The sequence below is a fragment of the Bradyrhizobium sp. USDA 4369 genome (assembly GCF_054056435.1).
In genome coordinates this window covers 7,517,501-7,573,762 of record NZ_JBSRYH010000001.1, presented here as the reverse complement: position 1 = coordinate 7,573,762, position 56,262 = coordinate 7,517,501, and the positions used below count along the sequence as shown (strand labels likewise).

Annotated in this window: 52 protein-coding genes, 2 tRNA genes, 2 rRNA genes and 1 pseudogene (2 of these 57 only partly in view); 41 read left to right on the top strand and 16 right to left on the bottom strand. The window is 64.2% G+C overall.

Translation table 11 applies throughout. The features are described 5' to 3' along the window. Both ACVIJ6_RS34450 and bluB read left to right on the top strand, forming a co-directional pair. Nucleotides 1-740 carry the 3' portion of a cobyrinate a,c-diamide synthase gene (locus tag ACVIJ6_RS34450; RefSeq protein ID WP_456776379.1) on the top strand. The gene continues 601 nt to the left of window position 1, outside the view, so the window shows 740 of its 1,341 coding nt (coding positions 602-1,341); its start codon lies off the left edge, out of view; the stop codon is at nt 738-740. Then, nucleotides 737-1,390, top strand: coding sequence for a 5,6-dimethylbenzimidazole synthase (gene bluB / locus ACVIJ6_RS34445; protein ID WP_456776378.1), 654 nt, complete (start codon nt 737-739; stop codon nt 1,388-1,390). The genes ACVIJ6_RS34450 and bluB overlap by 4 nt, the downstream gene beginning before the upstream one ends. Before the next feature lie 63 nt (nt 1,391-1,453). Here the strand turns inward: bluB and ACVIJ6_RS34440 are convergent, their stop codons facing one another. Both ACVIJ6_RS34440 and ACVIJ6_RS34435 read right to left on the bottom strand, forming a co-directional pair. Continuing rightward, entirely contained in the window at nt 1,454-2,179 is a 726-nt protein-coding gene (locus ACVIJ6_RS34440) for a formyltransferase family protein (RefSeq protein WP_456776377.1), read from the bottom strand. Between the two features lie 18 nt (nt 2,180-2,197). Beyond that, entirely contained in the window at nt 2,198-3,529 is a 1,332-nt protein-coding gene (locus tag ACVIJ6_RS34435; protein ID WP_456776376.1) for a hypothetical protein, read from the bottom strand. Between the two features lie 912 nt (nt 3,530-4,441). Here ACVIJ6_RS34435 and ACVIJ6_RS34430 point away from each other — a divergent pair. The 12 genes and pseudogenes from ACVIJ6_RS34430 (at nt 4,442) to ACVIJ6_RS34375 (ending at nt 15,701) form a co-directional block, all read left to right on the top strand. Next, entirely contained in the window at nt 4,442-5,143 is a 702-nt protein-coding gene (locus ACVIJ6_RS34430; protein ID WP_456776375.1) for an RNA polymerase sigma factor, read from the top strand. Nucleotides 5,144-5,280: 137 nt separating this feature from the next. Then, complete coding sequence (locus ACVIJ6_RS34425; RefSeq protein ID WP_456776374.1) at nt 5,281-6,105, top strand: flagellin; 825 nt, start codon at nt 5,281-5,283, stop codon at nt 6,103-6,105. A 61-nt stretch (nt 6,106-6,166) separates the two neighbouring features. Beyond that, a complete protein-coding gene (gene fliD, locus ACVIJ6_RS34420) occupies nt 6,167-7,885 on the top strand; it encodes a flagellar filament capping protein FliD (RefSeq protein WP_456776373.1) in 1,719 nt (572 codons plus the stop codon). Next, entirely contained in the window at nt 7,885-8,310 is a 426-nt protein-coding gene (locus ACVIJ6_RS34415) for a flagellar export chaperone FliS (protein ID WP_456776372.1), read from the top strand. Before fliD ends, ACVIJ6_RS34415 begins: the two co-directional genes overlap by 1 nt. 233 nt (nt 8,311-8,543) lie before the next feature. Beyond that, nucleotides 8,544-8,816: a hypothetical protein gene (locus ACVIJ6_RS34410; RefSeq protein WP_456776371.1), complete on the top strand. Its 273-nt coding sequence runs from the start codon at nt 8,544-8,546 to the stop codon at nt 8,814-8,816. Between the two features lie 459 nt (nt 8,817-9,275). Continuing rightward, on the top strand, nt 9,276-9,941 hold the full coding sequence (locus ACVIJ6_RS34405) for a flagellar hook assembly protein FlgD (protein ID WP_456776370.1): 666 nt from the start codon (nt 9,276-9,278) through the stop codon (nt 9,939-9,941). 21 nt (nt 9,942-9,962) lie between these two features. Further along, nucleotides 9,963-11,201: a flagellar hook protein FlgE gene (gene flgE, locus ACVIJ6_RS34400; RefSeq protein ID WP_456776369.1), complete on the top strand. Its 1,239-nt coding sequence runs from the start codon at nt 9,963-9,965 to the stop codon at nt 11,199-11,201. Between the two features lie 2 nt (nt 11,202-11,203). Then, nucleotides 11,204-11,473 carry a hypothetical protein gene (locus ACVIJ6_RS34395; RefSeq protein ID WP_456776368.1) on the top strand — a complete coding sequence of 90 codons (270 nt, stop codon included), beginning with the start codon at nt 11,204-11,206 and terminating at the stop codon, nt 11,471-11,473. A 15-nt stretch (nt 11,474-11,488) separates the two neighbouring features. Continuing rightward, the gene (locus ACVIJ6_RS34390) at nt 11,489-11,941 is read left to right on the top strand and encodes a flagellar protein FlgN (protein ID WP_456776367.1); all 453 of its coding nucleotides are present in this window, start codon (nt 11,489-11,491) and stop codon (nt 11,939-11,941) included. 25 nt (nt 11,942-11,966) lie between these two features. Continuing rightward, entirely contained in the window at nt 11,967-13,724 is a 1,758-nt protein-coding gene (gene flgK / locus ACVIJ6_RS34385) for a flagellar hook-associated protein FlgK (protein WP_456776366.1), read from the top strand. A gap of 15 nt (nt 13,725-13,739) precedes the next feature. After that, a complete protein-coding gene (locus ACVIJ6_RS34380; RefSeq protein ID WP_456776365.1) occupies nt 13,740-14,648 on the top strand; it encodes a flagellin in 909 nt (302 codons plus the stop codon). 197 nt (nt 14,649-14,845) lie between these two features. After that, nucleotides 14,846-15,701: pseudogene (locus ACVIJ6_RS34375) on the top strand (cbb3-type cytochrome c oxidase subunit I). 59 nt (nt 15,702-15,760) lie between these two features. Here the strand turns inward: ACVIJ6_RS34375 and ACVIJ6_RS34370 are convergent. The 6 genes from ACVIJ6_RS34370 to ACVIJ6_RS34345 form a co-directional block, all read right to left on the bottom strand. After that, entirely contained in the window at nt 15,761-16,294 is a 534-nt protein-coding gene (locus ACVIJ6_RS34370) for a hypothetical protein (RefSeq protein WP_456776364.1), read from the bottom strand. A gap of 147 nt (nt 16,295-16,441) precedes the next feature. Continuing rightward, complete coding sequence (locus ACVIJ6_RS34365) at nt 16,442-16,849, bottom strand: BA14K family protein (protein ID WP_456776363.1); 408 nt, start codon at nt 16,847-16,849, stop codon at nt 16,442-16,444. Nucleotides 16,850-17,032: 183 nt separating this feature from the next. Next, on the bottom strand, nt 17,033-17,815 hold the full coding sequence (locus ACVIJ6_RS34360; RefSeq protein ID WP_456776362.1) for an alpha/beta fold hydrolase: 783 nt from the start codon (nt 17,813-17,815) through the stop codon (nt 17,033-17,035). Nucleotides 17,816-17,818: 3 nt separating this feature from the next. After that, nucleotides 17,819-19,114, bottom strand: a complete 1,296-nt coding sequence (locus ACVIJ6_RS34355; RefSeq protein ID WP_456776361.1) for an O-acetylhomoserine aminocarboxypropyltransferase — start codon at nt 19,112-19,114, stop codon at nt 17,819-17,821. 93 nt (nt 19,115-19,207) lie between these two features. After that, nucleotides 19,208-19,828 (bottom strand): nitroreductase family protein, encoded by a 621-nt coding sequence (locus ACVIJ6_RS34350; protein WP_456776360.1) that lies wholly within the window; start codon nt 19,826-19,828, stop codon nt 19,208-19,210. Nucleotides 19,829-19,908: 80 nt separating this feature from the next. Then, a complete protein-coding gene (locus tag ACVIJ6_RS34345; RefSeq protein ID WP_456776359.1) occupies nt 19,909-20,910 on the bottom strand; it encodes an aliphatic sulfonate ABC transporter substrate-binding protein in 1,002 nt (333 codons plus the stop codon). 925 nt (nt 20,911-21,835) lie between these two features. Here ACVIJ6_RS34345 and ACVIJ6_RS34340 point away from each other — a divergent pair. The 4 genes from ACVIJ6_RS34340 (at nt 21,836) to grxB (ending at nt 24,433) form a co-directional block, all read left to right on the top strand. Next, a complete protein-coding gene (locus ACVIJ6_RS34340) occupies nt 21,836-22,471 on the top strand; it encodes a tyrosine-type recombinase/integrase (protein WP_456776358.1) in 636 nt (211 codons plus the stop codon). A 77-nt stretch (nt 22,472-22,548) separates the two neighbouring features. Further along, nucleotides 22,549-23,298 carry a hypothetical protein gene (locus ACVIJ6_RS34335; RefSeq protein WP_456776357.1) on the top strand — a complete coding sequence of 250 codons (750 nt, stop codon included), beginning with the start codon at nt 22,549-22,551 and terminating at the stop codon, nt 23,296-23,298. Between the two features lie 137 nt (nt 23,299-23,435). Continuing rightward, entirely contained in the window at nt 23,436-23,792 is a 357-nt protein-coding gene (locus ACVIJ6_RS34330; RefSeq protein ID WP_456776356.1) for an ArsR/SmtB family transcription factor, read from the top strand. Continuing rightward, a complete protein-coding gene (gene grxB / locus ACVIJ6_RS34325; protein ID WP_456776355.1) occupies nt 23,792-24,433 on the top strand; it encodes a glutaredoxin 2 in 642 nt (213 codons plus the stop codon). The genes ACVIJ6_RS34330 and grxB overlap by 1 nt, the downstream gene beginning before the upstream one ends. Before the next feature lie 684 nt (nt 24,434-25,117). Here grxB and ACVIJ6_RS34320 read toward each other — a convergent pair. Then, nucleotides 25,118-25,768, bottom strand: coding sequence for a TetR family transcriptional regulator (locus ACVIJ6_RS34320; RefSeq protein ID WP_456776354.1), 651 nt, complete (start codon nt 25,766-25,768; stop codon nt 25,118-25,120). Nucleotides 25,769-25,857: 89 nt separating this feature from the next. Between ACVIJ6_RS34320 and ACVIJ6_RS34315 the strand changes: the two genes are divergently transcribed. Next, complete coding sequence (locus ACVIJ6_RS34315) at nt 25,858-26,520, top strand: O-methyltransferase (RefSeq protein ID WP_456776353.1); 663 nt, start codon at nt 25,858-25,860, stop codon at nt 26,518-26,520. Here ACVIJ6_RS34315 and ACVIJ6_RS34310 read toward each other — a convergent pair. Genes ACVIJ6_RS34310 through ACVIJ6_RS34290 form a run of 5 tightly spaced genes read right to left on the bottom strand, consistent with a single transcriptional unit; the run spans nt 26,466 to nt 31,308 of the window. After that, nucleotides 26,466-27,449, bottom strand: a complete 984-nt coding sequence (locus tag ACVIJ6_RS34310; RefSeq protein ID WP_456776352.1) for a polysaccharide deacetylase family protein — start codon at nt 27,447-27,449, stop codon at nt 26,466-26,468. The two genes, ACVIJ6_RS34315 and ACVIJ6_RS34310, sit on opposite strands and share 55 nt — an antisense overlap. After that, nucleotides 27,446-28,261: an ABC transporter permease gene (locus ACVIJ6_RS34305; RefSeq protein WP_456776351.1), complete on the bottom strand. Its 816-nt coding sequence runs from the start codon at nt 28,259-28,261 to the stop codon at nt 27,446-27,448. Before ACVIJ6_RS34305 ends, ACVIJ6_RS34310 begins: the two co-directional genes overlap by 4 nt. Continuing rightward, nucleotides 28,251-29,102 (bottom strand): ABC transporter permease, encoded by an 852-nt coding sequence (locus ACVIJ6_RS34300; protein WP_456776350.1) that lies wholly within the window; start codon nt 29,100-29,102, stop codon nt 28,251-28,253. The genes ACVIJ6_RS34305 and ACVIJ6_RS34300 overlap by 11 nt, the downstream gene beginning before the upstream one ends. An 8-nt stretch (nt 29,103-29,110) precedes the next feature. Further along, nucleotides 29,111-30,160, bottom strand: a complete 1,050-nt coding sequence (locus ACVIJ6_RS34295; protein WP_456776349.1) for an ABC transporter substrate-binding protein — start codon at nt 30,158-30,160, stop codon at nt 29,111-29,113. 11 nt (nt 30,161-30,171) lie between these two features. Next, nucleotides 30,172-31,308, bottom strand: a complete 1,137-nt coding sequence (locus ACVIJ6_RS34290) for an ABC transporter ATP-binding protein (RefSeq protein WP_456776348.1) — start codon at nt 31,306-31,308, stop codon at nt 30,172-30,174. A 208-nt stretch (nt 31,309-31,516) separates the two neighbouring features. On the opposite strand from ACVIJ6_RS34290, the gene ACVIJ6_RS34285 reads away from it, so the two are divergent. The 6 genes from ACVIJ6_RS34285 to ACVIJ6_RS34260 all read left to right on the top strand — a co-directional run bounded on the left by ACVIJ6_RS34285 (nt 31,517) and on the right by ACVIJ6_RS34260 (nt 37,734). Next, nucleotides 31,517-32,323 carry a GntR family transcriptional regulator gene (locus ACVIJ6_RS34285; protein WP_456776347.1) on the top strand — a complete coding sequence of 269 codons (807 nt, stop codon included), beginning with the start codon at nt 31,517-31,519 and terminating at the stop codon, nt 32,321-32,323. Further along, on the top strand, nt 32,313-33,005 hold the full coding sequence (locus tag ACVIJ6_RS34280) for an aspartate/glutamate racemase family protein (RefSeq protein ID WP_456776346.1): 693 nt from the start codon (nt 32,313-32,315) through the stop codon (nt 33,003-33,005). The genes ACVIJ6_RS34285 and ACVIJ6_RS34280 overlap by 11 nt, the downstream gene beginning before the upstream one ends. A gap of 207 nt (nt 33,006-33,212) precedes the next feature. After that, nucleotides 33,213-34,715, top strand: coding sequence for a glutamine synthetase family protein (locus ACVIJ6_RS34275; RefSeq protein ID WP_456776345.1), 1,503 nt, complete (start codon nt 33,213-33,215; stop codon nt 34,713-34,715). Nucleotides 34,716-34,773: 58 nt separating this feature from the next. Next, complete coding sequence (locus ACVIJ6_RS34270; RefSeq protein WP_456776344.1) at nt 34,774-36,072, top strand: aromatic ring-hydroxylating oxygenase subunit alpha; 1,299 nt, start codon at nt 34,774-34,776, stop codon at nt 36,070-36,072. Then, a complete protein-coding gene (locus ACVIJ6_RS34265) occupies nt 36,069-36,722 on the top strand; it encodes an aromatic-ring-hydroxylating dioxygenase subunit beta (protein WP_456776343.1) in 654 nt (217 codons plus the stop codon). Before ACVIJ6_RS34270 ends, ACVIJ6_RS34265 begins: the two co-directional genes overlap by 4 nt. Nucleotides 36,723-36,822: 100 nt before the next feature. Continuing rightward, nucleotides 36,823-37,734 carry a MurR/RpiR family transcriptional regulator gene (locus ACVIJ6_RS34260; RefSeq protein WP_456776342.1) on the top strand — a complete coding sequence of 304 codons (912 nt, stop codon included), beginning with the start codon at nt 36,823-36,825 and terminating at the stop codon, nt 37,732-37,734. 221 nt (nt 37,735-37,955) lie between these two features. Here ACVIJ6_RS34260 and ACVIJ6_RS34255 read toward each other — a convergent pair whose 3' ends face one another. Next, nucleotides 37,956-39,320: an LLM class flavin-dependent oxidoreductase gene (locus ACVIJ6_RS34255; protein ID WP_456776341.1), complete on the bottom strand. Its 1,365-nt coding sequence runs from the start codon at nt 39,318-39,320 to the stop codon at nt 37,956-37,958. 189 nt (nt 39,321-39,509) lie between these two features. On the opposite strand from ACVIJ6_RS34255, the gene ACVIJ6_RS34250 reads away from it, so the two are divergent. Continuing rightward, nucleotides 39,510-41,174 carry a tannase/feruloyl esterase family alpha/beta hydrolase gene (locus ACVIJ6_RS34250; RefSeq protein ID WP_456776340.1) on the top strand — a complete coding sequence of 555 codons (1,665 nt, stop codon included), beginning with the start codon at nt 39,510-39,512 and terminating at the stop codon, nt 41,172-41,174. Nucleotides 41,175-41,316: 142 nt separating this feature from the next. Then, nucleotides 41,317-41,526: a PRC-barrel domain containing protein gene (locus ACVIJ6_RS34245; protein WP_456776339.1), complete on the top strand. Its 210-nt coding sequence runs from the start codon at nt 41,317-41,319 to the stop codon at nt 41,524-41,526. A 122-nt stretch (nt 41,527-41,648) separates the two neighbouring features. Here the strand turns inward: ACVIJ6_RS34245 and ACVIJ6_RS34240 are convergent, their stop codons facing one another. Continuing rightward, entirely contained in the window at nt 41,649-42,074 is a 426-nt protein-coding gene (locus ACVIJ6_RS34240) for an NUDIX hydrolase (RefSeq protein ID WP_456776338.1), read from the bottom strand. Nucleotides 42,075-42,336: 262 nt separating this feature from the next. On the opposite strand from ACVIJ6_RS34240, the gene ACVIJ6_RS34235 reads away from it, so the two are divergent. The 14 genes from ACVIJ6_RS34235 to ACVIJ6_RS34170 all read left to right on the top strand — a co-directional run. Next, on the top strand, nt 42,337-42,564 hold the full coding sequence (locus ACVIJ6_RS34235) for a hypothetical protein (RefSeq protein WP_456776337.1): 228 nt from the start codon (nt 42,337-42,339) through the stop codon (nt 42,562-42,564). Nucleotides 42,565-42,854: 290 nt separating this feature from the next. Then, on the top strand, nt 42,855-44,015 hold the full coding sequence (locus ACVIJ6_RS34230) for a transporter substrate-binding domain-containing protein (RefSeq protein WP_456776336.1): 1,161 nt from the start codon (nt 42,855-42,857) through the stop codon (nt 44,013-44,015). Then, a complete protein-coding gene (locus ACVIJ6_RS34225; RefSeq protein WP_456776335.1) occupies nt 44,012-44,677 on the top strand; it encodes an ANTAR domain-containing response regulator in 666 nt (221 codons plus the stop codon). Before ACVIJ6_RS34230 ends, ACVIJ6_RS34225 begins: the two co-directional genes overlap by 4 nt. Before the next feature lie 9 nt (nt 44,678-44,686). Beyond that, on the top strand, nt 44,687-45,925 hold the full coding sequence (locus ACVIJ6_RS34220; protein ID WP_456776334.1) for an urea ABC transporter substrate-binding protein: 1,239 nt from the start codon (nt 44,687-44,689) through the stop codon (nt 45,923-45,925). A 95-nt stretch (nt 45,926-46,020) separates the two neighbouring features. Continuing rightward, complete coding sequence (locus tag ACVIJ6_RS34215) at nt 46,021-46,893, top strand: ABC transporter permease subunit (RefSeq protein ID WP_456776333.1); 873 nt, start codon at nt 46,021-46,023, stop codon at nt 46,891-46,893. Between the two features lie 11 nt (nt 46,894-46,904). After that, on the top strand, nt 46,905-47,969 hold the full coding sequence (locus tag ACVIJ6_RS34210; RefSeq protein ID WP_456776332.1) for a branched-chain amino acid ABC transporter permease: 1,065 nt from the start codon (nt 46,905-46,907) through the stop codon (nt 47,967-47,969). Then, nucleotides 47,969-48,685, top strand: a complete 717-nt coding sequence (locus ACVIJ6_RS34205) for an ATP-binding cassette domain-containing protein (protein WP_456776331.1) — start codon at nt 47,969-47,971, stop codon at nt 48,683-48,685. Before ACVIJ6_RS34210 ends, ACVIJ6_RS34205 begins: the two co-directional genes overlap by 1 nt. Further along, nucleotides 48,678-49,394, top strand: coding sequence for an ABC transporter ATP-binding protein (locus ACVIJ6_RS34200; RefSeq protein WP_456776330.1), 717 nt, complete (start codon nt 48,678-48,680; stop codon nt 49,392-49,394). The genes ACVIJ6_RS34205 and ACVIJ6_RS34200 overlap by 8 nt, the downstream gene beginning before the upstream one ends. Nucleotides 49,395-49,433: 39 nt before the next feature. After that, nucleotides 49,434-50,423 carry an acetamidase/formamidase family protein gene (locus tag ACVIJ6_RS34195; protein ID WP_456776329.1) on the top strand — a complete coding sequence of 330 codons (990 nt, stop codon included), beginning with the start codon at nt 49,434-49,436 and terminating at the stop codon, nt 50,421-50,423. An 11-nt stretch (nt 50,424-50,434) separates the two neighbouring features. Beyond that, nucleotides 50,435-52,174, top strand: coding sequence for a nitrilase-related carbon-nitrogen hydrolase (locus ACVIJ6_RS34190; protein ID WP_456776328.1), 1,740 nt, complete (start codon nt 50,435-50,437; stop codon nt 52,172-52,174). Nucleotides 52,175-52,748: 574 nt separating this feature from the next. Then, a 16S ribosomal RNA gene (locus tag ACVIJ6_RS34185) occupies nt 52,749-54,237 on the top strand. A 237-nt stretch (nt 54,238-54,474) separates the two neighbouring features. Beyond that, a tRNA-Ile gene (locus ACVIJ6_RS34180) sits at nt 54,475-54,551 on the top strand. A gap of 75 nt (nt 54,552-54,626) precedes the next feature. Continuing rightward, nucleotides 54,627-54,702, top strand: a tRNA-Ala gene (locus ACVIJ6_RS34175). A gap of 518 nt (nt 54,703-55,220) precedes the next feature. Then, a 23S ribosomal RNA gene (locus tag ACVIJ6_RS34170) occupies nt 55,221-56,262 on the top strand (it continues 1,817 nt past the right edge of the window). Together the 16S and 23S rRNA genes with 2 tRNA genes alongside form the textbook arrangement of a ribosomal RNA operon.

Here is a 56,262-nt window from a genome sequence, read left to right as displayed (position 1 = left end):
TCCAGGAGCTCACCACGATCGAGCCTCATCTCGACCGGCTCGCGGCATGTCTCGCCAGGTCGGTCGACCTCGATGCCGTGCGCGCGCTTGCGCAACCCGCACGCCTCCCTGTCGATGCGGCGCAGACATCCGGCCTGGGCATCAGGCCGCCGGGGCAGCGCATTGCCTTGGCGTCTGATGCCGCCTTCTCGTTCAACTATCCGCATCTGTTGCGGCACTGGCGCGCCGAGGGCGCGGAGATCGTGCCGTTCTCGCCGCTGAACGACGAGGCTCCGGACCCCACCGCCGATGCGGTCTGGCTGCCGGGCGGCTATCCCGAACTGCATGCCGGCCGATTGGCGTCGGCGGCGGTGGTCCGCGACGGACTGCGCGATCTGGCCGCGCGCGGGGTGCCAATCCACGGCGAATGCGGTGGCTATATGATGCTGGGGGTCGGGCTGGAAGATGCCGAGGGCGCGCGGCACGCGATGGCCGGACTGCTGTCGCTGGAGACCTCGTTCGCCAGGCGGCGCCTGCACCTCGGCTATCGCCGTGCAACCTTGCTGGCCGATTGCAGCCTCGGTCGGACTGGAGACGAGGTCCACGGTCACGAGTTCCACTACGCGACGATTCTGAGCGGAACGGACGCTCCGCTGATCGATTGCCGTGATGCGTCGGGCCAGGTGACGGCAGAACGCGGTGCCCGGCGCGGCTCTGTGACCGGATCGTTCCTGCACGTCCTGAGTGGAGCGGCGCCATGAGCCCTGCAAAGCATCCTCCGCAATTCGATGCGTCCTTCAAGGCTCTGTTCGCCGATCTCGTGCGCTGGCGCCGCGATGTGCGCCGCTTTCGGACCGATCCCGTGCCCCCGGATTTGATCGAGCGGCTGCTGACCCTGGCCGCCTACGCGCCCTCGGTGGGATTCTGCCAGCCCTGGCGGTTTGTCCTGGTTGAAACGGCAGAGCGGCGTGCGGCGATTGTCGAAAACTTCAGACAGAGCAATCAGGCCGCGCTGGCGGGATATGATGGCGAGCGACGCGCGCTCTATGCCCGCCTGAAGCTGGAGGGGCTCACGCTCGCTCCCGTGCATCTCGCTGTTTGTGCCGATGAAGGGACTGCGATGGGTCACCGTCTCGGCCGCGCCACGATGCCGGAGACGCTGCGTTACTCGGTGGTGGCGGCGGTCCAGACCTTCTGGCTTGCGGCCCGGGCCGAAGGGCTCGGCGTCGGCTGGGTGTCGATCCTCGACCCCGCCGCGGTCTGTCGAGAACTCGACCTGCCGTCCGACTGGACTCTGGTTGCTTATCTCTGCATCGGCTGGCCGCAAGAGGAACATGACGATCCCGAGTTGGAGCGTCACGGCTGGGAGACCCGGCTGGACCAGACAGCGATTCAGCCGCTCAGACGGTAGAGCTTGAGCAGGAAGAGCGGAAACCGCGTTCCGAAACGATCAAGCTCAAACCAATAAACAGGATCACGAGGCCATCGCCAGCGCCGGTGCCTCCACCGTGGCCGGCTCAGCGGCCTGGGCGGTGGTGCCCGCCAGTTGGAAGCGCATGCCGTGCAGGGTGATCGTGAGGGGGATGCCGCGGAAATCGTCGTGGAAGGCGCGGACGCGGCGCATCATCTCGGTGGGATCGATATCGGCGGGCATGTCGCACATCCGCGCATACATCTGCCTGTTGCTCTTGATGCCGCTCCAAGCGATCGGGAGAACCGGTAACGGCCCAGCGTGGCACGCGAGATCGCGCGACATGCGCCAGAACAGATAGGCTGTCCGCACGAACGTCATCTGCTCCAGGCCGCGGACATCGACCCCGTTCGGTATGTCGAAGGTTTCGGTTCCGATGATCGCGCCGCAATCGACGCGGGGCTCCATCACATGGGCAGTGGCGCCGAAGCTCTCGGCGCCGTCATACATCGCAAAATGGGCTGGCGCCCAACCGGCGTAGTTCGGCGGCCCCGGATGAAAATTGTAGGCGCCGTGACCGACAGCCGCCAGAATCTCGGAAGGCACGATCTCGCCGGTGGTGAACGCGATCAGGCGAGACCTGCCGAGCACATTCTGTTCGATGGCTTCGAGTTCCGGCAAGCTGACCGCGCCGCGGAACGCCAGTGCGGGATTATGCGCCCTGAGCAGTTCGGAGAGCGCGAGCTGCTGATCGCGGCTGCCGGTCAGCAGAATGATGGTATCGAACATGATCTGTCCTCGTTGCAGTCAGCGGCGATAGGTCTCGACATTGTCCGGCCTGCGGCCTGCCTCGGTCGCCGCGATGGTCCGGAACAGGTTCTCCGGCAAGTGCTGCCCGGGAACGACCTCGAAGACCATGTTGTCGGCGAGGAAAGCGGCTTCGCGGGCGATGCGGACCTCCGGCTGCCACGAACACAGCGAGAGCTCGAGCCGTCCGAAGCCGCCGCAATCCGCGACGAAGGCGCGGGTCACCGCATCAATGCTGTCGGCCGTCTCGCGGGCACTGCGGCCGTCGACCTCGCGCAGAATGACGGTGACCGCTTTGTCGGAGTTGGCACCGGAGCGGACGACGAGCAGGGCGTCTGACGCACCGACACGGCCGGCGCGCCTGGCGGGGCGGACCATCGTCGCGAAATCCGGATCAGGACCGAGATCGCCGCTGGTCGGTTTCAGGTTGTGAACGACGACAGCGCTTCGAGCCGCCAATTGACCCGCGACGGCATGATAGGACCGCGGCAGCCACACGGTATCCAGCGCAATCTGCGAGGTGACGGCACTCCAGGCCTGATCAATGAGATAACCGTCCCAGACATCGGGAAACGTGCGAGCTAGCTCAGACCACGTCCTCAGCATCGTCTCGGCCGCTTTTGAGCGGCCGAAATACAGCGTGCGCGCCGACATCTCCCAGCCGTTCCACTTGTGGACGGCAAAATCGCAGCCCGTCAGCTCAGGCAGATCCGGGACGGCCTGCAACAACACGTCGGGCTCGACGAACAGGAGCGGCTGCTTGTGCCGCTGCCACATGCGCGTGACGAAGTCCGCCCTGTCGGCGGCTGTCAGGCGATCGCCGCAGCCGCTATCGATGGCTTCAATCTCGAAGGTGAGGCCGAGCCGCTCGAGCGAGCGTCTGAGGTGATAGATGTGCAAGTCGCCGATGGTCCTGGCGTGACAGGACGCGACGCGCAGCGCATCGGGTCTGTGCGCTCCTACCGGCGCCGGCCGGCCGAGCCCGCCCCACCACAATTCGTGTGGACCATCCGCCGATGCGCCAACGGTGCCGAACTCGGTCAGTTTCGATTTGAGGAAGTCGAATGCGGGATTTTCCCCGAGCGGGATTACGACTGCGTCATGGGACGTCAAGCTGCCGACCAGCAGTTCGGCTCCGGCACCCGTCGGCGGATCGAGCACGAGGATGGTGCGGCCGCCGCCTTCAGACAGGCGATCCCACCGGACCAGCGGACCGAATGTGCGAGCCACCCAGCGCAGACGGCGAGTCTGGTGTTCGCCGAGCCAGACTCCGTCGGCGCGCAAGGCCTGCGTCGGGTCGTCGTGAATGGCGCTCGATGCTGGTCGCGTCATGCAGGTCCTCCTGGACAGTTGAACGGACCAAGGCCGCAGATCAGGCGCATCGATCGCGCATGTGGTCGTGCTGTTTTCTGATGTGGGTGTGATGGAAGCGAGAACACGGCAAACGTGTTGTTCGTTTCGTAATGTTGCCAGATGTCACTGCTGTTTGATCATCCACGCGCGCTGAGTGCCGCGGAATGAAACGCGGTCCATTGAGCTGATCGCCCGGAGCAGAACAGTTAGTTGAAAATGGAGAGTCCGTGCGGGCATACGAGCCTGATTGTTCGCTTCTTCGGCGCCTGTGCGAGTGATCGCGAGCGTCGATCGAAACATCCAGAAACAGACGTTCCTGCCGTTGAAACTGATAGAAACAGACGCGCGCGCATCTAGTGCGTTCGACACGTTGTGTCGACCGCCCTGCATTCCTTGATGTCGGCTACTACAACGTTCGAGTTAGTCGGATCAGGCGCATGAATTCGCAAAAAGTCATCGTGCGATTCAAAAAACGCGTCAGTGGCAACTGACAGAGTCAAAAAATACGGTAGCTTCGCTGAAGATGATTCGGAAAAAATTGCCGGGCGCCGGATACGCTCGGTGACGATTTCCGGCTCTCGCGTCACTGCCATGTTGATGTACCGCGGTGCGCTCCTACGAACGCTGTGTGTTTGCGTTGTGCCTGCATCTTCAGCTGAATTCGTCCTCGGAATGAATCCCTGCCATGCCGACCTGCGGCTTCTCTTCATCCATGATCGTGCCTCGCGTGATCCGCGGAGGGCAGAATTTGCCCGGCGCTAGGCAAAATACTCCAGCTAAGCGTTTGAAAAACAACAAAAATAATCCGCCTGCTTATTACGGTCTGGGCGTTCAAGGATTGGAAGCCGTGTGCGAGACGCGGTTTCGGCATTGCGGGTTGGAGATTGGGAAATGAACTACGCGCTGGACGTCTGTGCCCCGACTGATGGCGTGTCCTTGAACGCGCCGGCGTCGCCGGATGTCGCCGAGGTGCCGTGGAGCGAATCGGCCAGCACCGTTCCGGATTGTCCGTCCGGCGACGCTCCGGTGTTCGACGAAGACAGGGAACTGCTCGATCGTCTCGCGACGGGAGACGAGATGGCGTTCCGCCTGCTGGTCGAGCGTCATATCGACCGCGCCTATGCCATTGCCCTGCGGATCGTCGGCAACGCCGCGGATGCCGAGGACGTGGTGCAGGACACGATGCTCAAGGTCTGGACCCATCGCGGACGTTGGCAGCATGGGCGGGCCAAGTTCTCGACCTGGCTCTATCGCGTGGTCAGCAACCGCTGCATCGACCTCCGGCGCAAGCCGCGGACCGAGAATGTCGATGTCGTGCCGGAGGTCGCGGACGGCAAGCCTGACGCGGCGAGCGTGATTGAACGAGCCGAGATGAGCGATCTGCTGGAGACTGCGATGCGTCGGCTTCCGGAGCAGCAGCGCCTCGCGGTGATCCTGTCGTACCACGAGAACATGAGCAATGGTGAGATCGCCGAGGTGATGGACACCACGGTGTCTGCGGTGGAGTCGCTGCTGAAGCGGGGCCGCCAGCAATTGCGTGACATGCTGCGGCGGCACGAACGCGACATCTGCGGCGCTTTCACCGATTGCTAACCATAGAGTTCTGACCAGAAAGAATTCCCGCCTGAAACACGCAGGCGCTTCCGTTTGATCGATCAGACGGGGCTGATCCGCACCGTCAGTCCTTCCACGATCCGGCCCGTTCTGCCGATCACTCAGGAGTCTTCACCGTGCCCGCCATTTCAACCAACATCGCCGCCAATTCGGCCGTCCGCTATCTGAACATCAACTCCAATCAGGAGACGAGCTCGCTCTCCAAGCTGTCGAGCGGTTCGCGCATCACCTCGGCTTCCGACGACGCTGCCGGCCTCGCCATTTCGACGCGCATTTCCTCGGACATCACTACGCTGCAGCAGGCGGCCACCAACGCCGCGCAGGCCACCTCGATCCTGCAGACCGCCGACGGCGGCGCCTCCAACATCAGCGACATTCTCGCCCGCATGAAGTCGCTGGCCTCGGAGTCGGCCTCGGGCACGACGGTGGGCACCAGCCGCACCTATATCCAGTCGGAATTCTCGCAGCTGATCAGCGAAATCTCGTCGATCGCGACGGGGACGCGCTATAGCGGCCAGAGCCTGCTCGACGGCACCAGCACCTTCTCCGCCGGCGTCTCGGTGCTGGTCGGTTCGTCCGCCACCGACACCATCGACATCAAGCTGTCGGATCTCACGGCGAGCACGCTTGGCGTCTCCTCGCTCGACGTCAGCACCCAGACCGGTGCGACCGCGGCGCTCACGACGCTCGACACTGCGATCGACACCGTGTCGAAGGCCCGCGCGGATATCGGTGCGCAGGAGTCGCGCTTCAACTTCTCGGCCGATTCGATTTCGACGCAGACGCAGAACCTGCAATCCGCCAACTCCGCGATCAAGGACGTGGACATTGCCTCGGAGCAGGCGAAGCTGTCCTCGGCGCAGGTGAAGACCCAGGCTGCGGTGTCGGCCGAAGCCGCGGCAAACCAGATCCCGCAGTACCTTCTGAAGCTGCTGGGCTGAGCCATGTTCTGCCGGGCCGGCGCGACGCCGGCCCGGCCTCTCCCTCGGAGGATGTCGACGAATGACGGTGAGCAGCGCGACCTCAAGCACGGGCAGCACGACGTCGTCGTCTTCCTCCTCGTCGACGACGAGTTCGAGCAGTTCGCTCACAACGTCGGGAACGAGCACCACGAGCACGATCGACTGGAGTGCTCTGATCGAATCCGCCGTCAACGCCAAGCTCACCCAGGCGACGCAGATCTCGACCAAGATCACGTCGAACGAGGCGAAGATCACGGCCTATCAGACGCTGCAGACCGCGTTGAAGACGCTGTCTTCGGGCTTGTCGTCGCTGGCCACCTCGATGGTGAACTCGCTCGCGACCAACGCCTTCGCGACCCGGGCGGCCACGATCAGCGCGACGGGCGACGTCAGCGCGTCGTCGGCCCTCTCGATGTCGGTGAACAATGGTGCGGCGACCGGCAGCCACACCCTGACCATCAGCCAGATCGCCACCGCGCACAAGGTGGCCGGAACGACGCAGTCGAGCCAGACCACGGCGCTCGGCTATTCCGGCACGTTCTCGCTTGGCCTGTCAGGCGGCACCACCGCCGACATCACGGTCACGAGCGACATGTCGCTGCAGGACGTCGTCGACGCGGTCAATGCCCAGACCTCAACGACGAATGTCGAGGCGTCCATTGTTCAGGTCGAGAGCGGGTCATACGAGCTGGTGCTGACCGGCACGGAAGATGCCGCCGATATCACTTATTCCAGCTCGTCCGGCGACGACATCCTCAACAAGCTCGGGGTGACCGACAGCTCCGGCGCTTTCGCCACCGTGCTGCAGACCGCCCAGGCGGCGAAGTTCACGCTCGACGGAATCAGCCTGACCCGCAACACCAACGACATTACCGATGTTCTCAGCGGCGTCACCTTCGATCTTCTGCAGGCGACGCCGTCCGGGACCACGCTGAACATCAGCATCGGCACCGACACCAGTCAGATCTCAACAGCGCTGCAAACGTTCGTCACCAACTATAACGCCTTCCGTGATGCCGTGATCGCGCAGCAGACGACGAATTCGGATGGTACGGCGGCCTCGAGCGCGGTGTTGTTCGGCGACGGCACCATGCGCGATATCATGAACACGCTCCAGGATGTGCTGGGAACCTCGGTCGGCGGTCTGACGATGGCGGATCTCGGCCTGTCTTTCAACGAGAAGAATGAGCTTGAACTCGACACAGGCACGCTGTCGACAATCCTCAGCACCAATCTGAGCGGTGTAACCACATTGCTGTCGGCCCAGACCAAGACGTCGTCGAGCCAACTCAGCGTCGTGAATACCGGAACGTCGCCGCAATCCTTCACGCTGGATCTCACGGTGGATTCGTCGGGCAATCTCACGGCGGCCTCGGTCGGCGGCGACAGCTCCCTGTTCACCGTCAGCGGCAACACGATCGTCGGCAATTCCGGGACGGCCTATGCGGGCATGGCCTTCACCTATACCGGCTCGACCTCGCAGTCGATCACGGTAACCTCCACCCAGGGGCTGGCGACCCAGATCTACCAGATTGCGAAGACGGCTTCGTCAACCACCGGATCACTGCAGACGCTGATCGATAATCTGACGTCCCGGGACGAGACGCTGCAGGCCAAGGTCGATGACATCAAGAGCGCGGCTGCGACGTATCAGACGCAGCTCACGGCGCAATACGCCAAGTATCAGGCGGCCATCGAGAGCGCCAACAACACGCTGACCTATCTGAAAGCCCTTCTCAACGCGAGTTCGAGTAACTGATGACCCAGAATCCGATGGCACATTTGGCCACTCAGGCCTATCGCGGCGCGGCCGTCACGGTTCCCCCGGTGCGCGCGGTCATCATGCTTCTCAACGGGACGGTGACGTACCTCCAGAAATGTCTTCAGGCCCAGGAGGCGCGGCGTTTCGAGGAGGGGCATGCACATCTGACGCGTGCCACCGCGATCCTGCGTGGGTTGAGCCTGCATCTGGACCCGGCACGCGGCGGCGCGGTCGCAGAACGTCTGTTCGAGACCTACAACGCGCTGATCGTTGCCGCCCTGCGCGCCTACGGTCGGCCGGGGATGCGCGAGAACTTCCTGCGCATCATGGCGGGAGTGACGGAGCTGCGCGAGTCCTGGGAGGCGGTCGACGTGAGGGGGCGGGTGGGATCGCGGGCAGGCGATTCGCCGAGGCGAGGGTGAGCGTCGCGAATCAGTTGCGTTGCACTGCGGGACATATTCCGAAATCGAGGGAAACAGGAGCTCTCCGGCTCGGATTGGTGGTATCGGATGCAAACCTGCGCTGCATAGGACGCCTGGGAAATACGGAAATCGAGCTGCATCGCGAGGCCGCTTTGTCGCGGTCCGGCAATATCAATTTCGTCCGGCTGCAGAATGGTTTATGACGATCTCAGACACGCTGGATCGGGCGGACGATGGACGTCAGGGAATTCGAGGATCTGATCGACCGCCTGGGAGAGGACATCTCCCAATGGCCTGATGCGCCGCGCCGCGCTGCGGCTGATCTGCTTGCTGCATCGCCTGATGCAGCCCGGCTGCTGTCGGAAGCGCGCCTGATCCGCCAAGCCCTGTCGTCAGCCCCGGTCCGCGCGCCCTCTGGTCTTGCTGATCGTATCGTTGCGGCTGCCGGCCGCCTGGCGGCGGAAGAGGCGACCGCGTCGCCTGCGGATGTCCATCAGCCGGGGTGAGCCGCCCCGGTCCGCAAGCTCGGATCGAGCGCTGAGTTGCCTGCCGGCGTTTACGCCCCGGTGCAATCGCCCCGCATCATAAATCCAGCTTTCCATCGGATCGTGCGGAAGACGTGCGCCGCTGCCGGCGTAGGTGTTCGCCGTCGCGTTTGTTCGGCGGTGCCTGAGCCTGTCTGCGAACATGATCGCAGGCCTTGTCCGCTGTCGATCACGGGCGGCGATCCGACCGGTCTCTCTCGCCGGCCGATCAGGTCCCGTCCGCCGCGTCGCTGCACCCGGCGCTTTTTGCCGCCCTTGCACAACTGAGCGGCGGCAAATTCTGCCGTGAGATCAAATAATTCCCTCTCATTTTGCGCGCCTGAATTCGGCACGACGGCCGTTTGATCTGCAGACGCCCCGACGACGATCGGGCGTGAGCTGTGTCCCACCGCGCCGAGCGGTGAGAGCCGGAGTTCTATCATGACCGTTTCTGCGGCGAGTTCGTCTGCAACGACCACCTCATCGACCTCATCAACGAGCGACTCGTCTCGGACGACGTTGAGCTCCAGCGACTTCCTCCAACTGCTCGTGAGCGAGCTGCAGAACCAGGATCCGCTGAATGCAACGAGCGTGACCGACTTCGTCAACCAGATGACGTCTTATGCCAACTACACGTCACAGCAGTCGCTCAATACTAGCATGAACTCCCTGGCCAGCTCGTTTTCGAGCCTGGTGACGCTGAACTCCGTCAACTACATCGGTCACACCGTCGAGGCAAAGACGGACACCGCCGTTCTTTCCAGCGGCTCCGCCACCTTCGGCTACTCGCTGTCCTCGGCCGCATCGAACGTCTCGCTCTCGATCAAGGACTCCTCCGGAAACACGGTGTGGACCGGGACGGGGACCGGAAACAAAGGGTCGAACTCGATCACCTGGGACGGCACCGATTCTCAAGGCAACCAGCTGAGCGACGGCGGCCAATACACGATCTCCGTCACCGCAACCGACTCGGCTGGCAATTCGGTCCTCAACTACACGACGATCACCGGCACGGTGACCGGCATCGATACCTCGACCAGCACGCCGTCGCTCACCGTCGGTGGCGTTCCGGTCAGTGCGAGCAACATCATCGGCGTCACCTCCTGACGTGTCATTCGGAGTAAAATCATGAGTCTCTCTGGAGCCCTGTCCTCGGCCATCTCGGCGCTGAACGCGCAGAGCTCGTCGCTAGCCATGATCAGCGACAACATCTCCAACGCCGACACGACCGGCTACAAGACGACGTCGGGCCTGTTCGAGCAGCTTGTGACCGCCTCGAGCAACTCGAAGGCCTATTCCTCCGGTGGCGTGTCTGTCTCCAGCCGAACAAATATCACTCAGCAGGGACTCCTGGCTACCACCACGAACGCGACCGACGTCGCAATTCAGGGCTCCGGCTTCTTCGTCGCCACTGACTCCACCTCGGCCGGCGGCGAGACTTTCTATACACGTAATGGCGCCTTCACCACCGACAATGCCGGCTATCTGGAGAACAACGGCTATTATCTCGAAGGCTGGCGGACCGATGCAAGCGGCAATGTCGTCGGCAGCGGCCTTGAGCCGGTCAACACCAAGGTGGCGTTGACCAATGGCGGAGCGACCACCAAGACCTCGCTCGCAGCCAACCTGCCGGCCGATGCGGCCAACGGGGACACTTTCAGCAGCTCGATGACGGTGTACGACTCGCTGGGGCAATCACATACGCTCAACGTCACCTGGACCAAGGGGACAACGGCGAATGAATGGACCGCCAGCTTCGCGCCAGCCACGGCATCCGATGGCACGGTCACCAGCGGCACCTATACGATCGATTTCAATTCCGACGGTTCGCTCAGCACCGTCTCCTCAACCAATCTCGGCATCACCTGGAACAACGGCGCGGCGGCGAGCTCGGTCGCGCTCAGCTTTGGGACCACCGGGGGCGGTACCGACGGTCTGACCCAGCTGTCGTCCGGTAGCACAACCCCCAGCGTGTCCAACTTTAGCGCCAATTCCGACGGCATATCCTTCGGTACGCTGAGCAGCATTTCGGTCGGCAAGAACGGCCTCGTCGAGGCGACTTATTCCAACGGCCAGACTGTTCCGATCTACAAGATCGCGGTGGCGACGTTCGCCGATCCGGACGGTCTCGTTGCGCATTCGAGCGGCATGTACACGTCTACTGCGACGTCGGGAAATGCGACCTTGCAGGCGTCGGGCGAGAACGGGGCAGGGACCATCTATGGTAGCGAACTGGAATCCAGCACGACGGACACGACCGGTCAGTTCAGCAACATGATCTCGGCTCAGCAGGCCTATTCGGCCGCCTCGCAGGTGATCTCGGCCGTCAACAAGATGTACGACACCCTGATCTCGTCGATGAGGTGAGCATGGCCGACGTGAAGAGGGAGCGGCTCGGCGAGGGCGAGGCGCTGTTGAAGAAGCTGCGGCGGCTGAAGCTGCGCGCGGCTGCGGCTGGCAAGGATGACCGCGCTCAGCTTCTGGCGCTGATGGACGATATCGAGGCGATCCGACGCAAGCTGTTGCGCGAATGCGCGCAGCTCGAGGAAGAGTTCCGGATCGCCGCGGTCCGCGTCACCGCACTGAACACCTACGCGCGCGTCGCTCAGGCGAGCCGACGTCCGCCGCGTGAGCATTGAGATTGGAGCGACAGCATGAAACAGAAGGTTGAGGTCCACCAAATGGCCGCAAGCGAGGACGAGGTACGGGCCTTGATTGCGCTGATCGACGAATTGATCGCGGTCGTTGCGGAGGAGAATGTCGAGCTCGCGAAGGGACTGCCCGCGTCGCGATCGAAGCAGCTCGACGACAAGAACAGGCTGGCCGGCATCTTCGAACAAAGGGTGGCCGAGTGCGCGGCGCGGACCGCTGCGCTCGACGTGAAGGACCGTGTGCTGCGCGAGCAGCTCCTGGAGCACATTCTCAACCTGCGCTTTGCGATGGACGAGAACCTCGTTCGTCTGCGCGCCGCCATCGAGGCGAGCAACAGGCGCATCGAGGCCGTCATGCAGGCGATCCGCGAGCAGATCGCGAACGTGTCGCCCTACGGCGCGAGTGGACGGCGTACGGTGCGCGCGACGTCCTGCGGAACCAACGTCAGAGCTTGAAGGCAATTCGAGGGGAAATGGGACGATGTCGCTCGATATAGCCCGCCTTGTCGCCTTTAGCGGCATCTCCGCCACGGAGCTGCAGATCAGCGTGGCGTCGTCGAACATCTCGAATGCCGACACCAAGGGGTACACGGAAAAGTCCGCCAACCAGGTCGCGACTGTTACCGGCGGCGTCGGAACCGGCGTTTCGATCACCGGCATATCGAGCAATGTCGACAAGCTGCTGCTGAAATCGCTGATCGGCGCCAATTCGGAGCTCGGTACGGCCGACACGACCAACAGCTATCTGGAGCAGCTGCAGCAGCTGTTCGGCAGCGCGTCGACATCCGGGACCTCAACGACCGGATCGTCGCTGGCGAACGCGTTGGCGTCGCTGGAATCGGCATTGTCGTCGCTGGCGAGTTCGCCGAGCAGCGTGTCGCTGCAATCGGCCGCGGTCAGCGCGCTCGATGATTTCGCCAGCCAGCTGCGCAGCACGTCGAGCGGTGTGCAGAGTCTGCGCGCGAGTTCCGACAAGGACATCGCCTCGTCGGTCAAGAGCGTCAACAATGATCTGCAGCAGATTGCGGATCTGAATGTCCAGATCCGCAAGATGGCGGCGGCCGGGCAGTCGACGGCAGATCTCGAGGACCAGCGCAACTCCGCGCTGCAGGACCTGTCGTCCTATATGAATATCAGCTACTATACCGCCTCGAATGGCGACCTTCAGGTCTATACGTCGTCAGGGCGTGCTCTCGTCGACAGCTCGGCGCATACGCTGAGCTATACCGCGTCCGCGAATGTCTCGGCGTCGTCGAGCTATTCGTCCGGCGGCTTCAGCGGCATCATGGTCGACGGCGTGGATGTCACGTCGCAGATCACGTCCGGCAAGATCGGTGCGTTGATCACGTTGCGCGACCAGACCCTTCCGGCGACACAGACGCAGCTCGATCAGCTCGCCACCGAGCTGAAGTCGGCGTTGAACGCGATCACCAACGGTGCGTCGGCGGTGCCGCCGCCGACCAGCCTGACCGGCTCTGCCAGCGTGAGCAGTACAACCGCGCTGGCCGCGTCCGGAACGGTGCGGATCGCGGTGGCCGACCAGAGCGGGAATCTTGTCTCGTACCAGGACCTTGATCTGTCCTCCTATGCCACCGTGGGCGATCTGGTGACGGCACTCAACGGCATTTCCGGTGTGTCCGCCTCGCTCGATTCGAGCGGACACCTGTCGATCAGCGCGACATCCTCGTCGAACGGCATCGCGATCAACGACATGACGAGCTCGGTCGGCGGGGGCAGTTTCTCTGAGTATTTCGGGATCAATGACCTCGTTACCGGCACAGGCGCCGCCAATTTCGCCGTCAGCAGCAGTATTCTCAGCGGCACCGCCGGATTGCCGACTGGAACCCTCGACAATTCGGCCACACTGACAGCGGGCAGCCAGGTGCTGACGTCCGGCTCGGCGACGATCATCAACGAGCTCTATGACAAGCTGACCGGCTCGACGAGCTTCTCGTCTGCGGGAGGCCTGAGCGCGACCACCGGCTCGTTCGCCGATTATGCCGCAGCGATCGTCGCCAATGTGGCGAGCAAGGCGACCCAGGCGTCTAGCAACTATACTGCCAAATCGACTGCGCAAGCCAGCTATGCGAGCTCGCTGTCGTCGCAGTCGGGCGTGAATATCGACGAGGAGACCGCGCGCGTGAGCTCGCTGCAGAACAAATACGCGGCGGCGTCGCAGCTGATCTCCGTGGTCAACAGCATGTTCTCGTCGCTGCTCACTGCCGTGCAATCGACTTGAGCCGGAGCGTAAAACATGACGATGCGGGTCGCTACATTCGCAAACTCGGACCAGATGATCTCGAGCGCGCTGCGCACGCAGGCCACCATGGCCGATATGCAGGTGCAGGAGGCGTCGGGGCTCAAGACGGAGTATCTGGCCGGATATGGCGCCGATACGCAGCATGTGGTGAATCTGCAGGTGTCGGTTACGCGCGCGCAGTCCTATATCGATGCGGCGACCCTGGCCGACAGCAAAGTGCAGGTGATGTATTCCGCCGTCGGGCAGGTGTCCGACATTGTCAGCCAGCTGCGTTCCGCTCTGAGCGCCGCCAGCTCCGGCAGCAGCACCGGAACCACGTCGGCGATCAGCTCGGCGCAGCAATTGCTGCAGCAGATGGCTGGCATTCTGAACACCCAATATGACGGACAATATCTGTTCGGTGGCGCACGGACGTCGACAGCGGCTGTCGACACCTCGACGTTCGCCTCCGGAGCGGGGTCGCTGACGACTCCGGATACTAGCTATTATAAAGGCGACGACGAGCTTGCTTCCGCTCGGGTCTCCGGAGGCGCGGCCGTGACCTATGGTGTCACGGCCGACAATTCGGCCTTCGAGGAGGTGATGCGGGTGCTGAAATTCGTCGCCAACAGTTCGACCCTGTCGTCTACGGATATCAGCTCGGCGCTGACGCTGGCGGACCAGGCGGTGGACGACGTTGCAACCGTGCAGGCCAAGCTGTCCGATGCCGCCTCTCGGATCGAGAGCGCGAAATCGGAGCAGACCGATTTCAAGAGCTATGCTGAGAGCCTCGCGACGGACCTGACCAGCGTGGACGTGGCCGCGGTGACCGCGCAGCTGTCCACCTATCAGGCCCAGCTCACGGCGTCCTATACCGCCATCTCCAAGATCCAGAGCCTGAACCTGGCAAGCTACCTGCGTTGATCCGGGGAGGTCATGGCGATCCCTGACTGTCTCGTACTCGACCCAGGCTGCACACATATCTGGAACCTGAGCGCCGCCGATTGAAACCATGCCGGCCCCAGGAGGTCTGTTGACGAGCAACGCGTCGGTGGACCTCGCATGGATCAAGCAACTCGGCCTCAAACCGCCGGCCATGGCTTGCGGCCGGTGGTCGGCCGATACCGCTCGGCCAGCCCATTCCGCTCGTTGACGCCGGCCTGGTGCTGGTTGCTATTCTGGGCGTTCTCATCTGGGTGTTTGCCAAGGGGTATTTCCCCTATCTCTGGCGTGAATGGATCACCAGCGTCGACCATAAGCGGATCGAGGTGATGTACATCCTGCTCGCTTTCGTCATGCTGCTGCCCGGCGGCACCGACGCCATCATGATGCGCACGCAGCAGGCCGTCGCTTTCCATTTCGACCGGCACCTGCCGCCGGATCATTACAACCAGATCCGTTCCGCACATGGCACGATCATGATTTTCTTCGTGGCGATGCCGTTCGTCATCGGGCTGATGAATCCGGTCGTGTCGCTCCAGCTCGGTGTCCGCGACGTTGCCTTCCGTCCTCCAACTCGTGTTCAGCATCCGCGACCGGAAGCTTCTGCGCGACACCACCGGCGACCCCTGGGACGGCCGCTCGCTGGAACGGGCGACATCGTCGCCGCCGCCGGTGTTCAATTTCGCGGTGCTGCCGAATGTCACGGGGCAGGATGCGTATTGGCGGATCAAGGAAAACGCCAAAAACCAGCAGCTCCAGACACGCGAAAGGGACGATGAGGACATCGAGCTGCCGAGAAATTCCCCTACCGGCTTTGTCTGCGCCTTCTTCGCAGCGATCATGGGCTTTGCGTTGATCTGGCACATCTGGTGGATGGTGGCGCTTGGTGCAATAGGGGCCTTTGCGACATTCGTCGTGTTCGCCTGGCGCGATCACGACGAATACGTGATTCCGGCAGCTGAGGTTGCCCCGATCGATCGCGGCATCATTGAAGTGCGGCAGGGATTGTCGTGTGCGGCAGGGCGCCTGAGCTGACCGGCAGCGGTGCGGCGGGCCGACCGCTCGCACCGATGCCACCAATTCACGTGATCATGTCACCAACGGTGGTGGGTGCGGATCACGCCATGACCGTGGCCGAAGTGACGGCCGCCATGCCAGCCATGGTGATGACCCCAGCCCGGACCGCGATAGTAACCATAGCTGTGCCGCCACGGCTGCGGGCCATAGGAATAGCCGTAGCTGCGATAGATCCGCCGCGGGGCATAGCCATAGCCGTAGCCGCTGTAGTAGGGCCGATAGCCATAAGCCGGGTAGTAGCCACCATAGGCGTAAGGCGAGCTGGCATAGCCATAGCCGCCATAATAGGGCGCATAGCCGCCGTAATAGCCGGGGGCGGCGATCGCCGATCCGATCACCGCGCCGGCCAGAAGACCCGCGCCGATCGCGGCACCGCCGCCCCAGCCGCCATGCCATCCGCCATAGCGCACCTGGACCGCGTGGGAGCTTTCAGCGCCTGGCTTCACGGCCGCTGACAGCGACGTCAGCGGCGCGGCCGAGGCCGATGGCAGCGTGGACAAAGCGATTGTGCCCGCGATTGCGAGTGTCGCGGTAGCCTTGAAATGGATCATCCTGATGTCTCCCTCTGATGACAGAGTCTAGCCCAACGCGTTCAACGGATCTTCGTTGCCGCCGTCGCGGTGGACCGATTGTCGCGCGACCTTGGTCTAACGCGGGAGCCGATGCCGGACATCGGCATCGGCTAGCCTTGCATCCTGTTATCGGCAGGGGTGGCGGCGCCCGTCCTTGCCAAGATAGGTGCCCGAGCCCGGATCATAGGACCGGTAGCGCTGCGCGCAGGAGACCTGGGACTCGCTCGCCTGCGCGCGGCTGTTGGCAATGGCGCCGCCGATGATCGCACCGGCTGCGAGGCCGCCAAGCACGGCGGCGCCGGAGCCGTGGTGATGATGCCGGTAGCCGTATTGATAGCCGTGGCGGCGACCGAGGCCGGGATGCCAATCATGTCCGCCGCGCCAATGGCGGTATTGCACCTGCTGCAGGCCGTCGACGGTCCGGGCGGCCGCGGCCGGATCGTTCGGCAGCAGAGGGGCCGCCGCCAATGGGGTCACGGCAGAGATTGTGATGGCGCCGATGGCGGCGATCGTCAAAAGTTTGCGCAGTTGCATCTGCGTGCTCCTTTCTGATCTTCAGATATTGGGAGCAACGTTCCGCCACAACTGCCCGTTCCGCGTCATGCTGTCGCCGTATCGATGGCGCAAGGTCGCATCTCGGTCACAACGTCGCAGCGGTCTCTGGGGAGGCCGCTGCCGATCCGGCCTCGCCACCGGCTCGACCAAACGCGCGCTTCGCTAATCGATCAACGCATCGAGCAGCGCATCCGGGCATTCCGCCATCATCGTATGTCCCGCACCGGGCAATATGATCGTGCGCGATTGCGCAATCGCCGCGGCGAGCGCCATGCCGGCCTTGACCGGCGTCATCATGTCCTTGTCGCCGAGGATGAGGCGGGTCGGCACCTTGATCTTGGCGGCCGATGTGAGAGCGTCCTGATAGTTGTTGCAGGCGGCGAGATCGTTGAACAGGACGCCGGGCGCGCAGCGCTCCAGGGTCGCCTGCGCGCCGCCATGCATCCACAGCCCGGGCGCGCGGCTGCCGCCGAGCTCGGCCGCAAAGCCGAGGCCCCAGATCGAGACCATGTCGATGGCGGCGTGATCATTGGCCTCCGCCGCCTTCAGGAGATCAGGCCCGACCGTCATGGTGGCCGCGGTGCCGATCAGGCTCAGCGCGGAGACGCGCTCCGGATGGCGTGCCGCCGCATCCAGCGCGATCAGCGAGCCCATCGAATGGCCGATCAGATGCGCACGCCCGGCGCTCACCGCCTGCAGCAGCGCACTGATCCAGTCGGCCATCGCGGCAATGGTCGGCAGCGCCGGTCCGGCGGAGCGGCCATGGCCGGGCAGGTCGGGCGCCAGCACCGCAAAGCCGTGATGGGCGAACCAGCGGCTGTGCAGCGCCCAAACCGAATGGTCGAAGCCGGCGCCATGCACGAAGACGACGGCAGGCAAAGCCGGCGCGAAAGCGCGGCCGCCGGTCGCGACGAAGACCTCGCGGTCATCAATGGACAGCTGCATCGCTCACACCTTTTGCGAGGCGCGCAGCGCCTGTCCGAGATCGTCGATGATGTCTGATGCCGCCTCGATGCCGACCGACAGCCGGATCAACTCCTCGCCGATGCCGGCCGCCGCGAGCTGCGCGGCGTCCATCTGCTGATGCGTGGTCGAGGCGGGATGGATCACCAAGGTCTTGGCGTCGCCGACATTGGCGAGATGGCTGATCAGCTTCAGGCTTTCGATGAATTTGCGTCCCGCAGGCCGTCCGCCCTTGATGCCGAACGAGATGATCGAGCCGGCGCCGCGCGGCAACAGCTGCTTTGCCAGCGCATGATCCGGGTGGGTCTCCAGCGAAGGATGCAGCACCCAGTCGACCGCCTTGTTGGCCGTCAACGCCGCCAGCACCGCGCTGGTGTTCGCGACATGGCGCTCCATGCGCAGATGCAGGGTCTCGACGCCCTGCAACAGATGAAATGCGTTGGTCGGCGACAGGCAGGCGCCGAAATCGCGCAGGCCCTCGGTGCGTGCGCGCATGATGAAGGCGGCCGGGCCGAACTGCTCGTCGAACACGATGCCGTGGTAGCCGGCATAGGGCTCGGTGATCTCAGGAAACTTGCCGGACGCACGCCAGTCGAACCGGCCGCCATCGACGATGGCGCCGCCGATGGCGATGCCGTGGCCGCCGAGCCATTTGGTCGCCGAATGCATCACGATATCGGCGCCTTGCGCGATCGGCTGGCTGAGATAGGGCGTCGCGAAGGTATTGTCGATCAGGAGCGGGATGCCCGCTTGATGCGCGATGGCTGAGATCCTGGGAATGTCCAGCACCTCGAGGCCGGGATTGCCGAGCGTCTCGCCGATGATGAGCTTGGTATTCGGCTGGATCGCGGCGCGGAAGCCGTCATGGTCGCGCGGCTTGACGAAGCGCGTCGTGATGCCGAAGCGCGGCAGCGTGTGGGCGAGCAAATTGATGGTGCCGCCATAGAGCGAGGACGAGGCGACGATGTGATCGCCGGCATTGAGCAGGGTCGCGATGGCGAGATGCAGCGCGGCCTGGCCGCTCGCGGTGCAGACCGCGCCGACGCCGCCTTCGAGTGCGGCCAGCCGCTCCTCGAGCACCGCCGTGGTCGGGTTGGAGATGCGGGTATAGATGTGGCCGGCGCGTTCGAGATTGAACAGCGCGGCCGCGTGTTCGGTATCGTCGAACACGTAGGACGTGGTCTGATAGATCGGCACCGCGCGGGCGCCGGTCGCGGGATCCGGGTGCTGGCCCGCATGCAGGCTCAGGGTCTCGAAGGCGGGCGGTTTCGGCGGCGGCATGCGGGACAGGCTCTCTTCAAACGACCGGTCGCATCTTCTGCCACAGATTTTAGCGGCCGTCAGGGGCGGCGCGTGAACGCCGCCCCGAGGTCGTCAGCCGCCAAATTGCTTCGGAAACAGGCCGGATGCCGCGATCTCGGAGATCGCCAGCCGCGGGCTCGGCTTCTCGCGCTCCTTGAGCATGGCGGGCAGATGGGCGCCATCGCCCTTGCGGCCGACGGCGATCGCGATTTCGACCGCGACGTCATCCGGCACGCCCAGCGCCTGCTGCGCGGCAGCGACATCGAAGCCGCTCATGCCATGGGTGGCCCAGCCCGACACGGCGGCCTGGTTGGCGAAATTGGCCCAGGCGGCGCCGGCATCGAACGAATGGGTGCGCGACGGCGCCGGCTCGGTCTTGCCGGGGGCGATGAAGGTCTTCTTGGACAACACATAGACCAGCGCAGCCGCGCTCTGCGCCCAGCCGCGGTTGAACTCGATCAGCGGTCCCAGGAAGGCGTCGAATGCGGCCGTGCCGCGCAGCGCATAGAGGAAGCGCCAGGGCTGCGAATTGTAGGCGGAGGGGGCCCACCGCGCAGCCTCGATGAAGGTCAGCAGCTGCGCCTCGGGAATGGCCTCGTCGGTGAAGCCGCGGGGCGACCAGCGATCGACGAAGATGCGGTGCGCCGGGTGCTCGGTGGCGCGATCGGTCGGGGGTGGAAGATGGGCAGTCATGGGGGCTCCTTCGTTCAGGCTCGTCATCGGGCCTCGTGCGCCGCTTCGCTGCAGAGCACAATCCTCGACCTTTCTCTGGCTCACGGCGCCTTCGGAGTCCAGATCGTCAACGCAGATGTGTTCACCTTCACCGGCAGCACGCTTTCGGCGAGAAAGGCGTCGGCGATCTTCTGCTGTTCGGACAGACCTGCGGCCGTGACCGCCCCCACCTGGTAGGAGCGGTGGCTGTTGGCCTCTTCGACCGTGGCGGCATCGATCCCCCACAGCGCCGCCAACTGGCTGGCCGCCGCGGCCGGATTGGCCTTCACCCATTTGCCGGTCTCGACGAGCTTGCCGTAGATGACATTGAGCGCGTCGCCATGCTTGGCGGCATAATCGGCCGAGGCGAGATAATAACGCTTGTAGCTGGCAAGCCCATCGCTGCCGTCAGCGAGCACGCGCGCGCCGGACTGGCGGATGGTGCTGGTCAGGAACGGATCCCAGGCGACCCAGGCATCGACATTGTTGCTGACGAAGGCGGTGCGGCCATCGGCGGGCGGCAGATAGGCCGGCGTGATGTCCTTGAAGCTCAGCCCCGCTTTGGCGAGCGCGGCCAGCAGCAGATAATGGCTGCCGGCGCCCTTGGTCGCCGCGATCTTCTTTCCCTTGAGGTCGGTCAAGGTCTTGATGGGCGATGCTGTCGCCACCAGGATGGCCTGTGCCGCGGGCGAGGGGGTCTCCTCCGCGACATAAGCGAGCTTGGCGCCGGCGGCCTGGGCAAACACCGGCACCGTGTCGGCGACATCGGCGCCGACATCGATGCTGCCGATATTGATCGCTTCCAGCAGCGGCAGGCCGCTGGAGAATTCATGCCAGGACAGCTTGATGTCGAGCGGCGCCAGGGCCTTTTCCAGCTCGCCATTGCTCTTGAGCAGCGCGATCAGGGTGGAGGACTTCTGATAGCCGATCCGCAGCGTCTCGGCGGCGTCAGCGCGCGATGCGGCGAACGCGCCGAGCAGGGCCGCCGCGATCAGCAGAAGGCTGCGGCGGGTCCGGTTCAACGCGCCCGGGCGGCGTCCGCGGCCGCGAAATGAGGGTGTCATCAGCCAATCTCCTGAAAGCGATGCATGCAATCTGGCCGGATCATTCGCAGGATCGCGGGCTGCACGCAATTTTGCAGATCGGCTGAGTTGGAGATGGATATTCCTCATTTGGCGCCGCCTGGGGGAAATCCGTTCTTTGCCGCCGACCGTGATCGCGCCAGGCAGCCGTCCTTGAGCTCGCGACGCGCGGCGCGTCCGAGAGCTGTCTGCCGTTCGTCCCTCTCCTGGAAGAGGGCACCAGGAAGGCCGGGCATCGACTGACGCCCATGGCCCGCGTGCAAAAAGCAAAGCACGCGGCGGTCACCACAGGATCAGCCGGCATCCGGCCTTCCCTGCGCAATGGGCTTACGGCTTATACGCGCTCTCCCCGGTGCGCCGGGCTGTCTGGCCACCGTAGTCGACGCGATGCGCATGCATCGTCGCCAACGTGATACTAGCGTCGGAGTATCAGGACCACGCGACTTCGCCGTCCGGCTCCCATCGTTCGTCCGCATGCGTGACGCACGCTGCGACGAGACCCGGCCATCGCATCCCACCCAACGTTTCGTGACGTTCGCGAAAGCGCCCCTCGATCGGGCGGGATGCGGGTATACAATCATGATTTCGGTAAAAGAGAAACAAGAATATTTTCCGCCGCGGGACTGGACAGGGCAAATCAGCTTGAAATGGCTTCCGAATTTGGTTTTTCGGCACATGCGCTTGGCGGGCGACATCTCCTGCGTAGCGTCCCCACCTCATTCGGGAAGACGCCCGTGAATAAGCAAGATCTCTGCGACCGAGGCAGCGGCGCCCGCATTCAACCCACCACGGACGTGGGTTACTGGAATTTGTGCAGCGCGGGGCAAGTTCGCCTAAGAGTTGGACCAGTTCCAATGCCTTAGCCAAGGGCTCATCATCTTCGGCCTCCCAAACCGAGGAGCGTGATATGCAAGATCGAGAGAACGCTATCCGGACGACCGGCAAGTACATGCCTTGGAATAAGGGCAAGCTGACGGGGGCGAAGCCTCCACTTCGGCCCAAACATGTTTGGTCCATTCGAACAAGGCTCCAGATCGAAGGTCGTGTCCGAGACCTCGCGATGTTCAATCTGGCGATCGACAGCAAGCTCCGTGGCTGCGATGTCGTGGCGATCAAAGTCGAAGATGTCGCCGCAGGCGGATACACTGCGGATCGCGCAACCGTACGCCAGAAGAAGACCGGTCGACCGGTCCGATTTGAATTGACCGAACAGACTCGTCAGGCGGTCGATGAGTATCTGAAGGCCACCAACAAGAAACCTGGCGAGTTCTTGTTCGCAGGCCGTGGTGGTCCGCAAAAAAGCATCACCACACGCCAATACGCGCGCCTGGTATCGGACTGGATCGGCAGTGTCGGGCTTGATCCGAGGCTATATGGGACGCACTCGCTGCGACGCACCAAAGCGACCCTGATTTATCGGCGCACTGGAAATCTCAGAGCGGTCCAGCTTCTGCTCGGCCACACCAAGATCGAAAGCACCGTCAGATATCTGGGCATCGAAGTAGATGACGCCCTGGCAATAGCGGAACAAGTCGACGTCTGAAACACCCGGGCGGAGCGGGCATGCTCCGCCCGAGTTTCGACGTATGAATCGGGCCAGGAGCAGAAGAAGCTTCGCTGGTGGCGGCGCATGGGACAGGCTATCATCACCTCGACATGACCCGGCCCGTTTGCAGCATCCGCTCTGGACTTGTGATCGTCGAAGGGATCATGGGGTCCGGCAAGTCGACGAGCGTACGGCGAATCGCCGATCGTTTGAATGGGTCCGGCATCGCCGCCCTCGGCATCACCGAGGGCGTCAGCCCGCATCCGATCCGCTTCGATTGGGACGAGCCGTGGGCGAACATGCCGCCAACGCAATTGGCGAAATCAGCCGTCGCACGCTGGCGGGCCTACGTCAATTCGGCCTCGATGTCAGAGCGCATCACGGTTGTCGATGGACAACTTTTCCATGGCAATCTGACATCACTGTTCCTGCTTGATGCTGACACTGCCCTGATTCGTGAGTACATTCATCAGGTGGTGACTGCCATCAAGCCATTACGTCCCTTGCTGATCTACTTTCATCAAGATGACGTTGACCGGGCGATCAGAACGGTTGCTGCCGAGCGTGGTGATGCGTGGGTGACATATCAGCTCGACTGGAAACTGGCATCGCCCTATGCCGTCAGGCACGGCCTAGTTGGCCTTGACGGGCTTATTGAGCTGTACCGCAAATATCGCAAGCTCACTGACCGGCTTTACGCAGAGCTGGATATCCCGAAGATCAGCATCGAGAACTCGGGAAGGGAATGGTCGAAATACGAAGCGACCATCGAGACCATTCTGATGAACCCACCCGGGACTGCCGATGTTACGAATTTGAATTGATCACCGGTTTCTTGATCTTGCGGAAAACGCGGTGGGACGGCCAGGTCCGCTTCGGGCCAGTAGCGGAAGGGAAATCAATTCAGTAACCGCTGAAACAACAGTTGACGTTCGGCCGATATTTCAGTATTCACTGAAATATGAAAAAACATGGCGCCCTGGCAGCTCTTGCGGCGCTCGCCCAAGATAATCGTCTCGACATTTTCCGAGTCCTGGTCAAAGCAGGTAAGGACGGGATGTCCGCAGGTAGTATCGCAACCGCGCTCAAGCTTGCGCCAAACACCCTGACCTTCCACCTTGACCGCCTCCGCGACGCCGATCTGGCATCCGTCCGACGCGAGGGTCGCTCGATGGTCTATTCGGCTCGATACGAGACCATGAACGGGCTGCTTGCATTCCTAACTGAGAATTGCTGCCAAGGAAATTCTGATCAGTGCTTCCCGCAAGAAAGCACCAAATCAATCCGCGCTGCCAACCGCCCTAAGGAATCTGTGTGATGAAGCTCTATCTCTTCGAGCACTGCTCGATTTGTTTTCGCGTGCGAATGGCCGCAGCACTGAAGGGTCTGCATCTTCAAGAAGAGGTGCTGCTCGAAGACGACACCGAGACGATGGTCAAGCTGGTGGGGAAGCGCGTTGTGCCAATTCTGGTGAAGGACGACGGTCGGCCGATGTTGGAGAGCATGGACATGGTCGCACATATCGACCGAATTGGTGAGCCGATCCTCGTTGGTCCACAACGGGACGAGCTTGCCGCATGGACCAGTGCTGCCGCAGATAAGGCCGCCCCGCTGACATGGCCACGTTATCCGCTCCTCAATCTGCCGGAGTTTGGCACCATCGCCGCTCATGACCACTATATCGTCCGCAAACGAAGGCAGCTCGGGGAAGATCTGGTCGAGCTGCGCGCGCGGACACGAGAGCTGATCGGTGCGTTGATGTCAGACCTCGAAACCCTCAATGGGATGATCGAGAGACCTTCGGCAGTGAACGGCGAACTATCGTTGGACGACATCCGAGTGTTGCCGCTTCTGCGATCCGCTGCTGTCGTCAAGGGCCTGCGCTTCCCTCGAAAGGTCCAGGATTATTATGAGACTATGATGGACCGTATTGGCTATCGGCCTTTGCCGGTCGCATAGAAGGAACTGCCTATAGAAATCGTGGATCGATGACCCAGTAGGCATTGCTTAGACAGCCTTCACACATCAGGCGAAAGCACCGAAGGTCCCAGACTCCTAAATATGACAGCGTGAGCTTGCCCTAAATTGCGGTTTGTAGCATCCTGACCAGGCGAAGTCCGGTTGGGGTCAACAACGGACGTTGGTTCCGCTCGATCCACATTGCCGCCGCAAGCAATGACCCATGTCCGTGCGTGTTCTTTGCTGACGACACTTCCAAGAACCGCGGCCAACGCGATAGCGCCGCTCGGCTCAACTCGGACATTGTAAAAGCGGTGCAGCGAAGAGGTCGCATCTCGCACAAGTTCATCATGAACTGCGCAGACGTGGACAGAGAGGTCCGTTGTTGGACGCAGGGCAGCCCAATTGCGGCGCGGCATCAAGTCAGCGGCGATCTGGATGCCCCGGCCATCAAGTCCAAGTCGCGTCGCGGCAGCCCGTGGTCCATGCGGTCCGTCCAAGGCAGACGGACCTCACTGAATCCAGACTTTGGCTAGGGATCCAGCAACGCGGTCTCGCCAATCCGTCAGACTCTGTGCAGAGGGGCCCAGCTTCACGACGGAGACGCGTGGATGCGCGGGACGAGCCCGCGCATGACGGAGGACCCGTGAGAGGCCGTTGATCGGAGGCGCGCCGGCTGCAGGATTACCCGGCCTTGCGCCTGTGAGGACGGTTCGCGGTGGTGAGATAGGCGCAGAACATGTCGGCCATCGTCTCGGCATAGGCTGAGATCTCGGCGCGGCTGCGCGGGGTCTCGGAGAAGTGCTTGCCGACCTGGCTGAGCGTCGCCTTGATCAGGTCGGCGATCCGTGCGCGCTCGGCCTCGCCTGCATGCGGCAGCACTTCGCGCACCAGGGCCAGCATGGCGCGGCGGCCGCTCGCTTGGGCCTGCCGCGCCTCCGGCGCGTCGCGATAGAGCGGGGCGGCGTCGTCGAGCGCGCCGCGGATGGCGGCCTCGTCGCATTCCGATTGCAGGAAAGCATGGACCAGCGCGCGCAGCCGCACCAGCGGCGGGCGGCTCGCATCCTCCAGGATGCCGTGCAGCAGGCGGGTCGTCTGCTGCCACTCGTCGCTCTGCAGCCGGAACAGGATGGCGGCCTTGTTGGGGAAGTACTGATACAGCGAGCCGACGCTGACGCCTGCCTTCTCGGCGACGCGCGCGGTCGTGAAACGCTGCGCGCCGTCCCTCGTCAAAACCTGAACAGCGGCCTCCAGGATGGCTGCGACGAGATCGGTCGAGCGTGCCTGTTGTGGCTGTTTTCTCGCGGAAATCGAGGCTTTTCGACGAGGAGCCATGCGGCGTTCCGGAATGCGATTAGCGAACGCGAATGATTATTCGTATTTTGACCAGGACGCAATGAGCCACCAACGACCTGGAGATGATCATGCTCACATTGACCACCCCGCCGCTCGCACCGCTGCTCGATCGACTGTTCGCCGACGCCGCGCTGGCGCGGCCGGAGACGAGCCCGATCTTCGCCGGCATGGCCGAACGCGGCGAAGCGCTGATGCGCAGCAAGTCCGGCCATGTCGAGCTCTATACGCAACTGAAGGATTTCCCGCTGCCGGTCTCGCGCGAGACCGGCGTGCTGCTCTACATGCTGGCGCGCAGCTTCGAGGCGCGCACGGTCGTCGAGTTCGGAACCTCGTTCGGGATCTCGACGCTGTTCCTGGCCGCGGCGCTGCGCGACAATGGCGGCGGCCGGCTGATCACCACCGAGTTCGAGCCGTCGAAGATCGCCCGTGCCCGGCACCATCTCGCCGAAGCGGGCCTGCTCGATCTCGTCGAGATCCGCCAGGGCGACGCGCTGCAGACGCTCGGCGCCGATCTGCCCGAGGCGATCGATCTCGTGCTGCTCGACGGCGCCAAGCCGCTCTATCGCGACATTCTCGATCGGCTCGAGAGCAAGCTCCGCGCCGGTGCGTTCATCGTGGCTGACAATGCGGACCACTGCCCCGACTATCTCGCTTATGTCCGCGCTCCGGCGAACGGCTACCTGTCGGTGCCGTTCGGCGATGAGGTCGAGCTGTCGATGAGCATCAGGTGATCCGCGCGCGCCGGGCCCTGGCTCACCGGCGGGGCGACGATCTCGCGGAAATGTGCGGCGATATCGGCGCGCTGCGCCACCCAGACCTGATCGCCCAGCCGCGCCAGCATCGCCAGGATGGCTCCGACCGCCGCAAACCGCGCCGGCCGGCCGGAGATGCGCAAGTGAAAGCCGATCGTCAGCATCGACGCCGCGCCGCGGTCGGACTCGGCGAGCAGCGTGCGCAAGGCGGCCCCGACATAGTCGGAAAAATCATCGGGTTGCACGAAGCCGTTCGGATGGAAGAACTTCATGTCGTTGGTGTCGAAGCCATAAGGCAGCACCAGCAGCGGCCGGTTCGCGGCGGATGTCCAATAGGGCAGGTCGTCGTCGAGCGCGTTGGAATCGTAGGTGAAGCCGAACTCGCCGAGCAGGTCGCGTGTCCAGGGGCTCTGGCTGCCGCGGGTCATGAAGCCGACCGGCGTCACGCCGGTCGCGCGCGCAATGGTGTCGCGGGTGCGGGCGATGTCGCGGCGCTCGGTGGTGGCGTCGGCATAGAGCGCGTGCGGCAGCCAGCGCCAGCCATGCACGGCCGGCTCATGGCCGGCCTCGACCGCGATGCGCGCCAGATCCGGCACGCGCTCGACGGCGCGGCCGCACATCATCAGCGTCGCCGGCATGCGCTGCGCGGCAAAGGCGTCGAGGAAGCGCCACAGGCCGACCCGCATGCCATAGTCGAACACCTGCTCCTGCACGAGATCGCGCATGCCGGACGGCAGGGTCGGCTGCACCTCGCCATAGCGCTCGGTGTCGGCGTCGCCCTGCTCGACGGCGAGCTCGGCACCTTCCTCGAAATTGATCACCAGCGACACCGCCACGCGGGCGCCGTTCGGCCAGAGGATGTCGGGGCGCTGGCGGCCATAGCCGCGCAGATCACGCATGATGGTCATGAAGAGCTCTTTCCGAAGCTGCGGCTGAGTCCGCCCAGCGCCTCCGCGCTGACAAGTCCGATGAGGGTGAGCACCACGATGACGCCGGAGACGGCGGCGACGCGGACGTCGAGGCTGCCTTCGAGGATGGCCCACAGCTTGATCGGCAGGACCTCCGTGCGGGCATCCGCTAGGAACAGCGACACCGGCACATTGTCGAAGGAGGACAGGAAGGCGACCAGGCTGCCGGCGACGATGCCGCGGCGGATCAGCGGCAAGGTGATGCGGCGAAAGGTGTACCAGCGGCTGGCGCCGAGGCTCAGCGAGCAGGTGACCAGCACGGGATCGAGCTGCTGCACGGCGGCGCCGACCATGCGGATCACGAACGGCACGCAGACGATGGTGTGGCCGAGCACCAAGGTGGCAAAGGACAGCCTGATGCCGATCACGTTGAACACCAGCAGCAGCGCGAGGCTGAAGGCCATCGCGGGCAGCACCATCGGCGACATGAACAGCGCATCGAGCAGGCGCGCGCTCCGCGACCGGTTGCGGGCCAGCGCCAGCGCCGCCGCGCTGCCGAGCACGGCCGAGAACAATGTCGTCCACAGCGCCACCTTCAGGCTGGTCAGGGCCGGCGCAAGCAGCTCGGGCGAGCGGAACAGCTCGACATACCAGCGCGCCGACCAGCTCGGCGGCGGGAATTTCAGCGTCATGCCCGAGGTCAGGGAGATGATCAGGACGACCAGCGTCGGCGCCAGCAACAGCAGCACCGATGCCGCGGCGATCGCGCCGACGACGCCGCCATAGATCCGGTCGGAGAGGTCACGCTGCATCGAGGCCTCGCGTCAGCCGGCGCGACAGCGCGCCGATCGCGGCGACGATGCCGATGACCGCGGCGGTGAAGATCAGGGACAGGGCGGCGGCGAACGGCCAGTCCTGCACGCCCATCGACTGCTGATAGATGTAGCTCGGCATCAGGATGATGCGGCCGCCACCGATCAGCGTCTGGGTGATGAAGGCCGTCGCGGCTGCCGCGAACACCAGGAGGAGGCCCGCGATCGCGCCGGGCAGGGTCAGCGGCAGGATCACGGTGACGAACACGCGGATGCGGCCGGCGCCGAGACCTTCGGCGGCCCGGGCCAGGTTGCCGTCGAGCCGCAGCAGGCTGTTGATCAGGGGCAGCGCCATCAGCGGCAACTGGATCTGGGTCAGCGCCAGCACCAGCCCGCCCCAGCTGTAGAGCAGGCGGGCCGGACTGTCCCACAGGCCGAGCGACAGCATCGCCGAATTGACGATGCCGTCGCGGCCGAGGATGACGATCCAGGCGAAGGTGCGCACCACGGTGCTGGTGAGCAGCGGCAGCAGGATCAGGAAAATGAGGCTGGTGCGGATCAATGGGCCGCTCGCGACATAGACCAGCGCCAGCGGGTAGGCGAGCACGAGCGCGCACAGCGCGACCTCGAGGCCGAGCATCACGGTGTCCGCCAGCACGCGCAGGCTGAACGGGTCACCGAGAAAGCGCAGATATTGCGCCGGCGACAGCTCGGCAAAAGCGGGCGTGCGGAACAGGCTGATCGCGACCAGCGCGACCAGCGGCAGGACGAAGGCAGCGAGAAACACCAGCGCCAGCGGCAGCGCCGGCGCGAGCTCTCCGGTGGGACGCGGTGTCGACATGCTGAACGCTAGATCTTGACGTCCTTGTTGAAGCGCGTGATCCATTCGCCGCGCATGTGCTGGAACTTCGTCCAGTCGAGCAGCACGTTGTTGGCGATGAGGTCGTCGACGCTCTTGGCCACCGTCAGATTGGCGCCGGTCAGCGCCACGTTCTTGTTGGTCGGCATCATCACCCAGGGCGCGGCCTCGATGCCCTTCTGGGCGTCGGCCGACATCACCGTGTCGAGATAATCGAGCACGAGCTTCGGATCCTGGTTGTTCTTCACGATCTGCGCGCTGGAGCGGATGATGACCGCGCCCGATTTCGGCTTGGCGAAGGCGATATCGACGCCCTTGGCGGCGAGCAGCGCGACATTGTTCCAGAAATTGAAGGCGATATCGATCTCGCCCTGCTGGAACAAAGCGGCGAGCGCGCCGGGCGAAGCGGCGATGGCGCCGACATTGGGCAACAGCTTCTTGATCGCCGCGAAGGCCGGCTCCAGATTGGTCTCCGAGCCGCCATTCAGCTTGGCGATCTCGACCATGAAGGCGGTGCCGAGGCTCGAGCCCATGCCGGTGATGCCGACGCGGCCTTTATATTCCGGCTTCCACAGATCCTCCCACGAGGTCGGCGGCGTCGTGATCTTCTTCGGATTATAGGCAATGCCGATCAGCTGCACGGTGATGACCGGCGCGTAGCCGTCGGGATGGCGGAACGGCTGCGGGATCTGCGCGAAGCTCTTGGACGCTTCCGTCGGGAATTTCTCGATCACGCCGCTGGCGATGGCCGGGATCAGCGGACCCTCGTCGAACAGCACGACGTCGAAGGGCGGGGCGTTGCGCGACGCCTGGATCTTGCCGATCTGGTCGACGCCGAGCAGCGGCGTGAAGGCGACGTCGGCGCCGGTCGCCTTCTGGAAGGCCGGGCCCATCACCGCGCGGAACGCCTCGTCGAAGCTGCCGGGGTAGGTGGTGGCGACGATCGAAGTGGCGGCGCGGGCGCGCGAGGACGCCATGATATGTGGCGCGGCGAGGGCCGCGGCGGCGGTGGCGAGCAGGCGTCGGCGGGACAGGATCATCGTGAAACTCCTCATGCTCTTGCGATGGATGGCGAGGCAGTATTGGCCTCGAAGACGTGGACCTTGCTGATGTCCTGAATCACGAGCCATGCGGCGTCGCCCGGCCGGCCCGACCAGGCGGCGCGGGACTGGCTGACCTTGATGGCTTCGCCCGAGGCGGTGACGCAGTCGATCACGCTGAACGCCCCGAGCGGCATCACCACGCGGATCGTCACGGCGATCGTGCGCGGCTGCGCGTCCGACACCAGGGCCAGGTTCTCGGGCCGGATCGAGACCATGATGTCGCGGTGCGCAGGCGGCGGTTCGGCGCCGCACAGAGCGAGCGCGCAGCCGGCATCGAGCGCGACCGTGCCGGGCTGCGCCGATGTCCGTCCCTTCAGGAAATTGGCGTGGCCGATGAAGCCGTTGACGAACAGGCTCGCAGGCGCGTCGTAGAGCGCATCGGGCGTGTCGATCTGCTCGATCCGCCCCTTGTTGAGCACGACGATGCGGTCGGCCATCGACAGCGCCTCTTCCTGATCATGCGTGACCATGATCGACGTGACGCCGCAGCTCTTGAGCAGGCTCTTGATCTCGATCTGCATGTCGAGCCGCAGGTTCTTGTCGAGCGCGGAGAACGGCTCGTCGAGCAGCACCAGCACGGGATCGATGGCGAGCGCGCGCGCCAGCGCGACGCGCTGCTGCTGGCCGCCGGAGAGCTGGCGCGGGAAGCGATCGCCGAACGACGTCATCTGCACCCGCGCCAGCATCTCGGCGACGCGCTGCTTGACCATGGCGCCGGGCGACTTTCGCGCGCGCAGGCCGTAGGCGACGTTCTCGGCGACGGTGAGGTGGGGGAACAACGCGTAGTTCTGAAACACCATGCCGATGCGGCGGCGATTGGCGGGCGTGCGGTCGATGCGCACGCCGTCGAAGCTGACGGCGCCGCGGCTCGGCTGCAGGAAGCCGGCGATGATCTGCAGCAGCGTGGTCTTGCCGCAGCCGGACGGGCCCAGCAGGGCGATCAGCTCGCCGCGCGCCACCGCCAGATCGATGCCGTCGAGCGCGACCGTGGCGCCGAAGCTGTGGCCGACGCTCTGCAGCGCCAACGCGCAGCCGCGCGCCTCCGTCCGGGCCTCGGCTTCTCTCGTCGTTGCGCTGCTCAACATGCATGGCTCTCCGTCGCGCCAGAGGTCAGCAAGCGCCGTGCCATTATCGTTGCTGGCGCAAGCGATTGTAAAGACTGTAAAACATTTTTGGCGCCAAAAATTGGCGACAATTTATGTTACATTTTGTCTACGAAATGGGCGGCGCCTGGTGAAAGAAGCGGCAATGTGGCTGCTTTCAATCTCGCCGGCTTCGGCTAAAAAGGACGGCATGATCAAGACTCGCGGCAAAGCCGATCGCGTTGCGCAGAAGACCCCGGCCCGGAGCAAGGTCCGGCGCCGGCCGGCGCCGCGGCCGGAGCCCGAGCCGGTCGATCCGCGGCGGATGGATGACGATCCGGTCGTGCAGGGCATTCTCACGGCGATCAGCCAGAAGCGGCTGAAGCCGGGGACCAAGCTCGGCGAGGACCGGCTGGCGCGCGCGCTCGGCACCACGCGCATCCACATCCGCCAGGCGCTGGCGCATCTCGCCTCGCGCAAGATCGTGGTGCAGTTTCCGAACCGCGGCGCCTTCGTCTACCGGCCGACCTGGGAGGAGGCGCGCGAGATGTTCGCTGCGCGGCGCGTCATCGAGGCGGCGACGGTGGCAGCCGCCATCGACCGGCTCGACAAACCGGGCAAGGCGCTGCTGAAGGCGCATATGGCGCGCGAGGCGGCCGATGATCGCAGCGACCGCTGGGCCTCGCTGTCGCTGACCGCGGAATTCCACATCCTGATCGCGCAGCTCGCCGGCAACCACGTGCTGCTCGACATGGCCCGCGAGCTGATCCTGCGCACGTCCCTGGCGATCGCGACATTCGAGCAGCCCGGCGCGCCCGACTGCTCGCCGGATTCGCACCCCGACATCGGCGAGCTGGTGCTGGCGCGTGACAAGGCCGCGGCGGTGGCCGCCATGACGCATCATCTCGATGACATCGAGCGCCGCATCCAGCCGCGGCAGGGTGACGGCGAGGTCGATGAGCTGACGGAGATCTTCAAGGATCTCGGCGTCAGGCCGGCTGCGCGCCATGACAGCTGAGCACGTCGGCACGCACGCGATGATCTCGCCCCTGCCGCGCATCCTGCTGATCAATCCCAACAGCTCGGCCGCGACCACCGCGATGATGGTGGCGATCGCCGCCGCCTGCTGTGACGGGCGGGCCGAGATTGTCGGCGCGACCGCGACACGGGCGCCGGCCATGATCGTCGACGGCGCGGCGCTGGCCGCATCCGCCGACGAGGTGGTCGAGATCGCGCGGGCGCAGGGCGATGGCTGCGACGGCATCATTGTCGCTGCATTCGGCGATCCCGGCGCCGCCGAGATCCGCAGCTTCTGGCCGCGCCCGGTGATCGGGATCGGCGAAGCCTCGATGCGCGAGGCCGCGCGAGAAGGGCGGCGCTTCGGGATCGCCACCGTGACGCCGGCACTGGTTACGAGCATCGCGGCGCTGGCCGGGCAGCTCGGGCTGGCGGCGCAATTCACGGGCACGCGGCTGACGGCGGGCGATCCGGCGGCCCTCGCGGCTGATCCCGAGCGGCTGGAGTCGGCGCTTGCGGCGGCGGCGCGCGCCTGCATCGCGGAGGATGGCGCTTCGGCCGTGATCATCGGCGGCGGGCCGCTGGCGCAGGCCGCCGACCGCCTGCAGCCGCAATTCGAGGTGCCGATCATCAAGCCGATCGCGGCGGCGGTGACGCAGCTGCTGCAGCGGCTCGGCGCCTGATCTGCGCCTGATCCGAAGGCGTTCATCCCACCCATGAGGCCATGAGGCGCTGCGATCTGATCGCCGTGGCGCTGGCTCGCGCGCGGGCAGGGTGCGGCTCATTATTTCGGCACGAGTAATAAATTTTACGCTTTAAAGATATGACGTAATGAAACAGATTTTCTGCGCCGGTGACCATCAAGCGAATGCCCGCGACGCGGCGCGTTCATGCGAGGAGGAGCCAACGTGAGTAGCGGTTTCATCGAGGCGCATGGCCTCTGGAGCGACGAGCAGAAGGCGGCCGCAAGCGAGGCGCTCGCGGCGGTTAAGGAGACGGGCCTGCGCTGCATCCGCGTCTCCGTCGCCGATCCCCAGGGCAAGCTGCGCAGCAAGACGCTCATGCCCGCACCGTTCCATGCCGCGCTGAAGAACGGCATCGAGTTCACCAATGCGCAATATGGCTTCGATTCCGCCGAAGGCATCGCCTACAATCCGTTCGTCGATGGCGGCGGCTTCGGCATGGCCGAGATGGCCGGCTTCGCCAACGTCATCCTGGTGCCCGATCCCACCACCTTCCGCGTGCTGCCCTGGTCGCCCGGCACCGGCTGGGTGCTCGGCGATCTCTACTTCCGCGACGGCCGTCCGGTGCCGTTCGATGCGCGCCACAAATTGAAGGCCGCGCTCGCCGAGCTTAGGCGCGAGAAATACACCTTCATCACGGGCCTGGAGATCGAGTTTTACGTCACGAAGGTGATCGATCCCAAGCTCGCGCCGGAGGATATGGGCACGCTCGGCCTGCCGCCGACGCCGCCGCTCGTCGAAGCCGCAGCGCGCGGCTTCTCCTACCAGGTCGAGGACAATCTCGACCGCATGGACGACTTCATCTGCACGCTCGCCGATCATTGCGTGGCGCTGAACCTGCCGCTGCGCACGATGGAGAACGAGATGGGGCCGGGCCAGCTCGAATTCACCTTCGACGTCCAGACCGGCTTGAAGACCGCCGACACGATGTCGCTGTTTCGATCCATGGTGAAGCAGGTCGCGACCCGCATGGGCCTGCATGCGACCTTCATGACCCGGCCCGGCCTGCCGAACTACGTCGCCAGCGGCTGGCACCTGCATCAGAGCCTCGCCACCGCCGACGGCCGCAATGCCTTCGCCTCCGAGCCCGGCTCGGGCGAGCTGCTGTCCGAGGTCGGCCGCCACTTCGTCGGCGGCCTGCTCGAACATGCCGCGGCCGCCTCGGTGTTCACGACGCCGACCGTCAATGGCTATCGCCGCCGCAAGCCGAACTCGCTGGCGCCGGACCGCGCCACCTGGGGCTATGACAACCGCGCCGCGATGATCCGGGTGCAGGGCATGCCCGGCGAGCCGTCGGCGCATATCGAGAACCGCGTCGGCGAGCCCGGCGCCAACCCGTATCTCTACATCGCCTCGCAGGCGCTGGCGGGACTCGACGGCCTGCGCCGCAAGCTCGATCCCGGTCCGCTGGAGACAAGCCCCTACACGGCGACGCATCGCCCGCTGCTGCCGACCAACCTGATGGAGGCGCTCGAAGCGCTGAAGGGAAGCAGCTACTTCCGCGCCCAGCTCGGCGACGTCTTCGTCGACTGGCTGCTCGGCATGAAGCAGAGCGAGGTGAACCGCTTCCTCGCCGCCGAGCCGAATTGGCAGGCGACGCCGGACGACGTCACCGCCTGGGAGCACCGCGAATATTTCACGCGCTACTGACCGTGGCGCAGGACGCGGGCAACGACCGCCTGCGTCCTGCCGGCTTCGAGGAGACCGCATGAGCCATTCACCCGAACTGCCGCTCGACATGCTGGTGCAGGAGCATCGCGTGCATCGCTCGCTCTACACCGACGAGGCGATCTTCGCCGCCGAGATGAACCGCGTGTTCGGCGGCACCTGGACCTTCATCGCGCATGAGAGCGAGCTGCCGGCGCCGCACAGCTTCGTCCGCCGCAAGCTCGGCCTGCGGCCAGTCATCGTCAGCCGCGACCGCGACGGCGCGCTGCACGTGCTGCTCAACCGCTGCACCCATCGCGGCGCCACCGTCTGCCGCCAGGACGAGGGCACGGCGCGGCGCTTCACCTGTCCCTATCACAACTGGTCGTTCGACAGCGCGGGCGCGCTGGTCGGCGTGCCGATCGAGGAGGGCTACGGCCCCGGCTTCGACAAGGCGGCGCTCGGCCTCGGCCGCGCGCGGGTCGCGAGCTACCGCGGCTTCATCTTCGCGACGTTGAACCGGGAGATGCCGGACCTCGTCACGCATCTCGGGCCGGCCGCGCAGCTGATCGACGAATGGCTCGACCGCTGGCCCGGCGCGACCTTGAAATTGCAGCGCGGCACGCATCGCATGATCTGCCTCGGCAATTGGAAGCTGGTCTACGACAATTCCGCCGACGGCTATCATCCGGGCTTCTCGCACATGTCGCTCTTACGCATGCGCAAGGACCGGTACGGCGCCGGCGTCGACATGCAGTGGACGATCGGCAATGTCGATCACGGTCTGCAGACGGTCGCCGATGTCGGCAACGGCCACACCTTCATCGACCAACGCGCCGAGATCAAACGCTATTGGGAGCAGGCGGCGCCGATGCCCGGCGAGACTCGCTACGAGCAGGCGATCCGGGCCAAGCTCGGCGCCAAAGCGGACGCCGCGCTCGACGTTGTGATGGGCTCGGGCATGAACCTCAACATCTTCCCGAACCTTTTGATCATCGGCAACCAGATCCAGGTCATCGAGCCGCAGAAGGTCGATCTGACGCATCTGACCTGGTATGCGACCGCGCTCGAGGCGCCGGACCTGCCCGACGAGGTCAACGCGCTCAGGATGCGGCTGCAGGAGGATTTTCCGAGCTTCGGCGAGCCGGATGATCTCGCCAATTTCGAGGAGTGCCAGGCCGGCCTGTCGATCCCCGAGATGGAATGGGTTCTGACCAATCGCCATCTCGGCACCGGCAAGGAGTATATCGGCCCGAAGGGCATGCTGACCGGACCGGTGACCGACGACCTGCCGCTGCGCGCGTTCTGGCGCGCGTGGAAGCGCCTGATGACGTCCACGACACGATTGGCCGCCGCATGACCCCGCTCGATCTCGAAATGAAGATGGCCTTGGATGATGGCTTCACGCTCAAGGACATTCTGCGCGACAGCCTGGAATCGACCTATGTCGATGATGCCTATTACGCGCGGTTGCGCCGCGATCTCGACGAATGGCAGGCGATCGGCACGCCGCTCACCGAGGCCGAGCGGCAGCGTTACGAGGCGCTGATCCTGCACGAGCACTGGCTGCTCGACCGCCGCGCCTTCGAGCGCTGGTATCAGCTCTACTCGCGGCAATGCCTGTACTGGGTGCCGGCGGCCGGCGACATGCCCGATGCCGCGAGAGGCGATCCGCAGCGCCAGGTGACGATCGCCTTCGACGACCGGCGGCGGATGGGCGATCGCATCGTCTGGCTGCGCACGGGCGTCGCGTCGTCGCAGCTGCCGCCGTCCTACACTAGCCATCTGAATGCCGGCTTCGTGCGCATCGCGACCGCCGCGGACGGCGAGGTCAAGATTCGCTCGCAATTCATCGTGCACGAGATGCGCGCCGGTCATGTCGTGCAGACGCTGACCGGCTGGATGGGTCACGTTCTGCGCGAGGAGGACGGCCGGCTCAAGATCGACCGCAAGCTGGTGGCGCTGCTCGATGCCGCCAGAAGCCAGCACAACATGACGTTCCTGCTCTGAGTCGTCCCGTTGCGGCGCGTCACTTTTGCGACAACGCGATTCATGCTAGCTGCGTGGTGATGATCATCGCCATGCCCCTCCGATCGCAGGACCGTTCGTCGTGAGCGCGCCGCTCCCGAGCGAGGGCACCGTGGCCGAGCGCATCCGCGTGGTGCGCAACCATCTGGCGCCGGCGGAGCTCGCGGTCGCCAAGGTCATCCTGGAGAACTACCCGACCGGCGGCCTGGTGCCGATCATCCAGCTCGCCACCGCCGCCGAGGTCAGCGCGCCGACGGTGCTGCGGCTGGTCGGCAAGCTCGGCTTCGACGGCTATGGCGCATTTCACGAGACGCTGCGCGCCGAGATCCACCAGCGCATCTTCTCGCCGGTCGATGCCTATCCGGATTCCAAGCGTCAGCCGGCGGCCGAGACGCCGGCCGCGCGGGCGCAGGCGGCCTATGTCGACTGCATCCGCTCGACCTTCTCGCATCTCGATGCGAAGGAGCTGAAGGCGGCGGTATCAGCGCTCGCTGATGTCGCACGGCCGGTGCTGGTAATGGGCGGCCGGATCAGCGCGATCCTCGCGACGCAGCTGGCGACCTATCTCTCGATGCTGCGCAAGGACGTCACCCACATCGCCTCCGACGGCACCGAGCGCATCTCGGCGCTCGTCGACCTCAAGCCCAGGACGGTCGTGGTGCTGTTCGATTTCCGGCACTACCAGCAGAGCACGCTCGATTGGGGCCTGGAGGCGGCCAAGCGCCGCGCGCATCTGATCCTGGTCACCGACCAGTTCCTGTCGCCGCTGGCCTCGCACGCGACGACGCTGCTGACCAGCAGCACGAAAGGGCTGGAGCCGTTCGATTCGATGGCGGGCGGGTTCGTGCTCACCGAGCTCCTGATCTCCGAGGTCGCGCGCGCGCTCGGCTCGCCGGCGCGCAAGCGGCTCGGCGAATTCCTCGCCCTGCAGCAGGCCGACGAGCAGGGCTCGCCGGGCATGACGCCGATCCAGAAGGGCCTGCGCGAGAAGTAGGGCCGGCTGAGCAGGCGCGACTGCCGCCCTCACCGCCGGGGCGGCCTCCGCGCGCAAGAGCGCCGTGAGGCCACATCTGATTCTACGTCATGGCCGGGCTTGTCCCGGCCATCCACGTCGGCGTGCGTGGCAAGGCGTGGATGCCCGGGACATGACGAGAAACTCATTGTCAGATCATTTGCCGCATAAGCCAACGATCATCATCTCAGCGTGTCCGACATTCACGGTCGATAGCTGGCCGCCGGATGCGGCGAGGCGAGGCGGGCGCGGCCGGGGCCGAACATCTTTTCGCGCAGCGTGCCCGGCTGGTAGGCCTGCTTGTAGCGGCCGCGCTTCGTCAGTTCCGGCACCAGCATGTCGGCGACATCGGCAAAGCTCTCCGGCGAGAGCGCAAAGGCGAGGTTCAGGCCGTCGACACCGGTCTGCTCGACCCATTGCTCGATGGCGTCGGCGACCTTCGCAGGCCCGCCGACGAAGACCGGGCCGATGCCGCCGATGCCGACATGCTCGGCCACCTCGCGGACGGTCCAGACCCGGTCCGGGTCGGCGCGTGTGACGTTGTCCATCGCGCTACGGCCGGCGTCGTTGAGGACGTGTCGGACCTGCTGGTCGAGCTCGTAGGTCGAGAAGTCGACGCCGGTCCAGCCCGACATCAGGGTCAGCGAGGCCTCGTGATCGATATAGCGGCGATAATCGGCGAACTTCGCTTCGGCTTCCGCGTCGGTCTCGCCGAGCACGACGGTGGCGATGCTGAAAATCACGATGTCGTTGCCCGCGCGGCCGGCCTCGACCGCCGCCTGGCGGATCGCGGCGACGCGCGGTGCGATGATCTTGGCCGAGGGGCCGGACATGAACACGCATTCGGCATGGCGGCCGGCGAACACGCGGCCGCGCGGCGAGGTGCCGGCCTGGTACAGCACCGGCGTCCGCTGCGGCGACGGCTCGCACAGATGGATGGCGTCGAGCTGATAGGTCTCGCCCTGGTGGCTGACGCGGTGGACTTTTGCGGGATCGGTGAAGATTCCGCTGGCGCGGTCGCGCTTGACGGCATCGTCCTCCCAGCTGCCCTCCCACAGCTTGTAGACCACCTCCATATATTCGTCGGCGACGTCGTAGCGGTCGTCATGCGCGGTCTGACGCACCTTGCCCATGCCGCGCGCAGCACTGTCGAGATAGCCGGTGACAATGTTCCAGCCGATGCGGCCCTGAGTCAGATGATCGAGCGTCGACATACGGCGCGCGAACGGGTAGGGCGGCTCATAGGACAAAGTGCAGGTGACGCCGAAGCCGAGATGCCCAGTCACCGCGGCCATCGCCGAGACCAGCATCATCGGATCGTTGACCGCCACCTGGATGGCGTGGCGCAAGGCTGCGTCCGGGGTGCCGCCATAGACGTCGTAGACGCCGAGCACGTCGGCGAGAAACAGCCCGTCGAAGCGGCCGCGCTCCAGGGTCTTGGCGAGGTCGATCCAATAGGGCAGGCGGTTATAGTCAGAGGAGCGGTCACGCGGATGCCGCCACAGGCCGGGCGACTGGTGCCCGACGCAGTTCATCGCAAACGCATTCAACCGGATGTCCGCAGCCATGATGGTCCCTCGATCGTGTCGTGAAGACAGATGGCACGCTTGTGCTGGCGTTTTCAATCGCGCGCATGCGCAGGGCCGCTTGCGAGCCGCGCGCAGGCTTGGCTATGGTCCAGATGCGATCAAGCGTGCCGCGACGCAACGACGGCACGCGACGGGCCATTCGCCCGTACAGTCGGGAGGACGAGATTGATGCAGATCCGGATGATGGCGCTGGCTGCGGTTGCGTTGGGTTCGTCGGCCCTGGCATCGGCCCATGCCGAGGATTTCAAGGCGAGCTGCGCCGCGCTGGGGCAAGGCTTCTCGGGCAGCGGCCGCGTCGTCACGGCGGAGTTCGTCGCCGCTGGCGGTGTGCAGCTGGCGCCGCCGGCGTCCGCGGGCGTCACCAGTCCCGCGCCGGATCACTGCCTTATCCGCGGCAAGATCAATGAGCGCACCGGCATCGACGGCAAGCCCTACGCGATCGGCTACGAACTGCGATTGCCCGCGACGTGGAATGGCAAATTCGTCTTCCAGGGCGGTGGCGGCGTCGATGGCGTGTTGCGGCCCGCACTCGGCCTCGTCACCGGTGCGACGCCGCCGAACGGGCTGTCCAACGGCTATGCCGTAGCTTCCACCGATTCCGGACATTTGGAGGAGCCGGGGCCGCTTGGGCCGTATCTGTTCGGGCTCGATCCGCAGGCGCGGCGCGACAAGGGTTACAGCTCGATTCCGCCGGTGGCCGAAGCCGCCAAGGCCGCGACCGAGAAGCTCTACGGCACCGCGCCGCGTCGCTCCTATTTCGCGGGATGTTCCAATGGCGGTCGCCAGGCGATGGCGGTGACGCAGCGCTTTCCGAAACTATTCGACGGCGTGATCGCCGGGGCCCCGGCCTATCGCGTGCCGCTCGCCGGCATCGACGTGATCGTCCAGGAGCAGGCGCTGCTGGCAATCGCGCCGCCCGGCCCGGACGGCAAGGCCGATGTCGGCAGTGCGCTGACCGACGAGGATCTGCAGCTGGCGGCCGATGGCGTGATCGCGGCGTGCGACGGTGCCGACGGCGCCAAGGATGGCATGGTGCAGGACGTCATGGCGTGCCGCTTCGATCCGGCCGTGCTCGCCTGCAAGGAGGGCGACAGCGCGCAATGCCTGTCCGCGCCGAAGCTGAAGGCCATCAAGTTGATGTTCGATGGCAGCCGCAATGCGATGGGCGGGTTGATCTATGCACGCTGGCCCTATGATCCCGGCCTCGCCGCGCCGGGCTGGCGCGCCTGGAAGCTCGGCACGCCCAAATCCAGCCCGCCGAATGCGCGCAATCTGACGCTGATCGCCGGCGGAGTGCCCTATGATTTCATGAGCCCGCCGGAGACGCCGGAGGATCTCGTCGCCTGGGTGCTCAATTTCGATCTCGACCGCGATACGCGGAAGGTGATGAAGGGCGCCGGCGGCTTCGACGCCGGCATGGAATATGAGGCGGCGATTTCGACCGATCTCGACGCCTTCAAATCCAAGGGCGGCAAGATGCTGTTCTATCATGGCACAGCCGATCCGATATTCTCGGCGTTCGACACGATCGACTATGTCGGCCAGCTCAGGACAAAATATGCCGACGCCGACGGCTTCGCGCGGCTGTTCCTGGTTCCCGGCATGAACCATTGCGGCGGCGGACCTGCGACCGATCAGTTCGACCTGCTGACGGCGCTCGACCGATGGGTGGAGGGCACAGCCGCAGCGCCGGACGCGATCCGCGCCACCGCACGGCGTGCACCCGACGTGCCGTGGCCGGGCCGCACGCGCGATCTCTGCGCGTTCCCGAAGGTGCTGGCCTACAAAGGCAGCGGCAGCCTGGAGGATGCGGCCAATTTCGAATGCCGCTGACCAGATCGTGCGTGCTGCCTGAGCCGCGTGCACGATCGCTTGATGGGCCGTTGACGCGGCGTGCCGGAGCCCCGATCTACCGGCCAGCGCCGGCCTCCCTCCGCAACGTTGCGGCGTCCCATCAGCCCTCACGCCGTTCCTCATGGTTGCCGTCAAGACGCGAGCCTTCACCATTTTGTGCGAGTTCGAGCATGCTCAGACGGAGCTGATCGGGAAGTGCGTAGCGTTGAGCGATGGCAAGGCGGGAACCGTGGAGCAGGTCTATCTCGACGAACTGCACGGTCTGCGCATCACCATCAGCGGCCATGACGGCCGCTGGCCGGTGTCGACCATCAAGTTTGCCGAGCGCTGAGCGGCTGCGCCGGTCCGTTGGGCGACGGCTTGCTGTCGACGCATCTCGGCCGTCACAACGGCCCGGTTCCCATCCAGCTGCAGGCCGACCAGGGCGTCATTGTCGCGCTTGCATGACGTGCCTCAACGCCGCTTGCGCTGCTGCTTCAGCCGCGAGAAGCCCTGGATCAGCCGCCGCAGCTCGGGATGGTGGACGCGGCGCGCGGCTTCCGAAGCCGGCAGCCAAACCAGCTTGCGCTGGCCGCGCTCGGGAAAGCGTCCGTGCTGCTTCGTCACCTGCAGTGGATAGAGCCTGACCTCGCACGCGATCTTGCGCTTGCCCTTGCGCTTATTGTGTCTGAAGCGACCGAGCGCCTGGCGGCCAATCTTGCCGCGCAGCCCGGCCTCCTCATAGGCCTCGATCGCGGCCACCCGGTGCGCGCGTTTGCGCAGCATCGGTGATCCCTTCGGCACCGACCATCGTCGCTTCCGGCGCGTGGTGATCAGCAGGATGCTCAGCTCTGCAGCCTCGATACGAAAGGGCAGGGCGGCGAATTGCTTGTGCTTCATGGGACCCCCTCTTGCTGCGGCTTGAACCGGGCGGCTGGCGATTGGTTCCTTCGCCTCCGGCGCGCGCCGCTCGTCCGCATCATTCGATACGAAGCCATCGGTCCACCGGCGCTAATGTGGGCCGCAAAGCCCGCCGGAGGCCCGCTGCATCCCCATCGTTTCGAAGCACGCCGTGGATTTCGGATTCACTTATGTAGCTGCAGGCGCTGGTTGATCATCTAGGGTTGTATTTGCGTCAGAATCGAAGCCGGGTCATCATAGCATGGAAGTCGAAGTTCCGAAAAAACGAAGACGGCGCGTCAAGCAGACGATGTCGCTGGGGGAGCGACTGTTGCAGACGGCGCGGGAGGCGCGTGACCTGGCCAAGCGCCTGCCGCCAGGAATCGAGCAGGCCCGGCAGCTGCGACGGGCGCGCGAAGCGGAAGCCATTGCCGAGCTCGATCGCTTCCTGACCGCTCCGGCGCGCAGCAATCCGCCGCGGTCGCGCTGAACCTGCCGCGCGTGCAGCGGGGCGAGGACAGCGTCGCCAGGTAAGAGTGTCGCACCTGCATAGATTTGCTGCATGCGGGCCTGAATTGGTGCAGACATCGCTGCAATAACGCGCTTGACAGGATTTGCGTTCTAAGGGACCGTACTGTCTACGCGTTGGGCACAGCGGCCCGTAGACGCAACACGATCAAACCATTTCCAACGCCGCGCTGATTGAAGCGTGTTTGGTTGGTGGCGAGGGCGCCCTCGGCTTCACGGCCGGCGGGCGCTTTTTTTGTTTTGGGATACGGGATGACACGGACGACGTATCGCATCGGGGTGATGTTCTCGACGACGGGATCGTACAGCGTCGTCGCGCGCTCGATGCTGAACGGGGCGCAGCTCGCGCTCGCCGAGATCAACGCCGGCAACGGCCCGATCGCGCTCGAGCCCGTCGTGGTCAATCCAGCCGGTGATCTCGCGCAATATCGCGCGCTGGCGCGCGATCTGCTCGGCTCGGGCATCCGCCAGGTGGTCGGCTGCTACACCTCGTCGAGCCGCAAGGAGGTGATTCCCTGCTTCGAGAAGTTCGACGGGCTGCTCTGGTACCCGTCGCATTACGAAGGCTTCGAGAGCTCCGACAATGTCATCTATACCGGCGCGGCGCCGAACCAGCACGTGCTGCCGCTGGTCGATTTTCTCGCCTCGCGCGTCGGCAAGCGCGCCTTCTGCGTCGGCTCCAACTACATCTGGGCCTGGGAGAACAACCGCATCTTCCGCGAGGCGCTCAGCGCCCGCGGCGGCAGCGTGCTGGCCGAGCGCTATCTCTCGGTCGGCGACACCGAGTTCGACCAGGTGATCGCGGCCATTCTCGAACAGCGTCCGGATTTCGTCTTCAACAATCTGATCGGCACCAGCGCCTATGCGTTCTTCCGCGCCTTCCGCGCGGCCTGTCGTGCCGCCGGAATCGACCAGGCGAACGACATCCCGGTCGCGAGCTGCACGCTGTCCGAGCCGGAGTTGCAGGAGATCGGGACCGAGGCGGTCGACGGCCACCTGTCCTCCAGCGTGTACTTCTCCTCGCTGAACTCTCCGGAGAATGCGGCCTTCCTGCGGGCCTATACGCACGCCTTTCCCGATGGTCCGGTGGTCTCGGCCGATGCCGAGGCGTCCTATATCGCGGTCAAGCTGCTGGCCGCGGCGCTCGCTCAGGCGGGCACCGACGAGTCGCGCTTCGTGCGCTGCGCTGTCGCCAATCAGCGTCTGCCGGCCCCGCAGGGCGAGGTGCGGATCGATCCGCAGACCTATCACGCCTGGCTGACGCCGCGGATCGGCCGGTCCTCTCGCGACGGTCAGTTCGAGCTGCTGCTGGAAGCGCGGCAGCCGATCGCGCCCGATCCCTATCTCGTGCAGTCGTCGCCGCGCTTCGCGACATCCATGCGTCCTCCGCTGCTCCGAATGGTGAAGTCATGACCTTCCGACTGCTGCAGAACTTCAAGGGCGGCCGCGCGCTCGTCATCACCCGGCGGGCTGGCTGGGAGACGACGCTGGAGACGACCCTCGCCAAGCTCGGCGTCGCCTGCGAATATCCCGAGATCGTCGACGGCCGCGCCCAGATCGACGTCAGCGCGCTGCTGCCGGAGCGCGACATTCTGTTCATCGACGGCGATCTCGAAGGCGCGGTCGCCATCGAGGTCAACCCGGCGTCGAAATTGCCGCCCGTCCCGGTGATCGGACTGGTCGGCGTGGAGGCGCCGAGCCGGCTCAAGGCGCTGGTCAATCTCGGCGCCACCTCGTTCCTGCGCAAGCCCGTGCATGGCGGCGCCGTCTACACCGCGCTGTTCCTCGGCATCAACCAGTTCCTGCTGCGCACCGACATGTACGAGAAGCTGCAGGACCTCGAGAGCCGCCGGCGCGGCCGAAGGGCCGTGATCCGTGCCGTCGTGACTTTGATGCAGGAGACCGGTCTCAACGACGACGACGCCTATTCCGCGCTCCGCCGCGACAGCATGCGGGCGCGGCAAAGTCTGGAGCTCTATTGCGAGGAGTTCCTGAAGAGACGGGCGAGGCCGCCCGATACGCCGGAACGCCCGAGCAGCATCACGCTGCAAGGCGTCAACAAGCAAGCGATGTAGGAGCATCACATGACCAGATCTGGATTGCGGGGGCTGCGCGCCGCGGCCCTCACGGGGACGCTTGTCTTCGCGTCAGGCGCTTATGCTGCGGAAAACCCGATCAAGCTCGGCGTGCTGGAGGACCAGTCCGGCGACTTCGCCGCCGCCACCATCGGCAAGGTGCACGCCATCCAGCTGGCGGCCGAGGAGATCAACAAGTCGGGCGGCATCATGGGCCGTCCCTTGGAACTCGTGACCTACGACACCCAGTCGGACAACACGCGCTACCAGGAGTTCATGCGCCGCGTGCTGCAGCGGGACAAGGTCGATGTCGTGTTCGCCGGCTTCTCCTCGGCCTCGCGTGAGGCCTACCGGCCGATCGTCGACCAGTTCAACGGCTTCGCCTTCTACAACAACCAGTATGAGGGCGGCGTCTGCGACGGCCACATGGTCGTGACCGGCGCCGTGCCCGAGCAGCAGTTCTCGACGCTCATTCCCTACATGATGCAGACCTACGGCAAGAAGGTCTACACGCTCGCCGCCGACTACAATTTCGGCCAGATCTCGGCCGAGTGGGTGCGCAAGATCGTCAAGGAGAATGGCGGCGAGATGGCCGGCGAGGAGTTCATCCCGCTCGGCGTGTCGCAGTTCTCGCAAAGCATCCAGAACATCCAGAAGGCCAAGCCCGACTTCGTCGTGACCCTGCTGGTCGGCACCGCGCAGGCCTCCTATTACGAGCAGGCGGCCTCCGCCAACGTCAACCTGCCGATGGCCTCGTCGGTCAATGTCGGCCAGGGCTATGAGCACAAGCGCTTCAAGCCGCCGAGCCTCAAGGACATGTACGTCACCACCAACTACATCGAGGAGATCGACAGTCCGAAGAGCAAGGAGTTCTACGCCAAGTTCAAGGCCAAGTTCCCCAGCGAGCCCTACGTGAACCAGGAGGCTGAGAACTCCTATCTCGCGGTCTATCTCTACAAACAGATGGTGGAGCGGGCGAAATCGACCAATCGCGACGAGATCCGCAAGGTGATCGCGATGGGCGACGTGTGCATGGACGCGCCGGAAGGCAAGGTCTGCATCGACCCGAAGAGCCAGCACATGTCGCACACCATCTACCTCGCCAAGGTCGGCGCCGACCACTCGATCTCCTTTCCGAAGATCTGGGAGGACATCAAGCCGTATTGGCTGGGCGAGGCCGGCTGTGACCTGACCAAGAAGGATCCGATGGCGCAATACACGCCGTCGAATCCGCCGCCGAAACCCTGACCGGCGGCCGCGGTCGCTCCGGCGTCCCCTCACGCCGGAGCGGCTCGCTCTCCGATCGTCACGCTCATCTTTCCGCTCCCACATTGATCGAAGACATGGACATCGCAACCCTGGCTTTTTCTGCGCTCTACCAGTTCGGCGACGCATTCGCGTTCCTGGTCCTGTCGGCCTGCGGGCTCGCGGTCATCTTCGGCATGATGGGCGTGATCAATCTCGCCCATGGCGAGTTCATCATGTGCGGCGCCTATGTCACGGCCGCGACCGTGCACGCCGGCCTGCCGCTGCCGCTCGGCATTCTCTGCGGCGCCTTGGCTTCGGCATTCGTCGGCGTGCTGGTCGAGCTGCTCGTCATCCGGCATCTCTATGAGCGACCGCTCGACACCATCGTCGCCACCTGGGGCCTCAGCCTGATCGCGACGCAGGGCACCTTGATCATGGTCGGATCGACCATGGCCGGCGTCGGCACGCCGTTCGGCAGTTTCCAGGTCGGCGCCTATTCCTATTCGATCTACCGCATCGTGCTGTTCGTCGCGGCGTTGGCGGTGCTCGGCGCGCTCTATGCGCTGTTCAACTGGACGCGGTTCGGCGTGCTCGCGCGCGCCACCATCCAGGTGCCGCATATGGCGGCGGCGCTCGGCGTCGATACCCGGCTGATCTACAGCTTGACCTTCGCCTGCGGAGCAGGCCTCGCCGGCCTCGCCGGCGGGCTCTACGCGCCGACCATGACCCTGGTGCCGACCATGGGCGCGACCTTCATCATGGAGGCGTTCGTCACCGTGGTGATCGGCGGCGCCGACGTCTTCCTCGGCACCGCGCCGGCCGGGGGCATCCTCGCGATCGTGAAATCCGGCATGACCTCCTGGCAGGGCCAGCTGTTCGGCCAGATCGGGCTTTTGATCGCCGTCATCATCGTCGTCCGGGTGCTGCCGAAGGGCATCTCCGGCTTCGTGCTGCGCGAACGGACCTGAGGACTGGCCCGATGACCGGATTTCTCGGACTGTTTCGCCGTCTTGAAGGCCCGCAGACGCTCGGCCGCGGTCCCGCCTTCTGGGCGCTGTTCGCGCTCGTGCTCGCCGGCGCGCTGGCTTATCCATTGTTCAGCGACGGCTATACCGTCGGCAACACCGTCTACTTCTTCGTCTGGGTGTTCATCGCGCTCAGCCTCAGCCTGATCTGGGGCTATGGCGGCGCGCTGTCGTTCGGCCAGACCGCGTTCTTCGGCATCGCCGGCTACGGCTATGGCATCCTCACCATCAATTTCGGCGCGTCCTACGGCTTCACCTGGATCGCGCTGCTGCTCGCCGTCGGCATGGCCGCGCTGGTGGCGGCGCTGCTCGGCTATTTCATGTTCTTCGGCCGCATCGGCGGCGTCTTCCTCGGTATCGTCACGCTCGCCGTGACGCTGATGCTCGAACGCTTCATGGCCCAGACCGCCGGCCCGGAATGGCGCATCGGTGCAGCCAGGCTCAACGGCTTCAATGGCATGAGTGCGATGCCGCCGCTGACCATTCCCTGGTTCGGCGGGCCGATCGTGTTGTTCGCCGATGTCGGGCTCTATTATGTCGTGCTCGCCATGCTGGTGCTGGTCTATCTCGGCCTGCGCATCCTGATGAACTCCGCGTTCGGCAACGTCATCGTCGCCATCCGGGAAAATCCCGAGCGTGCGGAGATGCTGGGCTACGACATCAGAAAATATCAGCTGATCACCTTCGTCATTGGGGCTGCGCTCGCCGGCCTCTCCGGCGTGCTCTACACGGTGTGGGGGCAGTATATCACGCCCTCCAGCATGGGCATGACGGCGGCCTCGCTGCCGCTGATCTGGGTCGCCGTCGGCGGCCGCAGCGATCTCACCGCGACCATCATCGGCACGCTGGTGGTGCTCTCCGGCTTCCAGGCGCTGACCATCTATGGCAGCCAATATGCGCTCGTATTCATGGGCGTGCTGCTGGTGCTGACGGTGCTGATCGCGCCCAACGGCCTCGTGCTCGGCTTCATTACCTGGGCCACGAAGCGGGTCGTGCGGCGCAAGCAGGAGACCGCGTGATGCCGTTGCTGCAATTGCGCGACCTCAACAAGCATTTCGGCGGCCTGCACGTGACCAATTCGGTCAACCTCGTGCTGGAGCAGGGCGAGATCCACTGCCTGATCGGACCGAACGGCGCCGGCAAGAGCACGCTGTTCCGGCTGATCCTCGGCGAGCACCATCCCGGCAGCGGCCAGATCTGGTTCGCCGACGAGGACATCACCGCGTTGAAATCCTTTGCCCGCATCCGCCGCGGCCTCTCGGTCAAGTTCCAGGTGCCCGGCGTGTTCAAGGGGCTGTCGGTGCGGCAGAATCTGGAGATCGCGTTGCAGAGCCGGCTGCATGGTGCTGCGCTCGACAAGGAGATTGATCGTCTGCTTGCCTTTCTCAATCTCGAAGCCGAGCAGGCGCAACTCGCCGGCAATCTCAGCCACGGCCAGAAGCAGTGGCTGGAGATCGGCATGGCGATTTCGTTGAAGCCGCGGCTGCTGCTGCTCGACGAACCGACCGCCGGGATGTCGCCGGAGGAGACGCATATGACCGGCGAGATGGTGCGGCGGCTGAACGCGGCCGGCATGACCGTGCTGGCGATCGAGCACGACATGGCGTTCGTGCGCCAGGTCGCGCAGCGCGTCACCGTGCTGCATCTCGGCCAGGTGTTCGCGCAGGGCTCGATCGACGAGATCGTGGCCGACGAGCGCGTCGCGGCGATCTATCTGGGGCAGGCGTATGCGTAAGGAAGTCATCCTCACCACTTTGGGTCTGCGCGCCGGCTATGGCGGCAAGCCGGTGCTGCAGGGCCTCGAGATCGAGGTCCGCGAGAGCGAGATCGTCGCCGTGATCGGCCGCAACGGCGTCGGCAAATCGACCCTGATGAAGAGCCTGATCGGGCTGGTGCCGGCCATGAGCGGCTCGATCGTCTATCGCGGCGAGGCCGTCGAGCAATTGCCGGCGCACAAGCGCGCGCGGCTCGGCATGGGCTATGTGCCGCAGGGCCGCGACGTGTTTCCGCGGCTGACGGTCGGCGAGAACATTGCGGTGGGGGCTGCGATCAAGGGCGGCGGCATTCCGGAGGAGGGGCGCCGGCGTGTGGTGGACGCGTTCCCGATCCTGCAGGAGCGCTGGAGCCAGCGCGCTGGCACGATGTCCGGCGGCCAGCAGCAGCAGCTCGCGATCGGTCGCGTCCTGATCGCCGATCCGCATCTGATCCTGCTCGACGAGCCCTCCGAGGGCATCCAGCCCAACATCGTCCAGGACATCGCCCGCAACATGGTCGAGCTCAACCGCAGGACCGGCGTCACCATCATCCTGGTCGAGCAGAACCTCGACATGATCCGCGCCATGGCGCAGCGCGCTTACGTCATGGACAAGGGCCGCATCACCGCAAGCCTCGCGCGCGAGGCGCTCGACGATGCCGCCGAGATGCGCCGCCACCTCGCGGTCTGAAGCAAAGAAACGCTGATAACGAGCATAAGGAGAACGAGCATGGCCTGGCAGTCGGAGTCGATCATGGCCCGCAAGGGCGTGGCGAGGGGCGCGCGCGGCGCCCATCACGTCATCACCGAGACGGATCAGGGCAAGTATCACTACGTCTACGGCCCCTATGTCGCGCCGGTGCTGACCGTCGATCCCGGCGCCGTCGTCTCCGCCGAGACCCATGACGCGTTCGAGGGCGCGATCAAGCACGAGACCGACAGCCCGTCGAAGATCCTGAACTTCCCCTTCCTCAATCCGCAGAACGGACCGATCTACGTCAACGGCGCCGAGAAGGGCGATACGCTCGCGGTCTATATCGAGAGCATCGTGCCGCGCGGGCCGCAGCCGCGCGGCACCACCGTGGTGATGCCGGATTTCGGCGGGCTGGTCTCGACCGGCAACACCGCGCTGCTCAATCCGGCGTTGCCGGAGCGGGTGAAGAAACTCGAAATCACGGCCGAAAACGGCACCAAATGGAACGACAAGATCACGCTGCCCTATGAGCCGTTCATCGGCACCATCGGCACCTCGCCGGAGATCGAGGCGATCTCCTCGCTGGTCCCGGACTATTATGGCGGCAACATGGATCTGCCGGATGTCGGCGTTGGCGCGATCATCTATCTGCCGGTCAATACCAAGGGCGCGCTGCTGTATCTCGGCGACTGCCATGCGGCGCAGGGCGACGGCGAATTGTGCGGCGTCGCGATCGAGCATCCGACCGTCACGACGGTGCAGGTCGATCTGATCAAGGGCCGGCACATCGCTTGGCCGCGATTAGAGACCAAGGACTTCATCATGACGATCGGCTCGGCGCGGCCGATGGAGGACGCGGCGCGCATCGCCTATCGCGAGCTGTGCCGCTGGATGGCGGCCGATTACGGCTTTGAGGAGATCGACGCCTACATGCTGCTGACCCAGGCCGGGCGCGTCCGGCTCGGCAACATGGTCGACCCGAAATACACGCTCGGCGCCTCCATCAAGAAATCGTTCCTGGTCTGAGGTCACAAGCGATGTCGTTGCAATACAAGGTCGCCACCGTCCAGTTCGAGCCGACATTGGGCGAGAAGGAGCGCAATGTCGAAAGTCTGCTCGCGCTGTGCGAGCAGGCCGCATCGTCCGGCGCCAAGCTGATCGTGACGCCGGAAATGGGCACGACCGGCTATTGCTGGTACGACCGCGCCGAGGTGGCGCCGTTCGTCGAGAAGGTGCCGGGCGCGACCACGCACCGCTTCGCAGCGCTCGCCAAGCGACACGGCTGCTATGTCGTGCTCGGCATGCCCGAGGTCGATGACGACGACATCTACTACAACAGCGCGGTGCTGATCGGCCCGGACGGCGTGATCGGCCGGCACCGCAAGACCCATCCCTATATCTCCGAGCCGAAATGGGCGGCGTCCGGCGACCTGCACAATCAGGTGTTCGAGACGCCGATCGGCCGCATTGCGCTCCTGATCTGCATGGACATCCATTTCGTCGAGACCGCGCGGCTGATGGCGCTCGGCGGCGCCGATATCATCTGCCACATCTCGAACTGGCTGGCCGAGCGCACGCCGGCGCCATACTGGATCAGCCGCGCCTTCGAGAATTCCTGCTACGTGATCGAGAGCAATCGCTGGGGGCTGGAGCGCACCGTGCAGTTCTCCGGCGGCAGCTGCGTCATCGCGCCCGACGGCACGCTGGCCGCGGTGATCGACAAGGGCGACGGCGTTGCCTTCGCAGAGATCGATCTCGCTGCAGCCAGGGCGCGGCGCGTGCTCGGCGAGCCGGTGTTCGCGCAGCGCCGGCCGGAACTGTATCCGGAGTTGCTCACCAACACCTACAGCTGGAACCCGCGCGATTTCTTCGGCCTGTACGGTCATCAGCCGTGGCCGGTGGGCAAACGCTCGCGCATCAGCGTCGCGCAATTCGCGCCGACGTCGGACGTCCCCGCCAATCTGGCGCGCATCGCTGACGTCGCCGCCGCCGCCAAGGCCGATGGCGCCGAACTGGTGGTGTTTCCGGAGCTTGCGGCAACAGGGTTGACCGATCCGGCTGCCGCGGCGGAGCCGATCCCGGGCCGCATCACGGCCCAGCTCGCCGAGATCGCGGCGGGGCAGGGGCTCACACTCGTCTGCGGACTTGCGGAACGAGACGGGAACACCATCTATAACTCAGCCGTCCTGGTCACGCCCGACGGTAAAATCAGTAACTATCGCAAGACGCATCTCACGACCGCCGAGCGCAGCTGGGCCAGTGCGGGAGATGCGTGGGTCGTCGTCGATACGCCGATGGGGCGGATCGGTGTGTTGATCGGCCACGACGCCGCCTTTCCGGAAGCGGGCCGGGTGCTCGCGTTGCGCGGTTGCGACCTGATCGTCTGTCCTGCAGCGCTGAAGGGGACGTTCAGTGCGGCGCATGCGGGAACGGAAGTCGCGCAGCTGCCGCCGATCCCGACCGGAGCCGATCCGTACCATTGGCATCACTTCCGCGTTCGCGGTGGCGAGAACAACGCCTACTTCGCATTCGCGAATGTGTGCGATGCGGCGAATGATTATCCCGGGCTGAGCGGCGTGTTCGGTCCGGATACGTTCGCGTTCCCGCGTCGCGAGGCGATCATCGAGGGCGGGGAGGGGATTGCGACGGCGGAGATCGACACCAGCAATCTCGACAGCGTCTATCCGACCAACGTCGTTCGGCGGAAGGATCTCGTCTGCATGCGCATGCCGCACTCCTATCGTGCGCTGGTGCAACCAAGCGCGAGCAATTTCTGACGCTGCGCGCGCGTTCCGTCTCAAAATGGAACGAGAACGCCGTGTGAGGGGGCCCAGAGCGGGGTGTGACCACGCTGTCCACATTTCTTCACAGCCGTCGCAAAAAGTTCTTGCACGGGATGCGGCATCGCACTATCTCACCACCACGCCAGCCGGACATCACTGATGACTGAGGCCCCCGACTTTCGGGACTGATGTTGTTTTCGTCTGATTGGCTCCTGAGTTTTTCTTCAAAAAAAGCTCTTGACGGTCTCTGAAAATCAGCTATGTGAAGCGCCCCGGCAACGGGGACTTCGACGGCGAAAGAGACCAGAGAAGTTGATGTACTAAGTAGTTCGAGGTGAACTAATTAGTACGGGCTGTTTGACAAGTGAAGATGAAGAAAGAGAAACGTGGACGGCGGAGTCCTTGCGGGTCTCGGGTGGGAGCTTCGGCTTTCATTTGAGATCGGACGAGAAGACTTCGGCGGACAATGTTTCAAAGGTAACACCATGGTTTTCGCGCTGTGAAGCGTGGAGATCGATTGGTGGGACCTCGTCAAACGTTGTGATCAGCCGGTTCAAAGCTTCAAGTTCAACTTGAGAGTTTGATCCTGGCTCAGAGCGAACGCTGGCGGCAGGCTTAACACATGCAAGTCGAGCGGGCGTAGCAATACGTCAGCGGCAGACGGGTGAGTAACGCGTGGGAACGTACCTTTTGGTTCGGAACAACACAGGGAAACTTGTGCTAATACCGGATAAGCCCTTACGGGGAAAGATTTATCGCCGAAAGATCGGCCCGCGTCTGATTAGCTAGTTGGTAGGGTAATGGCCTACCAAGGCGACGATCAGTAGCTGGTCTGAGAGGATGATCAGCCACATTGGGACTGAGACACGGCCCAAACTCCTACGGGAGGCAGCAGTGGGGAATATTGGACAATGGGGGCAACCCTGATCCAGCCATGCCGCGTGAGTGATGAAGGCCCTAGGGTTGTAAAGCTCTTTTGTGCGGGAAGATAATGACGGTACCGCAAGAATAAGCCCCGGCTAACTTCGTGCCAGCAGCCGCGGTAATACGAAGGGGGCTAGCGTTGCTCGGAATCACTGGGCGTAAAGGGTGCGTAGGCGGGTCTTTAAGTCAGGGGTGAAATCCTGGAGCTCAACTCCAGAACTGCCTTTGATACTGAAGATCTTGAGTTCGGGAGAGGTGAGTGGAACTGCGAGTGTAGAGGTGAAATTCGTAGATATTCGCAAGAACACCAGTGGCGAAGGCGGCTCACTGGCCCGATACTGACGCTGAGGCACGAAAGCGTGGGGAGCAAACAGGATTAGATACCCTGGTAGTCCACGCCGTAAACGATGAATGCCAGCCGTTGGTGGGTTTACTCACCAGTGGCGCAGCTAACGCTTTAAGCATTCCGCCTGGGGAGTACGGTCGCAAGATTAAAACTCAAAGGAATTGACGGGGGCCCGCACAAGCGGTGGAGCATGTGGTTTAATTCGACGCAACGCGCAGAACCTTACCAGCCCTTGACATGTTTGGGACCGGTCGCAGAGACGTGACCTTCTCTTCGGAGCCCGAAACACAGGTGCTGCATGGCTGTCGTCAGCTCGTGTCGTGAGATGTTGGGTTAAGTCCCGCAACGAGCGCAACCCCCGTCCTTAGTTGCTACCATTTAGTTGAGCACTCTAAGGAGACTGCCGGTGATAAGCCGCGAGGAAGGTGGGGATGACGTCAAGTCCTCATGGCCCTTACGGGCTGGGCTACACACGTGCTACAATGGCGGTGACAGTGGGAAGCTAAGGGGTGACCCTTCGCAAATCTCAAAAAGCCGTCTCAGTTCGGATTGGGCTCTGCAACTCGAGCCCATGAAGTTGGAATCGCTAGTAATCGTGGATCAGCACGCCACGGTGAATACGTTCCCGGGCCTTGTACACACCGCCCGTCACACCATGGGAGTTGGCTTTACCTGAAGGCGGTGCGCTAACCAGCAATGGAGGCAGCCGACCACGGTAGGGTCAGCGACTGGGGTGAAGTCGTAACAAGGTAGCCGTAGGGGAACCTGCGGCTGGATCACCTCCTTTCTAAGGATGGCTCTTCAGCAAGGTCGGATCTTCGGATCTGTCGCTTCTATCGAGCTGTTTTAGAAACATCAGGGACCGACACGATCGCCAGATCGGGTTGAGTTCCATTGGCGGGATTTCGCCGTCTTCGTTTCTCTTTCTTCGCGGACGAACACGCTGCCTGGGGCTGCGCGTTTGCTGCTTGGCCTTCGTTGGTTTTACCTTCGCGGGCAGGGCGGTGACGAGCTTCGAGCGTTAGGGCTTGTAGCTCAGTTGGTTAGAGCGCGCGCTTGATAAGCGTGAGGTCGGAAGTTCAAGTCTTCCCAGGCCCACCACGCTTCGCCTTCGGCACCGCGTGGCACGGCCATGCTCCGAACAGGCGAGGCTTTGAGCATTCGTCTTCCGGTTTTGGGGCCTTAGCTCAGCTGGGAGAGCGCGTGCTTTGCAAGCATGAGGTCGTCGGTTCGATCCCGACAGGCTCCACCACGCTTCGGCCTTCGGGCTGCGCGTGGCGCGGCCAAGGTTGGGATGACGCTGGATCAATGACGCAGGAGCCGAAGGGCGTAGCGTGTTGCCTGGCGTAGCCACTTGGCGAAGCCGGGCTGCAGCCTGCGTGTTCAAATTCGTCCGCGAGACAACATTTCGCATCTTCTGGTCCTCACCGGGACTACAGGAGACTGCGTGTTATCTGACATCGTGAAGAGGAGATCGATCCGAGTTGGGTCGTGCAATGAAATGCCACCGCGCAAGCGGTCCGCGTTTCGACTTTGCACCGACGCCTTCACTATCTCCGGGTCATTTCGGCGCAGGCTGGAAGCTGTGAAGCATCCGGTCTGTTGTAAATGACTCTGTTCGCTGCGCTTGACCGCACGGCGATCGGTTCGATCTTAAGAAGCAAGCTGGTCTTTCTAATCAGTGTCCTGCGGCTTCCTGACGCTTGTCCTACGGGGCAGGTGAGGAGCTGACAACATTCTGCCGAGTGTGTGGACATTGATAATGAGAGCAATCAAGTGCCTTAAGGGTGTTCGGTGGATGCCTTGGCGCTGAGAGGCGATGAAGGACGTGCTACGCTGCGATAAGCCGTGGGGAGCTGCGAAGAAGCTTTGATCCGCGGATTTCCGAATGGGGAAACCCACCTTCGATAGCCGGAACTCCAAGACCTTGGTTTTGGGGTTCGATTGGGAGACCGAGAGGCTTCAAGATCATGACGATGCAAGTCGTCGAGGTTTTGGATTTCCGGTTATCAAGAGAAGGTATGAGACTTCTGAATCCATAGGAGGTTTCAAGCGAACCCAGGGAACTGAAACATCTAAGTACCTGGAGGAAAGGACATCAACCGAGACTCCGCTAGTAGTGGCGAGCGAACGCGGACCAGGCCAGTCATGAATGTAAGCCAACCAGAACCTGTCAGGAAAGCAGGGCCTCAGAGGGTGATAGCCCCGTATGGGTAATGCGAACATTCATGCTCGAGTAAGGCGGGACACGTGCAATCCTGTCTGAACATGGGGGGACCACCCTCCAAGCCTAAGTACTCCTCAGCGACCGATAGTGAACCAGTACCGTGAGGGAAAGGTGAAAAGCACCCCGACGAGGGGAGTGAAATAGACCTGAAACCGGACACCTACAAACAGACGGAGCCCAAGATGCGTTCTGGGTGACGTCGTACCTTTTGTATTATGGGCCAGCGACTTAATTTAACGAGCAAGCTTAAGCCGATAGGCGTAGGCGTAGCGAAAGCGAGTCTGAATAGGGCGTCAAGTTCGTTGTATTAGACCCGAAACCTAGTGATCTAGCCATGAGCAGGTTGAAGGTGAGGTAACACTCACTGGAGGACCGAACGGGTGCCTGTTGAAAAAGGCTCCGATGACTTGTGGTTAGGGGTGAAAGGCCAATCAAACTGGGAAATAGCTGGTTCTCCGCGAAAGATATTTAGGTATCGCCTCGGACGAATACCTCAGGGGGTAGAGCACTGGATGGGCTAGGGGGACTTACCGTCTTACCAAACCCAACCAAACTCCGAATACCTGAGAGTACTATCCGGGAGTC

Bases quoted from the DNA above. Each gene is read 5' to 3' on its own strand.
- bluB (WP_456776378.1), top strand. From the start codon at position 737: ATGAGCCCTGCAAAGCATCCTCCGCAATTCGATGCGTCCTTCAAGGCT.
- ACVIJ6_RS34440 (WP_456776377.1), bottom strand. From the start codon at position 2,179: ATGTTCGATACCATCATTCTGCTGACCGGCAGCCGCGATCAGCAGCTC.
- ACVIJ6_RS34435 (WP_456776376.1), bottom strand. From the start codon at position 3,529: ATGACGCGACCAGCATCGAGCGCCATTCACGACGACCCGACGCAGGCC.
- ACVIJ6_RS34430 (WP_456776375.1), top strand. From the start codon at position 4,442: ATGAACTACGCGCTGGACGTCTGTGCCCCGACTGATGGCGTGTCCTTG.
- fliD (WP_456776373.1), top strand. From the start codon at position 6,167: ATGACGGTGAGCAGCGCGACCTCAAGCACGGGCAGCACGACGTCGTCG.
- ACVIJ6_RS34415 (WP_456776372.1), top strand. From the start codon at position 7,885: ATGACCCAGAATCCGATGGCACATTTGGCCACTCAGGCCTATCGCGGC.
- ACVIJ6_RS34410 (WP_456776371.1), top strand. From the start codon at position 8,544: ATGGACGTCAGGGAATTCGAGGATCTGATCGACCGCCTGGGAGAGGAC.
- ACVIJ6_RS34405 (WP_456776370.1), top strand. From the start codon at position 9,276: ATGACCGTTTCTGCGGCGAGTTCGTCTGCAACGACCACCTCATCGACC.
- flgE (WP_456776369.1), top strand. From the start codon at position 9,963: ATGAGTCTCTCTGGAGCCCTGTCCTCGGCCATCTCGGCGCTGAACGCG.
- ACVIJ6_RS34395 (WP_456776368.1), top strand. From the start codon at position 11,204: ATGGCCGACGTGAAGAGGGAGCGGCTCGGCGAGGGCGAGGCGCTGTTG.
- ACVIJ6_RS34390 (WP_456776367.1), top strand. From the start codon at position 11,489: ATGAAACAGAAGGTTGAGGTCCACCAAATGGCCGCAAGCGAGGACGAG.
- flgK (WP_456776366.1), top strand. From the start codon at position 11,967: ATGTCGCTCGATATAGCCCGCCTTGTCGCCTTTAGCGGCATCTCCGCC.
- ACVIJ6_RS34380 (WP_456776365.1), top strand. From the start codon at position 13,740: ATGACGATGCGGGTCGCTACATTCGCAAACTCGGACCAGATGATCTCG.
- ACVIJ6_RS34370 (WP_456776364.1), bottom strand. From the start codon at position 16,294: ATGATCCATTTCAAGGCTACCGCGACACTCGCAATCGCGGGCACAATC.
- ACVIJ6_RS34365 (WP_456776363.1), bottom strand. From the start codon at position 16,849: ATGCAACTGCGCAAACTTTTGACGATCGCCGCCATCGGCGCCATCACA.
- ACVIJ6_RS34360 (WP_456776362.1), bottom strand. From the start codon at position 17,815: ATGCAGCTGTCCATTGATGACCGCGAGGTCTTCGTCGCGACCGGCGGC.
- ACVIJ6_RS34355 (WP_456776361.1), bottom strand. From the start codon at position 19,114: ATGCCGCCGCCGAAACCGCCCGCCTTCGAGACCCTGAGCCTGCATGCG.
- ACVIJ6_RS34350 (WP_456776360.1), bottom strand. From the start codon at position 19,828: ATGACTGCCCATCTTCCACCCCCGACCGATCGCGCCACCGAGCACCCG.
- ACVIJ6_RS34345 (WP_456776359.1), bottom strand. From the start codon at position 20,910: ATGACACCCTCATTTCGCGGCCGCGGACGCCGCCCGGGCGCGTTGAAC.
- ACVIJ6_RS34340 (WP_456776358.1), top strand. From the start codon at position 21,836: ATGCAAGATCGAGAGAACGCTATCCGGACGACCGGCAAGTACATGCCT.
- ACVIJ6_RS34330 (WP_456776356.1), top strand. From the start codon at position 23,436: ATGAAAAAACATGGCGCCCTGGCAGCTCTTGCGGCGCTCGCCCAAGAT.
- grxB (WP_456776355.1), top strand. From the start codon at position 23,792: ATGAAGCTCTATCTCTTCGAGCACTGCTCGATTTGTTTTCGCGTGCGA.
- ACVIJ6_RS34320 (WP_456776354.1), bottom strand. From the start codon at position 25,768: ATGGCTCCTCGTCGAAAAGCCTCGATTTCCGCGAGAAAACAGCCACAA.
- ACVIJ6_RS34315 (WP_456776353.1), top strand. From the start codon at position 25,858: ATGCTCACATTGACCACCCCGCCGCTCGCACCGCTGCTCGATCGACTG.
- ACVIJ6_RS34310 (WP_456776352.1), bottom strand. From the start codon at position 27,449: ATGACCATCATGCGTGATCTGCGCGGCTATGGCCGCCAGCGCCCCGAC.
- ACVIJ6_RS34305 (WP_456776351.1), bottom strand. From the start codon at position 28,261: ATGCAGCGTGACCTCTCCGACCGGATCTATGGCGGCGTCGTCGGCGCG.
- ACVIJ6_RS34300 (WP_456776350.1), bottom strand. From the start codon at position 29,102: ATGTCGACACCGCGTCCCACCGGAGAGCTCGCGCCGGCGCTGCCGCTG.
- ACVIJ6_RS34295 (WP_456776349.1), bottom strand. From the start codon at position 30,160: ATGATCCTGTCCCGCCGACGCCTGCTCGCCACCGCCGCCGCGGCCCTC.
- ACVIJ6_RS34290 (WP_456776348.1), bottom strand. From the start codon at position 31,308: ATGTTGAGCAGCGCAACGACGAGAGAAGCCGAGGCCCGGACGGAGGCG.
- ACVIJ6_RS34285 (WP_456776347.1), top strand. From the start codon at position 31,517: ATGATCAAGACTCGCGGCAAAGCCGATCGCGTTGCGCAGAAGACCCCG.
- ACVIJ6_RS34280 (WP_456776346.1), top strand. From the start codon at position 32,313: ATGACAGCTGAGCACGTCGGCACGCACGCGATGATCTCGCCCCTGCCG.
- ACVIJ6_RS34275 (WP_456776345.1), top strand. From the start codon at position 33,213: ATGCGAGGAGGAGCCAACGTGAGTAGCGGTTTCATCGAGGCGCATGGC.
- ACVIJ6_RS34270 (WP_456776344.1), top strand. From the start codon at position 34,774: ATGAGCCATTCACCCGAACTGCCGCTCGACATGCTGGTGCAGGAGCAT.
- ACVIJ6_RS34265 (WP_456776343.1), top strand. From the start codon at position 36,069: ATGACCCCGCTCGATCTCGAAATGAAGATGGCCTTGGATGATGGCTTC.
- ACVIJ6_RS34255 (WP_456776341.1), bottom strand. From the start codon at position 39,320: ATGGCTGCGGACATCCGGTTGAATGCGTTTGCGATGAACTGCGTCGGG.
- ACVIJ6_RS34250 (WP_456776340.1), top strand. From the start codon at position 39,510: ATGCAGATCCGGATGATGGCGCTGGCTGCGGTTGCGTTGGGTTCGTCG.
- ACVIJ6_RS34245 (WP_456776339.1), top strand. From the start codon at position 41,317: ATGGTTGCCGTCAAGACGCGAGCCTTCACCATTTTGTGCGAGTTCGAG.
- ACVIJ6_RS34240 (WP_456776338.1), bottom strand. From the start codon at position 42,074: ATGAAGCACAAGCAATTCGCCGCCCTGCCCTTTCGTATCGAGGCTGCA.
- ACVIJ6_RS34235 (WP_456776337.1), top strand. From the start codon at position 42,337: ATGGAAGTCGAAGTTCCGAAAAAACGAAGACGGCGCGTCAAGCAGACG.
- ACVIJ6_RS34230 (WP_456776336.1), top strand. From the start codon at position 42,855: ATGACACGGACGACGTATCGCATCGGGGTGATGTTCTCGACGACGGGA.
- ACVIJ6_RS34225 (WP_456776335.1), top strand. From the start codon at position 44,012: ATGACCTTCCGACTGCTGCAGAACTTCAAGGGCGGCCGCGCGCTCGTC.
- ACVIJ6_RS34220 (WP_456776334.1), top strand. From the start codon at position 44,687: ATGACCAGATCTGGATTGCGGGGGCTGCGCGCCGCGGCCCTCACGGGG.
- ACVIJ6_RS34215 (WP_456776333.1), top strand. From the start codon at position 46,021: ATGGACATCGCAACCCTGGCTTTTTCTGCGCTCTACCAGTTCGGCGAC.
- ACVIJ6_RS34210 (WP_456776332.1), top strand. From the start codon at position 46,905: ATGACCGGATTTCTCGGACTGTTTCGCCGTCTTGAAGGCCCGCAGACG.
- ACVIJ6_RS34205 (WP_456776331.1), top strand. From the start codon at position 47,969: ATGCCGTTGCTGCAATTGCGCGACCTCAACAAGCATTTCGGCGGCCTG.
- ACVIJ6_RS34200 (WP_456776330.1), top strand. From the start codon at position 48,678: ATGCGTAAGGAAGTCATCCTCACCACTTTGGGTCTGCGCGCCGGCTAT.
- ACVIJ6_RS34195 (WP_456776329.1), top strand. From the start codon at position 49,434: ATGGCCTGGCAGTCGGAGTCGATCATGGCCCGCAAGGGCGTGGCGAGG.
- ACVIJ6_RS34190 (WP_456776328.1), top strand. From the start codon at position 50,435: ATGTCGTTGCAATACAAGGTCGCCACCGTCCAGTTCGAGCCGACATTG.